At 71.9% G+C, this 57671-nt stretch carries 49 protein-coding genes, 2 tRNA genes and 3 pseudogenes (1 of these 54 running past the window's edge); 20 read left to right on the plus strand and 34 right to left on the minus strand.

Annotated features, from left to right (window positions below):
- Both ABZ990_RS07940 and ABZ990_RS07945 read left to right on the plus strand, forming a co-directional pair.
- On the plus strand, positions 1-216 hold a 216-nt coding region (locus ABZ990_RS07940), incomplete at its 5' end, for a hypothetical protein (protein ID WP_361227022.1).
- Between the two features lie 45 nt (positions 217-261).
- Positions 262-405, plus strand: coding sequence for a hypothetical protein (locus ABZ990_RS07945; RefSeq protein ID WP_361227025.1), 144 nt, complete (start codon positions 262-264; stop codon positions 403-405).
- A 169-nt stretch (positions 406-574) separates the two neighbouring features.
- Here the strand turns inward: ABZ990_RS07945 and ABZ990_RS07950 are convergent, their stop codons facing one another.
- From ABZ990_RS07950 to ABZ990_RS07965, 4 genes are all read right to left on the minus strand, one after another.
- Complete coding sequence (locus ABZ990_RS07950) at positions 575-1213, minus strand: aminodeoxychorismate/anthranilate synthase component II (protein ID WP_361227028.1); 639 nt, start codon at positions 1211-1213, stop codon at positions 575-577.
- Positions 1210-1371 carry a hypothetical protein gene (locus tag ABZ990_RS07955; RefSeq protein ID WP_361227031.1) on the minus strand — a complete coding sequence of 54 codons (162 nt, stop codon included), beginning with the start codon at positions 1369-1371 and terminating at the stop codon, positions 1210-1212. Before ABZ990_RS07955 ends, ABZ990_RS07950 begins: the two co-directional genes overlap by 4 nt.
- Before the next feature lie 64 nt (positions 1372-1435).
- Entirely contained in the window at positions 1436-2137 is a 702-nt protein-coding gene (locus tag ABZ990_RS07960) for a class E sortase (protein ID WP_361227034.1), read from the minus strand.
- A gap of 52 nt (positions 2138-2189) precedes the next feature.
- A complete protein-coding gene (locus ABZ990_RS07965) occupies positions 2190-2981 on the minus strand; it encodes a DUF881 domain-containing protein (RefSeq protein ID WP_361227037.1) in 792 nt (263 codons plus the stop codon).
- 150 nt (positions 2982-3131) lie between these two features.
- Here ABZ990_RS07965 and crgA point away from each other — a divergent pair, with 150 nt between their 5' ends.
- A complete protein-coding gene (gene crgA, locus ABZ990_RS07970; RefSeq protein WP_361227040.1) occupies positions 3132-3389 on the plus strand; it encodes a cell division protein CrgA in 258 nt (85 codons plus the stop codon).
- A 327-nt stretch (positions 3390-3716) separates the two neighbouring features.
- On the opposite strand, the gene ABZ990_RS07975 is transcribed toward crgA, so the two are convergent.
- Both ABZ990_RS07975 and ABZ990_RS07980 read right to left on the minus strand, forming a co-directional pair.
- On the minus strand, positions 3717-4583 hold the full coding sequence (locus tag ABZ990_RS07975; RefSeq protein ID WP_361227043.1) for a rhomboid family intramembrane serine protease: 867 nt from the start codon (positions 4581-4583) through the stop codon (positions 3717-3719).
- A 194-nt stretch (positions 4584-4777) separates the two neighbouring features.
- Positions 4778-5305 (minus strand): peptidylprolyl isomerase, encoded by a 528-nt coding sequence (locus ABZ990_RS07980; RefSeq protein ID WP_361227046.1) that lies wholly within the window; start codon positions 5303-5305, stop codon positions 4778-4780.
- A gap of 169 nt (positions 5306-5474) precedes the next feature.
- Between ABZ990_RS07980 and ABZ990_RS07985 the strand changes: the two genes are divergently transcribed.
- The gene (locus ABZ990_RS07985) at positions 5475-6158 is read left to right on the plus strand and encodes a DUF5324 family protein (protein ID WP_361227049.1); all 684 of its coding nucleotides are present in this window, start codon (positions 5475-5477) and stop codon (positions 6156-6158) included.
- A 677-nt stretch (positions 6159-6835) separates the two neighbouring features.
- Here the strand turns inward: ABZ990_RS07985 and ABZ990_RS07990 are convergent.
- The 3 genes from ABZ990_RS07990 to htpX form a co-directional block, all read right to left on the minus strand.
- Positions 6836-7324: a DUF6344 domain-containing protein gene (locus ABZ990_RS07990; RefSeq protein ID WP_361227052.1), complete on the minus strand. Its 489-nt coding sequence runs from the start codon at positions 7322-7324 to the stop codon at positions 6836-6838.
- Positions 7325-7469: 145 nt separating this feature from the next.
- Positions 7470-8096 (minus strand): hypothetical protein, encoded by a 627-nt coding sequence (locus ABZ990_RS07995; protein WP_361227055.1) that lies wholly within the window; start codon positions 8094-8096, stop codon positions 7470-7472.
- 90 nt (positions 8097-8186) lie between these two features.
- A complete protein-coding gene (htpX, locus tag ABZ990_RS08000; protein ID WP_361227058.1) occupies positions 8187-9119 on the minus strand; it encodes a zinc metalloprotease HtpX in 933 nt (310 codons plus the stop codon).
- A 327-nt stretch (positions 9120-9446) separates the two neighbouring features.
- Here htpX and ABZ990_RS08005 point away from each other — a divergent pair, with 327 nt between their 5' ends.
- Complete coding sequence (locus ABZ990_RS08005; RefSeq protein WP_361227061.1) at positions 9447-10322, plus strand: phytanoyl-CoA dioxygenase family protein; 876 nt, start codon at positions 9447-9449, stop codon at positions 10320-10322.
- Positions 10319-10843: pseudogene (locus ABZ990_RS08010) on the plus strand (DUF6309 family protein); the annotation flags it as partial. The gene ABZ990_RS08005 and the pseudogene ABZ990_RS08010, both read left to right, overlap by 4 nt.
- A 24-nt stretch (positions 10844-10867) precedes the next feature.
- Here ABZ990_RS08010 and ABZ990_RS08015 read toward each other — a convergent pair.
- Entirely contained in the window at positions 10868-11611 is a 744-nt protein-coding gene (locus ABZ990_RS08015; RefSeq protein WP_361227543.1) for an SDR family oxidoreductase, read from the minus strand.
- A 273-nt stretch (positions 11612-11884) separates the two neighbouring features.
- Here ABZ990_RS08015 and ABZ990_RS08020 point away from each other — a divergent pair, with 273 nt between their 5' ends.
- The gene (locus tag ABZ990_RS08020; protein WP_361227064.1) at positions 11885-13219 is read left to right on the plus strand and encodes a glutamate-1-semialdehyde 2,1-aminomutase; all 1335 of its coding nucleotides are present in this window, start codon (positions 11885-11887) and stop codon (positions 13217-13219) included.
- Positions 13220-13320: 101 nt separating this feature from the next.
- On the opposite strand, the gene ABZ990_RS08025 is transcribed toward ABZ990_RS08020, so the two are convergent.
- The 5 genes from ABZ990_RS08025 to ABZ990_RS08045 all read right to left on the minus strand — a co-directional run bounded on the left by ABZ990_RS08025 (position 13321) and on the right by ABZ990_RS08045 (position 19061).
- On the minus strand, positions 13321-14085 hold the full coding sequence (locus ABZ990_RS08025; protein ID WP_361227067.1) for an alpha/beta hydrolase: 765 nt from the start codon (positions 14083-14085) through the stop codon (positions 13321-13323).
- Between the two features lie 110 nt (positions 14086-14195).
- Positions 14196-14747 (minus strand): BLIP family protein, encoded by a 552-nt coding sequence (locus tag ABZ990_RS08030; RefSeq protein ID WP_361227070.1) that lies wholly within the window; start codon positions 14745-14747, stop codon positions 14196-14198.
- A 212-nt stretch (positions 14748-14959) separates the two neighbouring features.
- A complete protein-coding gene (locus ABZ990_RS08035) occupies positions 14960-15901 on the minus strand; it encodes an MBL fold metallo-hydrolase (protein WP_361227073.1) in 942 nt (313 codons plus the stop codon).
- 298 nt (positions 15902-16199) lie between these two features.
- On the minus strand, positions 16200-16994 hold the full coding sequence (locus ABZ990_RS08040; RefSeq protein WP_361227075.1) for a BTAD domain-containing putative transcriptional regulator: 795 nt from the start codon (positions 16992-16994) through the stop codon (positions 16200-16202).
- A 450-nt stretch (positions 16995-17444) separates the two neighbouring features.
- Positions 17445-19061, minus strand: coding sequence for a penicillin-binding transpeptidase domain-containing protein (locus ABZ990_RS08045; protein WP_361227078.1), 1617 nt, complete (start codon positions 19059-19061; stop codon positions 17445-17447).
- Between the two features lie 670 nt (positions 19062-19731).
- Here ABZ990_RS08045 and ABZ990_RS08050 point away from each other — a divergent pair.
- The 6 genes from ABZ990_RS08050 to ABZ990_RS08075 all read left to right on the plus strand — a co-directional run bounded on the left by ABZ990_RS08050 (position 19732) and on the right by ABZ990_RS08075 (position 28681).
- Positions 19732-21453, plus strand: coding sequence for a thiamine pyrophosphate-binding protein (locus ABZ990_RS08050; RefSeq protein WP_361227081.1), 1722 nt, complete (start codon positions 19732-19734; stop codon positions 21451-21453).
- Positions 21454-21455: 2 nt separating this feature from the next.
- Complete coding sequence (locus tag ABZ990_RS08055; protein ID WP_361227084.1) at positions 21456-23171, plus strand: asparagine synthetase B family protein; 1716 nt, start codon at positions 21456-21458, stop codon at positions 23169-23171.
- Positions 23172-23283: 112 nt separating this feature from the next.
- Positions 23284-24225 (plus strand): agmatinase, encoded by a 942-nt coding sequence (gene speB, locus ABZ990_RS08060; RefSeq protein ID WP_361227086.1) that lies wholly within the window; start codon positions 23284-23286, stop codon positions 24223-24225.
- Between the two features lie 14 nt (positions 24226-24239).
- Positions 24240-25217 carry a clavaminate synthase Cs1 gene (gene cs1 / locus ABZ990_RS08065; RefSeq protein ID WP_361227089.1) on the plus strand — a complete coding sequence of 326 codons (978 nt, stop codon included), beginning with the start codon at positions 24240-24242 and terminating at the stop codon, positions 25215-25217.
- 271 nt (positions 25218-25488) lie between these two features.
- Positions 25489-26697: a bifunctional glutamate N-acetyltransferase/amino-acid acetyltransferase ArgJ gene (gene argJ, locus ABZ990_RS08070; protein WP_361227092.1), complete on the plus strand. Its 1209-nt coding sequence runs from the start codon at positions 25489-25491 to the stop codon at positions 26695-26697.
- A 316-nt stretch (positions 26698-27013) separates the two neighbouring features.
- A complete protein-coding gene (locus ABZ990_RS08075) occupies positions 27014-28681 on the plus strand; it encodes an ABC transporter substrate-binding protein (protein WP_361227095.1) in 1668 nt (555 codons plus the stop codon).
- Here ABZ990_RS08075 and ABZ990_RS08080 read toward each other — a convergent pair.
- Positions 28657-30192, minus strand: a complete 1536-nt coding sequence (locus ABZ990_RS08080) for a LysR family transcriptional regulator (RefSeq protein ID WP_361227098.1) — start codon at positions 30190-30192, stop codon at positions 28657-28659. The two genes, ABZ990_RS08075 and ABZ990_RS08080, sit on opposite strands and share 25 nt — an antisense overlap.
- A gap of 583 nt (positions 30193-30775) precedes the next feature.
- On the opposite strand from ABZ990_RS08080, the gene ABZ990_RS08085 reads away from it, so the two are divergent.
- Together ABZ990_RS08085 and ABZ990_RS08090 are read left to right on the plus strand one after the other, a co-directional pair.
- On the plus strand, positions 30776-32143 hold the full coding sequence (locus tag ABZ990_RS08085; RefSeq protein ID WP_361227100.1) for a serine hydrolase: 1368 nt from the start codon (positions 30776-30778) through the stop codon (positions 32141-32143).
- Positions 32140-33159, plus strand: coding sequence for an EamA family transporter (locus ABZ990_RS08090; protein WP_361227103.1), 1020 nt, complete (start codon positions 32140-32142; stop codon positions 33157-33159). The genes ABZ990_RS08085 and ABZ990_RS08090 overlap by 4 nt, the downstream gene beginning before the upstream one ends.
- Here the strand turns inward: ABZ990_RS08090 and ABZ990_RS08095 are convergent.
- The 7 genes and pseudogenes from ABZ990_RS08095 to ABZ990_RS08125 all read right to left on the minus strand — a co-directional run bounded on the left by ABZ990_RS08095 (position 33111) and on the right by ABZ990_RS08125 (position 39266).
- Positions 33111-34142 carry a GNAT family N-acetyltransferase gene (locus ABZ990_RS08095; RefSeq protein ID WP_361227106.1) on the minus strand — a complete coding sequence of 344 codons (1032 nt, stop codon included), beginning with the start codon at positions 34140-34142 and terminating at the stop codon, positions 33111-33113. The two genes, ABZ990_RS08090 and ABZ990_RS08095, sit on opposite strands and share 49 nt — an antisense overlap.
- 94 nt (positions 34143-34236) lie before the next feature.
- Positions 34237-36057: an ABC transporter substrate-binding protein gene (locus ABZ990_RS08100; RefSeq protein ID WP_361227109.1), complete on the minus strand. Its 1821-nt coding sequence runs from the start codon at positions 36055-36057 to the stop codon at positions 34237-34239.
- The gene (locus ABZ990_RS08105; protein ID WP_361227112.1) at positions 36054-37181 is read right to left on the minus strand and encodes a GNAT family N-acetyltransferase; all 1128 of its coding nucleotides are present in this window, start codon (positions 37179-37181) and stop codon (positions 36054-36056) included. Before ABZ990_RS08105 ends, ABZ990_RS08100 begins: the two co-directional genes overlap by 4 nt.
- On the minus strand, positions 37178-38557 hold the full coding sequence (locus tag ABZ990_RS08110) for an ATP-grasp domain-containing protein (RefSeq protein ID WP_361227114.1): 1380 nt from the start codon (positions 38555-38557) through the stop codon (positions 37178-37180). The genes ABZ990_RS08105 and ABZ990_RS08110 overlap by 4 nt, the downstream gene beginning before the upstream one ends.
- Positions 38558-38718: 161 nt before the next feature.
- Positions 38719-38826 (minus strand): annotated as a pseudogene (locus tag ABZ990_RS08115) (DNA-binding protein); the annotation flags it as partial.
- Positions 38799-39092: a hypothetical protein gene (locus tag ABZ990_RS08120; protein WP_361227117.1), complete on the minus strand. Its 294-nt coding sequence runs from the start codon at positions 39090-39092 to the stop codon at positions 38799-38801. The gene ABZ990_RS08120 and the pseudogene ABZ990_RS08115, both read right to left, overlap by 28 nt.
- Positions 39093-39193: 101 nt before the next feature.
- Positions 39194-39266, minus strand: a tRNA-Ala gene (locus tag ABZ990_RS08125).
- Between the two features lie 132 nt (positions 39267-39398).
- Here ABZ990_RS08125 and ABZ990_RS08130 point away from each other — a divergent pair.
- Positions 39399-39953: a DNA-binding protein gene (locus ABZ990_RS08130; protein WP_361227120.1), complete on the plus strand. Its 555-nt coding sequence runs from the start codon at positions 39399-39401 to the stop codon at positions 39951-39953.
- Positions 39954-40195: 242 nt separating this feature from the next.
- Positions 40196-41602, plus strand: a complete 1407-nt coding sequence (locus tag ABZ990_RS08135; RefSeq protein ID WP_361227123.1) for a serine/threonine-protein kinase — start codon at positions 40196-40198, stop codon at positions 41600-41602.
- On the opposite strand, the gene ABZ990_RS08140 is transcribed toward ABZ990_RS08135, so the two are convergent.
- The 11 genes and pseudogenes from ABZ990_RS08140 to dnaA form a co-directional block, all read right to left on the minus strand.
- Complete coding sequence (locus ABZ990_RS08140) at positions 41589-43037, minus strand: hypothetical protein (RefSeq protein WP_361227126.1); 1449 nt, start codon at positions 43035-43037, stop codon at positions 41589-41591. The genes ABZ990_RS08135 and ABZ990_RS08140 overlap by 14 nt on opposite strands.
- A gap of 182 nt (positions 43038-43219) precedes the next feature.
- Complete coding sequence (locus ABZ990_RS08145; RefSeq protein WP_003958712.1) at positions 43220-43354, minus strand: DLW-39 family protein; 135 nt, start codon at positions 43352-43354, stop codon at positions 43220-43222.
- Positions 43355-43468: 114 nt separating this feature from the next.
- Positions 43469-43542: transfer RNA gene (locus ABZ990_RS08150), tRNA-Ile, on the minus strand.
- A gap of 99 nt (positions 43543-43641) precedes the next feature.
- The gene (locus ABZ990_RS08155) at positions 43642-44250 is read right to left on the minus strand and encodes a DUF3566 domain-containing protein (RefSeq protein WP_361227129.1); all 609 of its coding nucleotides are present in this window, start codon (positions 44248-44250) and stop codon (positions 43642-43644) included.
- Positions 44251-44373: 123 nt separating this feature from the next.
- Complete coding sequence (gene gyrA / locus ABZ990_RS08160) at positions 44374-47019, minus strand: DNA gyrase subunit A (RefSeq protein ID WP_361227132.1); 2646 nt, start codon at positions 47017-47019, stop codon at positions 44374-44376.
- A 41-nt stretch (positions 47020-47060) separates the two neighbouring features.
- Entirely contained in the window at positions 47061-49091 is a 2031-nt protein-coding gene (gene gyrB / locus ABZ990_RS08165; RefSeq protein WP_361227135.1) for a DNA topoisomerase (ATP-hydrolyzing) subunit B, read from the minus strand.
- 641 nt (positions 49092-49732) lie between these two features.
- Complete coding sequence (locus ABZ990_RS08170; protein WP_361227138.1) at positions 49733-50269, minus strand: DciA family protein; 537 nt, start codon at positions 50267-50269, stop codon at positions 49733-49735.
- Positions 50270-50424: 155 nt separating this feature from the next.
- Positions 50425-51543 (minus strand): annotated as a pseudogene (recF, locus tag ABZ990_RS08175) (DNA replication/repair protein RecF); the annotation flags it as partial.
- 59 nt (positions 51544-51602) lie between these two features.
- The gene (gene gnd / locus ABZ990_RS08180) at positions 51603-52478 is read right to left on the minus strand and encodes a phosphogluconate dehydrogenase (NAD(+)-dependent, decarboxylating) (protein ID WP_361227140.1); all 876 of its coding nucleotides are present in this window, start codon (positions 52476-52478) and stop codon (positions 51603-51605) included.
- A gap of 136 nt (positions 52479-52614) precedes the next feature.
- Positions 52615-53745 carry a DNA polymerase III subunit beta gene (gene dnaN, locus ABZ990_RS08185; protein WP_361227143.1) on the minus strand — a complete coding sequence of 377 codons (1131 nt, stop codon included), beginning with the start codon at positions 53743-53745 and terminating at the stop codon, positions 52615-52617.
- Positions 53746-54912: 1167 nt separating this feature from the next.
- Positions 54913-56754 carry a chromosomal replication initiator protein DnaA gene (gene dnaA / locus ABZ990_RS08190; RefSeq protein WP_361227146.1) on the minus strand — a complete coding sequence of 614 codons (1842 nt, stop codon included), beginning with the start codon at positions 56752-56754 and terminating at the stop codon, positions 54913-54915.
- A 383-nt stretch (positions 56755-57137) separates the two neighbouring features.
- Here dnaA and rpmH point away from each other — a divergent pair, with 383 nt between their 5' ends.
- The 3 genes in view from rpmH to yidD are tightly spaced (at most 19 nt apart) and all read left to right on the plus strand, a layout consistent with a single transcriptional unit that may run on beyond the window.
- A complete protein-coding gene (gene rpmH, locus ABZ990_RS08195; RefSeq protein WP_015659252.1) occupies positions 57138-57275 on the plus strand; it encodes a 50S ribosomal protein L34 in 138 nt (45 codons plus the stop codon).
- A gap of 19 nt (positions 57276-57294) precedes the next feature.
- Complete coding sequence (rnpA, locus tag ABZ990_RS08200; protein ID WP_361227149.1) at positions 57295-57666, plus strand: ribonuclease P protein component; 372 nt, start codon at positions 57295-57297, stop codon at positions 57664-57666.
- On the plus strand, positions 57663-57671 hold the start of the coding sequence (gene yidD, locus ABZ990_RS08205) for a membrane protein insertion efficiency factor YidD (RefSeq protein WP_361227152.1). Its footprint extends 318 nt past the window's final position; 9 of the gene's 327 nt are visible here — the first part of the coding sequence; its start codon is at positions 57663-57665; its stop codon lies off the right edge, out of view. Before rnpA ends, yidD begins: the two co-directional genes overlap by 4 nt.

Raw genomic sequence — 57671 nt, forward strand, 5'->3', positions numbered from 1 at the left:
TTCGCCGTGGCCGGGCCGCCAGGCGCAGTCGGCGGCGAGCAGCAGGTCCGCGTCGAGGAACGAGTCGCCGGCGGCCAGGGTGAGCCGTGCGCCGGCGCGGGGGCCGGGGTGGGGACGGGAGTGGGAGGCGGTGCGGGAGCGGGCACCGGAGCCGGCATGGGGGCGGGTACGGGTGCGGGGGCGGCGGGTTCGGCCGGTGCGCCCGGGGTGTCATAGGCCGGCACGGCCGCATATGCCTGAGTGGCCTCGGAGCCCCGCGTCGTGTCATATGCCGGACCGGAGGTGTGGGCCTGCGCGGCGCCGTACGGCCGCACCGGTTCGTACGCCTGGGTGGCCGCGTACGGCGACGTCTCGTACCCGCCGCCCGGGAACACCGGCTCGTACGGGGCCCCGTGGGCCTCCTGAGGCGCCTGAGGCGCCTGGGACGGGCCGTGGGCATCGAGGTGGCCCGAGGGGGCCTGGTGGGCCTGTGCCGCCCCGTAGGGGGCCGTGTGGGCCCCGTACGCGGGCGGTGCCGGCTCGGGCTCCCCGTCCTCCGGCTGATTCGTCGCCCGGAACCACGGCGACCCGGCCGTCACGCGACGGCCTTGCCCACCACCGGCGCGAGTCCCGTCGACCGCGCCACCGCTCCCGCGTCGCCGCACCGCTCCAGCCAGTTGGCGAGCATCAGGTGGCCGTGCTCGGTGAGCACCGACTCGGGGTGGAACTGCACGCCCTCGACGGGCAGTTCCCGGTGGCGCAGCCCCATGATGATGCCGTCCTCGGTGCGCGCGGTGACCTCGAGGTCGGCCGGCAGCGCGGCCGGCTCGGCGGCCAGCGAGTGGTAGCGGGTGGCGATGAAGGGCGAGGGCAGCCCGGCGAAGACGCCCTTGCCCTCGTGGGTGACCGGCGAGGTCTTGCCGTGCAGCAGTTCGGGCGCGCGGTCGACCACACCGCCGTAGGCGACGGCCATCGACTGCATGCCGAGGCAGACGCCGAAGACGGGCACCCCGGTGGCGGCGCAGTGGCGCACCATGTCGACGCAGATTCCGGCCTGTTCGGGCGTGCCGGGACCGGGCGAGAGCAGGACGCCGTCGAACCCGTCCTGAGCGTGCGACAGCTCCACCTCGTCGTTGCGGCGCACCTCGCACTCGGCACCGAGCTGGTAGAGGTACTGCACGAGGTTGAAGACGAAGCTGTCGTAGTTGTCGACGACGAGAATGCGCGCGCTCACTGACCGTCCACCGTCACGTCGTTGAACGGAAGCAGCGGCTCCGCCCAAGGGAACACGTACTGGAAGAGCCCGTAGACGACCGCGAGGACCAGCACGACCGAGATCAGCGCCTTCACCCAGGCGTTGCCCGGCAGATGCCGCCAGATCCATCCGTACATGACGTCCGACGCCCCTTCCGTTCGTTACGGGGACCAGAGTACGGGTCGCGGGGGCGCTGGGGGGTCAGCTGTCCAAAGCCCGTGGCCGGCCGTCCGAGACCGGCCTGGTGGCGTCCAGATGCGCCCAGACCACCAGCCGGTGACTGCTGCCCCATTCGGGGTCGCAGGTGGTGAGGGTGAGATAGCGGCCGGGGCCGGTGAAGCCGGATTTCCCAGGGACCGGATCGACGACTCCGGTGTCGGTGGGGACGGTCCGGTACGGGGCGCGGTCGACGCGGTACGTGAACCAGGTCGTGCCGTCGGTGAGGACGACGGCGTCGCCGGGGCGCAGCCGGGGGACGTCCTTGAAGGGGTCGCCGTGGGTGCGGCGGTGGCCGGCGACGGAGAAGTTGCCGGTCCGGCCGAGGCGGGCGGTGCCGGGGTAGTGGCCGAGGCCCTCGGCGAGGACTCCGGGCCGGGTGCCCTCCAGGACGGGCCACTCCCAGTCGCGGCCGAAGCGGGGGACGTACATGACGGCGAAGCCCTTGCCGTCGGCGTACGGGGCGGGGGCCGCCTGCTCGTCGGGAGCGGGGGTGGTCGCGGGCGCGGGGTCGGGGGCGAGGGGGCGGTCCGCCCATTCCCGCTGGAGGCCGTCGAGCCGGCCGGCGGCGGCGCCGTCGGCCTGGACGCCCGTCCAGTACAGGAGGTAGCCGACGAAGAGCACGATCAGGGCGCCGGCGGTGACGCACAGCTCGCTGAGGGTACGGATCACCAGGCGGGCTGCCACCGGACCTCCCGGGTGGTCGGCCCGAGGCGGGGCGGACGGCCGGGCGGCGCCGTCAGCTCACGGGCTTCGCGTAGTGGAGGTCCACTGTGCCCGAGTAGCCGGGCAGAGTCATCGCCTTGTGCTCGTCGACTTTCCAGCCGAGTCCGTACGCCTTCACGTACAGCCGGTAGTTCTGGATCGCGGGGGAGTCGGTGAGGGCCTTGCTCAGCCGGTCCCGGTCGCCTACGGCGGTGATCTTGTAGGGCGGGGAGTAGACGCGGCCCTGGAGGATCAGGGTGTTGCCGACGCAGCGCACGGCGCTGGTGGAGATGAGCCGCTGGTCCATGACCTCGATGCCCTGGGCGCCGCCCTGCCACAGCGCGTTGACGACGGCCTGGAGGTCCTGCTGGTGGATGACCAGGTCGTTGGCCTGCGGCTCGGGGTAGCCGGGGGCGGCCTGGGCGTTCGGCGGGGCGTCGTTGAGGGTGACCGTCAGACCGGTGCCGGAGATCTCGGAGGTTCCGGCGGCGTCCTCCAGGGCGCCGAGCCGCTTGTCCTGGGCGCCGCCGGAGCCGTTGTCGCGGGCGGCGAGGGAGTCGACCTGATGGCGCAGGGCGGCGGCGGACTCGTCGAGGCCGGCGTTCTTGTGGCTGCGTTCCTCGATCAGGTCGGAGAGCCGCAGCAAGGACGCGTCGGTGCGGAGGTTGGTGCCCTTGGCGGTGTTGAAGCTGGTCACGAAGATCAGCCCGGCGAGCGCGAAGACGGCGGCGGTCAGCACCCGGACCGGGCGCCACCTGAGGCTTCGTCCCGGCCCCGCGGGAGCGCCCGCGGGAGTGCCGGCGGGAGTGTCGGCTGAATTGCTCAACGTACCCTGATCCCCTTCGGTGCCGCGGAACCACTACGCTAACGGACGCCCGGGGGACGCCGCGGTCCGCTTCGTCGCTTCCGTACGTTCCGCCGGCGCCCGTCACAGTCCCCTGCGCGGTCACGCAGCGCATCGACAGGAGAGTCCCTCGTGCCGAAGTCACGGATCCGCAAGAAGGCCGACTACACGCCGCCGCCCGCCGCGAAGCAGGCCGCGACCATCAAGCTGACCAATCGCAGCTGGGTGGCCCCGGTGATGCTGGCGCTGTTCGCCATCGGCCTGGTGTGGATCGTGGTCTTCTATGTCACCGACGGCACGCTGCCGGTCCAGTCGATCAAGAACTGGAACATCGTGGTCGGTTTCGGCTTCATCGCCGCCGGCTTCGGTGTCTCCACGCAGTGGAAGTGACACTTCCCACCGCATAGTTATCCACAGTGTTGTGCACAGCACTGGATAACTTACGAAGATCTGTGGATAACTCACACCAGGTTGACGCCGGTACGACTGCGGGATGCCCGGCCACCCCTGACTGTGGACACGCCAAAGCCCCTCGCCTCTGAAGCATCACTGCTGGTCAGAGACGAGGGGCTCAGGCATGTCCCGATCAAAGTAACCCGGCCACCACACACTGTGGATAACTCTGGGGAAAGCTTGCGCCGCAGCGCATCCCCGCGCACGTTTTCCCAGGGCTGTTCGCGGGCCGTTCGCGGGCCGCTCGCCGCCCGCCCGGTGCCCTCAGAGGAGGACGGCCGTCCGGACCAGCACCATCCCCAGGACGCTCAACAGCACCAGCGCGCACGCCCCGTACTGGACCAACTCCCGCCGGGCCCGGGGCGCGTACACCATGGCGGCCGTCAGCAGGACGCCCGCCACCAGGCCGCCGACGTGCGCCTCCCAGGAGATGTCCGGCCGGGTGAACGTGATGAGCAGGTTCAGGCCCAGGAAGACCACGACCGGCCGCATGTCGGAACGCCGGTACCGGGCCAGCACCGCCCACGCGCCGAGCAGGCCGTAGACCATCCCGGAGGCCCCGAGCGAGGGCTGGTTCGGCGGGGCGAGGAGATAGACCAGGGCCGAACCGGAGAGACCGGACAGCAGCGAGAGCGCGGCGAAGCGGCCGCGCCCCAGCTCCGGTTCGACGATCCCGCCGATCACCCACAGCCCCATCATGTTGAAGAGGAAGTGGACCAGGTCCTGGTGCAGGAACATCGAGGTGAACAGCCGGTACCACTCGCCCTCGGCGACGCCCACGACCTCGCCGAGCACCGGGTAGTACGCGTGCCCGATCAGGTCCAGCCGGTCCACCAGCCGGTCGCCGGCCGTGTGCACCGCCAGGAACAGGGCGAGGTTGACCGCCATGAGGACCTTGGTGACCGCCCGGCCGTCCGTCCGCAGCCGGCCGCCGACGAGCGTCCTCGGCTGATTCGCGCCGGGGGCGTGCCCGGTGCCGGAGCCGCCCCGGACGCAGTCGGGGCACTGGAAGCCGACGGACGCCGGGATCATGCACGACGGGCAGACCGGCTGCTCGCAGCGGGTGCAGCGGATGCCGGTCTCGACATCGGGGTGCCGGGAGCAGCGCGGCAGACCGGACTGCACGTCCATGAGGGTCCTCCCGAGGGCGGGTGGTACGGGTGCGGGCGTGCGGGGCGTGGCGGACCGGGCCCGCGCGCCACCCCGCCCTCCTCCTGACGGACGGGCGGGGCTCAAGGTTCCTGCGCGCCGCTGACCAGCGGGTTTCGGTCAGCGGGTGGCGATCGGCGCTTCTCGCTCAGCGGGTCTCGATCAGCGCGTTGCGATCAGCGGGTCTCGACGACCACCGTGTGCAGGACGACGTCCTCGACCGGGCGCTCGGTGCGCGGGTTGGTCTCCAGGGCGGCGATCGCGTCCACGACCTTCTTGCTCTCCGCGCCGACGACCTCGCCGAAGATCGTGTGCTTGCGGTTGAGCCAGGTGGCCGCGCCGACCGTGATGAAGAACTGCGAGCCGTTGGTGTTCGGGCCGGCGTTGGCCATGGCGAGCAGGTAGGGCCGGTCGAAGAACAGCTCGGGGTGGAACTCGTCGGCGAACTCGTAGCCCGGGTTGCCCGTGCCGTTCCCGAGCGGGTCGCCGCCCTGGATCATGAAGCCCTTGATCACCCGGTGGAAGACCGTGCCGTCGTAGAGCGGGGCCGTGGACACCTCGCCCGTCGCCGGGTGCGTCCACTCGCGCTCGCCCTGGGCGAGCTCGGTGAAGTTCCGGACCGTCTTCGGGGCGTGGAACGGCATCAGCCGGACCTCGATGTCCCCCTTGCTGGTCTTCAGCGTCGCGTACTGCTGTCCGGCCACGGCCCGTCGTCCTCCACTGCTTCGGCATCCTGGTCGGTCGGCATCCTCGCATGCCCGCATGCCCCGGATGCCCGCCCCGCATGCCGGAGCGCGGACGGACATGCATGATTCCGAAAGGGATGGATAGGCGAAAACCGACTGCCACCGAGGATGATCGAGGAGGGATCCCGTGAACCGCATGGACAGCGTGCGCGCCGCGAAGGATTCGGCGAAGGAGAGCGTCATGCACGCCGCGGACGCGGTGGCGCCGTACGCGGATCAGGCCGTCCACTACGCGCAGTGCACCGCGCGGGACGCGCGCGTCAAGCTCGCCCCGAAGGTCTCGCGGGCCGCTTCACAGGCCCGTACTCAGGCGCGTCAGCAGTACGACGCACTGGTCGCACCGCATGTACCGCCGCAGGTCGACGAGGCCGCGCAGCGTGCGCTGGCCATGACCCGCAAGGCCGCCCGGCAGGCGACCGACTACACCGTCCCGCGTGTCGAGCACGCGGTCGCCGCGACCGGTCCCGTCCTGGAGGAGGCCGGGTCGCGTTCGGCCGCCGCCCTGGCCGTACTGCGCGGACAGGTGACGCCGAAGGACATCGAGCGGATCGTACGGAGGAACGAGCGCCGCGCCTGTACCGGGCGCTTCGCCAAACGCGTACTGATCCTGGGTCTGCTGGCCGGCGGCGTCTACGCCGCCTGGCGGTGGTGGGACGCGCAGGCCAACCCCGACTGGCTGGTCGAGCCGCCCGCGCCCACCGATGTGGACGAGCGGGATGCGGACGAGGGGAACGATCTGGAGACGCGGGTCGAGAAGGCCAGGGCCGAGGCGGAGGCGGAGGACCGGGCACGCGACGAGAGGCGCCGCTGAGCCACGGGGACCGATGCCGGTGCCGATAGCGGTGCCGGTGCCGATGCCGGTGCCGGGGTCGGTGCCGGGGTCGGTGCCGGAGGCGTGGGCCGCGGGTCGTGCGAGTGGCGCGGGTGGTACGGGTGGCGCGGGGTGGTGGTGCGTACGGCTGCCGGCGTCGCCCCCGCCTCGGCGCCGCGTGCGCGCGAGCCGCTGGGGGTGGTGGTGCGTGAGGCCGGGTGCCGTGGGGCTGTGGACTGCGGGGCGAGGTGCCGTGGGGCCGTCGACCGGAGGGCCGCGGGCTCTGCGGCTGCGGGCCGTGGGGCTGCGGGCCGGGAGTCCGTAGGTCCGAGGGCCGTGAGCCGGGGGCCGGGACTCGTCAGCGGGAGGGCACGGGCCGGGAGGCGTGGATCGCGCCGGCTGTGCGAGCGGGCCGCGTGCGACGGGTACGAAGACCGCGACGCGTGCGAGGTGTACGAGGAGTGCGACGCGTACGGCGAAGGGGCCGGACCGTCAGGTGAGGCGGGGTGTTCCGGCCGGTGCGCGTCAGCCGAAGGGGTGAAGCGCGAGACGGGCGGGAACCGGAAGGCGTGAACCGCGGGCCGTGGGACGTGTCCCCGGGGCCGTGGACCGCCGGGCCGCGCATGCGTGCGGGCGTCGTCCGAAGCGGGGCGGGGCGGAGGAATCACCGCCCTGCCCTACGCGGCCGTCGCGGACTTCGCCGCGTTCGCGTTGCGCGTCGCGGGCGCCGGGCTCGTCTCCTCGGTCTGGTCGGTCAGATGGGCCAGATCGGCGCTGACCGGGGCGTGGACGTCGGCCCGCAGATGGCGGACGGAGGGGGAGGAGCCGTGTGCCTCGGCGCGGATGCGCTGCTTGAGGGTGGGTGGCAGAGCCTTCTTGGCGCCGGAGTACGCGTGCGTGGAGGCGGTCCGCTGGGCGGGGACGCGTACGGACCCGGAGCCGGACGCCGGCGCGGACCCGGGTGTGGATCCGCCGGGCGACTCGGCCGCCGGTCCGGCCGCTCCCGAGCGGGCGCCGGAGGCGGTGGCGGGCGTGCCGGGGGCGCGGTCGCCCGTGGGGGCCGGCTGCTCGCCGCGCGCGGTGGCGGGGGTGGCGAGGCCCAGGGAGGCGAGGAGGGCGAAGAGGACGGAGACGAAGGCGGTCCAGAACTGCTTGGCAGCGGCCATGACCCCTCACTTTCGGTACGTTCTCGGATGGTTCATTCCGAATTGCGTGTTTTTCGTACGTCCCTCATCATGGGGACGCGCAGCCGGAATGTCCGGAACGACGCCGTTGCCGCGCAGTTCTTCTGATGAACACCACCCGACCGGCTCAGTCCCGGTCCGCCTCGCCCAGCCCTGGGGCGCCCCAGACGGGGAACCAGCGCTCCAGCTCCGGCTCCATCGCGAGGTCCCCCGCCAGCAGCCCTCTGACCTGCAATTCCAGGGTGTTGTCCCGGGACTCCGTGCCGTCGGAGCGGGGGGCGAAGGGGTAGAAGGTGCCGCGTTTGTAGAGATAGACGAGGGCCAGGTCGTGACCGAGCGGGCTGCCCCCGCGCTCGGTACCCTCCGCGTGGAACACGGTCAGCGAGCAGAGCAGCTGGGGTCCGAAGCCGGCCTCCTCCAGCAGGCTGTTGACCGCGTGCAGATCGTTGACCAGCGTGATCAGGTCGTCGGCGGAACGGCGGGCGGCGAGCCAGGTGTAGCCGTACGCGTCCTGGCTGAACGCGACCGGTGCCGCCCCCAGCCGTTCGTCCACGTCGAGCAGCTGCCGTACGTCCTCCTTCAGCCGGGTGAACGCCCCGCCCTCCACTCCCGCGAAACAGACGGACCCGGCCCCGGTCGGCACGTAACCGGTGCCCGCCTCCAGGGTGAGCGCGGCGCCCGGGAGCGCGAACAGCCGGTCGAGATCGGGCCGGACCGGCTTGCTGCGCCCGAGGATGGTGTCGAGGAGTCCCATGGGCCCTGCTTTCGCTCGCGTCGGGTGGGGTGAGGGCGCCGCCGGTCCAAGGGGATTTCGGGGCCGGGATGGCATATGCCTCGTGGCGGATCAGGCCGCGTCGCCGAGCTGCGCCGAGATCCGGGCGAGCTGGTCGAGCCGCTGCTCCAGGGTGGGGTGGGTGGCCAGCAGCCGGCTCAGGCTCTCCTTCGAGGAGAAGGCGGGCGCGAACCAGAAGGCGTTGTACGGCTCCGCCTTGCGCAGGTCCTGGGTCGGGATCCGGGACATGTCGCCGGTCACCTTGGTGAGCGCGGAGGCGAGCGCCGACGGCCGGCCGGTGAGCAGCGCGGCGGCCCGGTCCGCGGCCAGTTCGCGGTAGCGGGACAGCACCCGGGTCAGCAGGAAGCTCAGTACGTAGACCGCGCCGCTGACCAGCGGGACGAGGACCATGACGGCGGCCGTGCCGGGGTCGCGGCCCCGGCCGAGGCCGCTGTAGAGCGCGACGCGGGTCATCATGCCGGCGAGCACGCCGAGGAACGAGGCGATCGTCATCACCGCGACATCGCGGTGGGCCACATGCGACATCTCGTGCGCGAGGACGCCTTCCAGCTCCTCCGGTCCGAGGCGGCGCAGCAGTCCGGTGGTGACGCAGACCAGCGCCGTCTTCTCGCCCCGGCCGGTGGCGAAGGCGTTGGGCACGTCGCTGTTCGAGATCGCCACCTTCGGCTTGGGCATGTCGGCGAGTGCGCAGATCCGGTCCACGGTGCCGTGCAGTTCGGGCGCCTCCTCCCGGGTGACCTCGCGGGCGCCCATGCCCCGGGCGGCGATCTTGTCGCTGAACCAGAACTGCGCGATGAACAGCCCGCCCGCGACCAGCAGGATCAGCGGCCAGGAGCCGCGCAGCAGCACCATCAGGACGCCGACGAAGACCACGTACAGCAGTCCGATCAGGAACATCGTCGTCGCCATCCGGGTCGAGAGTCCCCGGTCCGGGGCGTAGCGCGAGTGCGCGCCGCGTCCGGTCGTCCCCGGTGTCCTGGCCATACCGAGCACCTCTTCCGAGCCTGCCCCCTCCTGCCAGTGTGCGCCCGCGCCGCTCCGTACGCGACAAACCGCCGTGGTGGATGTCTTCGCAGGTCGGGCGGGTCGTGTGGGGGCGCTTCGCGGGAGGTGGCCGGGGGGCCGCGCGGGTCCGTGAGGGGGCTACACGGGGTGGCATATGCCAACCGAAAGCGCTCTTGACACGCACAAGCGTGCGAATCCGGCCATTCATCATGTCCTGGGCATGTCATAGGCCGACCGGGGATAGAAACGCCCGAGCACGGTGGCATCCGTGAGGTGACACCCGAGCCAACCGGGAGGTTCGAAAAGGTGACAGACGTCAGCACCCCCGCCGCCGGTGGGACCAACGAGGCCAACGAGGCCGAAGATTCCGACGGGGCCGACTTATCGGCGAAACGTTTCGCCGAGGACGGTTTCCTCGTCCTGCCCGGTTTCCTCCCGCCCGGTCTCGTCGACCGGCTTCTCCCGGAGGCCGACAAGTGGGTCGACGCCGGCTGGCGCCGCGACTCCATCGACGCCTGTCTGCGCGGCGACCCGGCACCGCCCCCGGTGGTCGAACTGGATCTGGAGGCGCACGGCGAACTCGCCGTCCACCCGCCGCTGCTCCGGCTGCTCGCCCACCCCGGCCTGCTGGGGGACTCCTTCGTCTTCCACCATCTGCACAGCGACCGCCGGCCGATCGGCGGCGCGGGCAAGAACTGGCACCACGACTACGAGCAGCGGCCCCAGCGCGACCGGCGCCTCCCCATGGTCCACGCCCTGCACTACCTGCGCGGGCTGCGGCCCGAGTGGGGCGCCCTGGCCCTGCTGCCGGGCTCGCACCGCGAGATCGCCGAGAAGGACGCCCGCGACCACCTGGGGACGGGCGTGCTGCCCGGCGAGGTGACCGTCGACCGCCTGCCGCCCGGCTCCACCGTCCTCGTGCACTCGGCGCTCTTCCATGCCCGCCGGGCGGCGCCCGAACCGGCGGCGGACGCCGGGGCGCGCTACATGGTCGACGCCTCGTACTGCCGTACCGGCACGCTCTGGCCGCCGGTCAAGCCGTACTGGCGGCATGTGCTGGCCGTGGGGCGGGCCCGCGGGCTGGACGCCGGGCGGCCCGAACTGTTCGCGGAACGGCACTTCGGCCCGTATCAGGCCGTGGAACCGGCGAAGGAACGGACGACGGAGAGGCGCGACGCGTGAGAACCCTGGAAACGGTCTCCTTCGAGGCGGTCTTCGACCGCTTCTCCCGGGACCACCGCCACGACCCGGCCGACCCCGCCGACACCGACGACGAGGCCGAACGGCACCTCCGCGAGGCCCGGGCGGAATTCGGCGAGCGGTGGCGCCGGACCCTGATCGAGGGCCCGGAGCTGGCCCGGGTGGTGCTGCCCTGGCACCTGGGCGAGGCCGGGGAGGTGGAACTCGTCCCGAAGACCGGGCTCACCGTGGCCGAGGCGGCAGGCCGGCTCGCGGCGCTGGGCACGACGTACGGCCGATCCAATCCGATGTGCGCGTTCAAACTCGCCCGTCAGAGTGGTGCGCCGCGGCTGCCGCTGTATCTGAGCACCCGGCCCGTCCCTGGCGTCGACTACGACGGGCTCCTCGTCCGCGAGGGCCTGATCCATCTGGACGGACTGCACCGGATGCTCGCCTGGGCCGGTGCCGGGCTGCTGGTGCCCGGCACCTGGTTCGAGGCGTACGTGGCGGGCCCCGCGGTTCCGGCGGGCCCGCCGCCGGATCCGGGACTAGCCTCGGCCGACGTACGGCATGGCGCTCGGCATGACCAGGACGGACTGGACGTTCACGGCGGGCGGCAGGGCGGCCATGGCCCGCACCATGTCGACGACGTGGCGCATGTCCATGGTCGGTTCGGCCCGCCGTGACCCGTCGGCCTGGAGGACCTCCGGCTGCGGACGGTCGTGCGGGGTGACGTTGCCGATGTCGATCTGGCCGCACGCGATGCCGTGGCGGCGGCCGTCCAGCGACAGCGAACGGGTGAGCCCGGCCACCGCGTGCTTGGCCGCGGTGAACGCGACCGAGTCCGGGCGGGGCACCTGGGCGGAGGGCGCGCCGTTGTTGATGATCCGCCCGCCGCGCGGTGTCTGCCGCTTCATGACCCGGAACGCGGCCCGCGAGCACAGGAAGGTGCCGGTGGCGATGGAGTCCATCACCCGGTGCCAGTCCGCGAGTCCGACGTCCTCGGTGGGGAGGTACGGCATGGTGTCGGCGGCATTGTTGAACAGCAGGTCGAGCCGGCCGAACCGGTCCGTCACCGCCGCGAACAGCTCGTCCACGGCCCGCTCGTCGGTGATGTCCGCCGGGAGGGCGAGCACCCGTTCCCGGTCGGCGGCCGGGGCGAGCGCCGCCGTCTCCTCCAGCGGGTCCTTGCGGCGGCCCACCAGGACCACCGTCCAGCCGTCCGCCAGCAGGCCGAGCGCGCAGGCCCGCCCGATGCCGCTGCCGGCGCCGGTCACGACGGCGGTACGCAACCGCGCGTCCGTGCCCGTGGCCGTACTCGCGCCCGAGTCCGTACGTAAGCCCGTGCCCGTACCCGCGCCCGAGTCCGTCCGTAAGTCCGTGCCCGGCCACGCGTCCGCGCCCGAACCGGCCGCGTCCGCACGCCTCGCCGCATCCTCCGTCACGTCCACCCCTCCCGCTCTCTCCCCGACCCCGTCCGGCGGGTTCTCCCGCCCCGCGCCCGCGGCGCTCCGCGGAGCCCTCCGAGCGTGCCCCGGGCCCCCTCACCCAAACAGGAGCCGCACATGAATGGCCGTATCCCTACGCTGAACGGCACCGGTGGCAGCCGGGACTGGTTCGACCGGGCCAAGGCGTCCCTGGCCGGCGGCATCAGTTCCTCGTCCCGGCTGACCTCGACCGGTCCGCACCCCTATCCGCTGTACATGGCGAGCGGCTCCGGCGCCCGCATCACCGATGTCGACGGCAATGGATACATCGACTATCTGATCTCCTACGGCAGCGCGATCCTGGGCCATGCCCATCCCGCCCTCACCGAGGCCCTGAGCGATGTCCTGCGCACCGGCACGATGTTCGGCACCTGCAACACACCCGAGGTCGAACTCGCCGAGCTGATACGGGAGATGGTGCCCTGCGCGGACCTCGTCCGGTTCGCCAACTCGGGCAGCGAGGCGGTGCAGGGAGCGGTACGGGCCGCCCGCGGGTACACGGGACGCGACAAGATCCTCAAGTTCGAGGGCCACTACCATGGTTGGTCCGACACCCTGGCGATCTCGAACCGCCCCGGTCTCGCGGACGCGGGCCCCTACGAGGCCCCGCACGCCGTCCCGCACTCCCCCGGCATCCCGGAGGGGGTCACCGGCGACGTCGTCGTCTGCCCGTGGAACGACCCGGCCGCGCTGCGCGCCCTGCTCGACGCCCACCGCGGCGAACTGGCTGCCGTGATCTGCGAGCCGATCGTCGCCAACAACGCCTGCACCATGCCCGCGCCCGGTTTCCTCGGCCTTCTGCGCGAGGAGTGCGTGAAACGCGGGATCGTCCTCGTCTTCGACGAGGTCTGCACCGGCTTCCGCACCGGCCCCGGCGGCGCGCAGACCATGTTCGGAGTCGAACCGGACCTCGCCGTCTTCTCCAAGGCGCTGGGCGGCGGACTGCCGATCGCCGCCTTCGCGGGCCGGCGGGAGGTCATGGAGCCGCTGGCCGAGGGGCGCGTCAAGCACGGCGGCACCTACAACGCCTCCCCGCTGTGCGCCACTTCGGCCCTGGTCACGCTGCGCCATCTGCGGACGCCCGAGGTCGGTAAGCGGATCGACGAGAGCGGCCGGCGCATCATGGAGTCGATCGAACGCGCCGCCCGCGACCGGCGCGTCCCCTGCGCGGTCCAGGGCGTCGGCGCCATGTTCCAGGTGGTGTTCACCCCCGACGGGGCGCCGACCCGGCAGTACCGCGATCTGCTCCACGTCGACCAGGCCCGCTACGACACCTTCCGCCACGCGCTCCTGGAACGCGGGGTGCACAGCAACGCGTACGGCATGGCCTGCTGGTTCGTCGCGGCGACGGTGACGGACGACGAACTCGACGCGACCTGCGAGGCGGTGACGGAGGCGTTCGGCGTCCTGTGACGGCCCGCGCCACGGGCCTCGGCCCCGGCCCCGATTCGTACCGGGGTCGGGGCGCGGGGCCGGGCGCGGAGGGCGCGGGCTCGGGGCGGGCTCCGCCGTCGCTACGCGAGCGCGTCGGCGGTGGCGTGGGCGAAGTCGCGCGGGTTGTCGAGCATGATGTTGTGCCCGCAGTCCGGGATCGCCACGACGGACACCCCGGCGGCGCGGAGCTCGTCGGCGCCCGGGAGCGGCCCGTCGGCCTCGGGCAGCAGGAAGGTCCGGGGGACCTTCAGGTCGAGCAGCAGCTCGCGCATGGTGGGAACGGTCCCGGCGACGAGGTGCGTGGCGCTGCGGTGCAGGGCTTCGCGGCCGGCCAGGCGCATGGTGGACCACCAGTGGGCGCCGACCCGGTCGCGTACCTCGGCCCAGCCGCCGTCCAGGAACTCCTCCTCGGTGTACGCGGCGATACCGCTGCTGCCGGCGGCCCCGGGCACGCGCGGGAGCGGGTCGAGGTTGGCGTCGACCAGGACGAGCCGGGACACCAGGTGCGGGTGCCGGGAGGCCAGGACGATGGCCACGGAGCCGCCCATGCTGTGCGCGATCAGCTCGGCACCGCTGACGTCGGCGGCGGTGAGCGCCGCGGCGAGGGCGTCGGCATGGTCCTCCAGGGTGTAGCCGAAGCCCGTCGGCCGGTCGCTGTGGCCGTGGCCGAGCAGGTCGATCAGAAGGGAGCGGTGCCCGGCGAGGAGCGGGTGGACGGCGGCCTGGGTGAAGTAGGCGGGCGAGGTCGCGCCCAGCCCGTGGACGTAGACACGGACGGGCTCCCGGCCCGGCAGCTCGACCCAGCGGATCCGGTCGCCTTCGGCCGTCACGATGGCGTTGCGCACAGCTTGTTCCCCCCTGAAGTCCTGATGGGTACGGAGAAAGGAGCGTACTCACGGATTCCGAATGAATGCGCTGTTTTCGGGGTTGGTCCGGTCCCGGCGGGCGGTCAGGTTCAGGTGAGGTAGTACTGGTACTTGGCGGTGATGGCGCCGTCGGTCAGCACGAACCTCGCGTTCGACCCGCCGACGTACGGCTCCTGCCGGCAGAAGTAGGTCACCTCGTGCCCGGTCGTGGCGGGCCAGTTCGGGTACGCCTCCTGCCTTTGCACGCACGAGTCCGGCGACACGTAAGACCACAGCTGCGCCTCGGTCATCCCCGACTTCACCTGGTTGAACTGGGCGAGAGTGATAGACGGTGTCTTCGGCTCGTACAGGAACTCGTGCTGCTTGCTGTACAGCACGCCCTTCTTGAACGAGAAGGTGCCGTACGGCGCGTTGTCGGCGGACTTCGTGAAGCACTGGATGTCCGTGCCGTTGTCCGAGCACCAGCCGGCGGACGAACCGGGCTTCGGCGACTGCGGGCCGCCGAGCTGCTGCCACACGTCCGCCTTGCTCGTACCGAACGCCACCGCGGCGTACTTCTCGGCCGTGAAAAATGCCTCGTCCGTACGCGCCTCGGCCCCCGTGGCACCGGCGAGCACCGTGCCGAGCGCCGCAGCGCTCACCGCCGCGCTCGCCACCGCCGTCCGTAAGTTCCGCGCCGCCCTCGCTGTCGTCCGCATCCCGCGTCCTCCCTCTCCCCGCGCCCGCCGGCGATCCCCTTTGACCACCGGCCCGGTCATGGTGGCGGGCGCTGCTCTTCCGGGGATCTCCGCCACCACTCGAACAGCGGCGGCAGGCGGCGGCGACGGCAGCGCCGGCAGGGAACAGCGGGCGGTCAGCCGAGGACGGTGTCGACGTCCACCGCCTCCAGATGCCGGGGGTCGAGGATCCGTGAGCCGGCCGGGGCCCGCCGGGACAGTTCCCGGGCCGCCGGGGAGCCGACCGGCGTGGACCCGGTCACGGCGAGGCCGAGCGGGGTGGTCAGGTCGTCGTGGTGGGTGGGGATCAGCAGGGGCGGATGGCCCGTGGCGTGCAGCAGCCGCTCGACATAGCGGTGGACGGCCGCGTGGGACGTCATCGGGACCAGCGCGATGTCCGGCCGGATGCCGGACAGTTCGCGCTCCACGAAGTTGCCCGCGCCCATGAGCAGGATGCGCGGGCCGCCGTCGACGGACACCTGGAAGGCGAGGGTGTCGCCCTCGACGAGGTCGCCGAGGGCGTCCGGGCGGCGGTCCGGCGCCGCGATCAGCCGGCCGGGGGCGAAGTAGCCGTGGTCGGGGAACTGGCTGTGCAAACTGCGGAAGACCTCGACCGTGTAGCCGTCGAACTGCAGGTATTCGCCGCCGGTGACCTGGATGACGTCGGCGACCCGGGTGGGCGGGGTGCCGAGGGCGGTGAGCAGATGGCGGACGGTCTCGTCGCAGACGGTACGGATCCGGGCCCGCCGCCAGTCCGGGCGGGCCAGCAGCTGCGGGACGTCCGCCAGGTGGTCGAAGTGGCCGTGGCTGACGAGGACGAGTTCGGGCGGGCCGGCCAGATGGACGTCGGCCACCCGTTCCACCACGGCCCGGTCCTGCCGCAGCGGGAGCCGGGGGTCGAGCCCGCCCGAGCGGTCCCAGCAGGGCATCCGGCTCAGATACGGGTCGAAGAGAATGCTGCGGTCGCCGCCGATGACGATCTCCCAGCCGGCGACGCCGAGCCAGCGCAGCCGGACGGGGGTGGAGAAGGGGCCGCCGCGTCCCGTCGCCGGGGGCGCGGCGGCCCCCGTCCCGGCCACGGTGGCACCCGAGGCCGCGAGAACTCCCTTGAGCACCGACCGCCGGCCGGCCGGCCGCGTACCCCGGGCCCCGGAAACAGGACCGGGCCCCGGGCCAGGGCCGGATCCCGGACCGGGCCCGGGACCTCCCTGTCGTGCCGCTTGCCGTACCGCTTGTACCGCTTGCCGTGCTGTTTCCCGTGTCTGCCGTCCGGCCACCGCCGCCGCCCTCGCCTTGCCTGATGATCGTCTCGAACCAGGGCGAACGTAAGGGAGGAGACGGGACGGACGGCCCGTTTCACGCCATCCGGACGCCGGGTCAATAGCCCCCGGGGATGGCGGTACGGAGGAAACGTTCGTCCTGGCGCAGGATGGCCTGCATCACCTTGGTCATCGGGGCGCCGGGGTTGATCCCGATCTGCTCGCGCAGCAGCTTCTTCGCCTGGTGGAAGACCTGGACGGCGTCGGCCTGGCGGCCCTCCGCGTAATAGGCCTTCATGAGGTCGGCGTAGAGGTCCTCGCGGAAGGGATCGCGGTGGATCAGCCCGTTGAGGCGGCTGATCGCCTGGGTGAACCGCCCGAGGCCGAGGTCGGTCTGGGCGTACAGCTCGACCGCCGAGGTCCGTTCCTCCTCCAGCACCTCGGCCTGGAGCCGGAGCCGCGAGGAGGTGACGTCGGCGAGGGCCGGGCCCCGCCAGAGGGCGAGCCCGGTGTCGAGCCGTTGGGCCGCTTCGTGGTGCTTGCCCCGCAGATGGAGTTCGCGCGCGGTGCGCACGAGATCGCGGAATATGAAGAGGTCGATGGCTTCCAGGGGCGCTCTCAGTTCGTAGCCCCGGTCGTGCGAGCCGAGGACGTCGCGGGGCAGGCCGGCCTGGGTGAGCACCTTGCGGATCATCCAGGCCGAGGTCTGGAGCTGGCCGGAGACGGTGAGCGGCGGCTCGCCGTCCCAGGAGTCCTCGCTGATCGTCTCCTTGGAGACGACCTGCCCGGCGCGCAGCGCCACGGAAGCGAGGAATCGTCGCTGTCGCTGTCCCTGCATCGGGACCGGTAGGCCGTCCTGGACCAGGGCCACGGGGCCGAGGAGCCGGATCGTCACGTTGTTCCAAGAACTCATGCGAATGTCTCCCGTCGGGGGTGTGCCGTGCCCAGAGGGGGAGTCGGGGCACGGCAGGGGAGTGTTTCTGGAGCAACTGCTGCTGACTGTCGTCCAGTCGTACGCAGGTCGTGCCGGTCTGGTGCGAGAAGTGGTGCCTGGGGTGGTGCCTGGGATGGTGCCTGGGATGGTGCCGGGAGCGGCACCGGAAGTGACACCGGAAGTGGCACCAGGAGTCGTGGCACCGGGAGTGATGGCGCCGGGGGAAGGGCGCCAGGGGTGGTGGTGCCTTGGCGAATGGTGCCGGAAGAGAGGGCGGAGGAGAGGGCAGGACGAGGGAAGCGGGCGGGAAAGGAAGGGCGGGAAGGGGGAGCGGGCGGAAGGGAGAGGGGGGAGCCCGGGAAGGGGCAGGGGGCGCTGCCGTGCCCCGGTCGGGCCGGGGCCGTACGGCGGAAGAGATTCGTCCGGATATCACCCCGTCAGGTTCTGCAGGAACTTCGCCGCGATGGGGCCGGCGTCCCGGCCACCGGAGCCGCCGTCCTCCAGCAGCACCGACCAGGCGAGTTCGCGGTCGCCCTGGTAGCCGATCATCCAGGCGTGGGTACGGGGCGGGGTCTCGGAGCCGAACTCGGCCGTGCCCGTCTTGGCGTGCGGTTCGCCGGACAGACCGCGCAGGGCCTTGCCCGCGCCCTCGGTGACCGTCGCGCGCATCATGTCGCGCAGGGAGTCGAGGACCCCCTGCTCCAGCCGGGTGGGCGCCTCGTACCGCTTCTTCACGGCGTCCGGCACGAGGACCGGCTGCTGGAAAGTGCCCTGCTTCACGGTGGCCGCGATGGAGGCCATCACCAGCGGGGACGCCTCGACGCGCGCCTGTCCGATGGTGCTGGCGGCCTTGTCGTTGTCGCTGGTGGAGACGGGGACGCTGCCGTCGTACGTGATGGTGCCGACGTCCCAGTTCCCGCCGATGCCGTAGGCCGCGGCGGCGTCGTGGAGACCCTCCTTGGGCAGCTTGGCGCGGGAGTTGACGAAGAAGGTGTTGCAGGAGTGGGCGAAGCTGTCCCGGAAGGTGGAGCCCGCGGGCAGCACGAACTGGTCCTGGTTCTCGAACTGCTGTCCGTTGACGTGGGCGAACTTGGGGCAGTCCGCGCGGTCGGACGGCTTCATGCCCTCCTGGAGCAGGGCGGTCGCGGTCACCACCTTGAAGGTGGAGCCGGGCGGGTAGCGGCCCTCCAGGGCGCGGTTCATCCCGCCGGGCCGGTTCGCGGCCGCGAGGATGTGCCCGTTGGAGGGGTCGATCGCGACGATGGCCGCGTTCTTCTCCACGCCTTCCAGAGCGGCGGCGGCCGCTTCCTGCACCCGGGGGTCGATGGTCGTACGGACCGGGGTGCCCTTCGCCTCGCCCTTCCCGGTCAGGTTCTTGACCACCGAGCCGGAGTTGCGGTCCACCACGACGACCGACTTGGCGTGGCCCGCGCCGCCGGAGAGCTGCTTGTCGTAGCGCCCCTCCAGTCCGGAGACGCCCTTGCCGCTCTTGGGATCGACGACCCCGACGACGGATCCGGCGCGCAGTTCCTCGCCGTTGGCGTCCAGGATCGCGGCCCGCTCCTGGGACTTGAGGGCGAGGGTCTGTCCCGGGACCATCGCCGGATTGATCATGGAGGTATTGAATTCCACCTGCCACTTCCCGCCCGCCTGCTGATCACCGGCGGCCCCGGAGCCCTTGGTTCCCTTCGCTTCGAGGACGGTGGCCTTCGACTTCCAGGAGTAGTCGCCGGCCCCCGGAATGGTCATTTTCACGGTAAACGGAATGGTGATTCCCGCTTCCGCTTTCCGCTCCCCTTGGCCGGCCTCGATCAGCGTCTTCGACGGCTTGAGGTTGGTCATCACGGATTTGATCAAGGACTCGGCATTGTCCGGGGTGTCGGTGAGCGATCCGGCCCGCTTGGCGTCACCCGCCGCCCAGGCGTCGAGGAAGGTGGTCAGCGCTTTCGTCGCCTCCTCCACCTCGGGGTCGCCCGAGCCGCCGTCACCGCCGGTCAGGGTGGTGTATCCCCAGTAACCGCCGCCGCCCAGGACGGCGAGCGCCACGACGGTCCCGACGGCCAGGGGGCCGCGGGAACGCCGGCGACGGGAGGGCGATAAATCGCCTGGACTGCGAGAGTGCGTCATGTGTCCGAGGTTAAACAGCTTCCCTCCTCGCGCCACACCTCACGTGCCGATCAGGACATCTGTTCGCGTTGGGGAAAAAGGAGACGGACAAACTCGACAAACCATGCCGAGGTTTACGCGGAGGGTCATGATTCAAACAACTCCCCCACCCGGCGAACCCCTTCGGGACCCCTACACCACGTCAAAGGCGGACACACAACTGGCCGAGAAACGGGGTAGGCAGGCGAGAAATATCGCCCCTTACAGGTTCCGATCAGGCCAAGATCTGTCCTGATCGGAACCCGGATGGGATACCCGGTAAAAGGTTCCGTTTAGCGGACCTGGAATCCGTGTCCGCCGGACCGCCCCGCGCACCCCTCGGACGAACCGCCTGTTCCCGGCCCCGGGCGCGCCCTTCCCCGGTCCGCCGTTCGCCGGCAATTGGACCGCCGTTCACCTCCGGGACCGCTCTCGCGCGAGGGCTCCGGCGGCCCTCTGCTCTCGCCCCTCTCTCCGCTTCCTCCCGCCGATACATCCGGGAGAGTCCGAGAAGAGAAGGCCCGGTCAGGGTTGCGGCACCGCACACCCGACGGACTGTCTGGAGACGCCCATGTCCCGAGTTTCGACCGGCCCCGGCACCGAGCCCACCGCCGCCCACGCGCTGCTTTCCCGGCTGCGCGACCACGGCGTGGACACGGTGTTCGGAGTCGTGGGCCGCGAGGCCGCGTCGATCCTCTTCGACGAGGTCGAGGGAATCGACTTCGTCCTCACCCGGCACGAGTTCACGGCCGGCGTCGCCGCCGACGTGCTCGCCCGTATCACCGGCCGTCCCCAGGCCTGCTGGGCCACCCTCGGCCCCGGCATGACCAACCTCTCCACCGGCATCGCCACCTCCATGCTGGACCGCTCGCCCGTCATCGCGCTGGCCGCCCAGTCGGAGTCGCACGACATCTTCCCGAACGACACCCACCAGTGCCTCGACTCGGTGTCGATCATCGCGCCGATGGCGAAGTACGCCGTGGAGCTCCAGCGTCCGCACGAGATCACCGACCTGGTGGACTCCGCGGTGAGCGCCTCGATGACCGAGCCGGTCGGTCCCTCGTTCATCTCGCTCCCCGTCGACCTGCTCGGCTCCGCCGAGGGCATCGACACCTCGGTGCCCAACCCGCCGGCCCGCACCCCCGCCAAGCCGGTCGGCGCGATGGCCGACGGCTGGCAGCAGGCCGCCGACGAGGCCGCCGAGCTGCTGGCGGGTGCCGAGCACCCCGTCCTGGTGGTCGGCGCCGCCGCCATCCGCTCCGGCGCGGTGCCCGCGCTGCGCGCCCTGGCCGAGCGGCTGAACATCCCGGTCATCACCACCTACATCGCCAAGGGCGTCCTGCCGCACGGCCACGAGCTGAACTACGGCGCCGTCACCGGCTACATGGACGGCATCCTCGACTTCCCGGCCCTCGACACCCTCTTCGCCCCGGTGGACCTCGTCCTCACGGTCGGCTACGACTACGCCGAGGACCTGCGGCCGTCGATGTGGCAGAAGGGCGGCGCGAAGAAGACCGTCCGCGTCTCCCCCACCCCCAACCCGATCCCGCGCGTGTACCGGCCGGACGTGGACGTCGTCACCGACGTGCTGGCGTTCGTCGAGCACCTCGACGCGGCGACGTCCACCGTCGCGGCCAAGGACCGGCACGACATCACCCCGCTGCGCGAGCGGGTCGCGGAGTTCCTCGCCGACCCGGAGAACTACGACGACGGCATGCGCGTGCACCAGGTCATCGACGCGATGAACACCGTCATGGAGGAGGCCGCGGAGCCCGGCGAGGGCACGATCGTCTCCGACATCGGCTTCTTCCGTCACTACGGCGTGCTGTTCGCCCGCGCCGACCAGCCCTTCGGCTTCCTCACCTCGGCCGGCTGCTCCAGCTTCGGCTACGGCATCCCGGCCGCGATGGGCGCCCAGATGGCCCGCCCGGGCCAGCCGACCTTCCTCATCGCGGGCGACGGCGGCTTCCACTCCAACAGCGCCGACCTGGAGACCATCGCCCGGCTCGGCCTGCCCATCGTGACGGTCGTCGTCAACAACGACACCAACGGTCTGATCGAGCTCTACCAGAACATCGGTCACCACCGCAGCCACGACCCGGCCGTGAAGTTCACCGGGGTCGACTTCGTCGCGCTCGCCGAGGCGAACGGCGTCGACGCGACCCGCGCGACCGACCGCCAGGAGCTGCTCGCCGCGCTGCGCAAGGGTGCGGAGCTCGGCCGTCCGTTCCTCATCGAGGTCCCGGTCAACTACGACTTCCAGCCGGGCGGCTTCGGCGCCCTGAGCATCTGAGCATGAGGACGCCGGGTTTCCCGGCTGCCGTCGGTTTCCTGGCCTCCGTCCGCTTCGGCGGCGGGGGCCGGGTTCCCGGCGCGGCGTTCGCCGCCCTCGGCAGCCGTACCGACATCGATGTCCTCCCGTCGTCGGGGCCGTCCCCGGAGGGGTCGTCCCCCGCCGGATCGTCCCCCACCGGACCGTCCCCCGCCGGTTCGGCCCCGGACGGATCGGCCCCCGCCGGATCCCCGGACGGGCCGGCCCTGACCGCGACCCTGGTGCACCACCCGGACGTCGCGCCCGAAGGCGCGCTCGCGCGGGACGAGCGCACCGCCACCGCCGTCCTGCTGGCCGGCGAGCTGTACGACCGCGCCGCGCTGCGCTCCGTACTGCCGGCCTCCGAGCCGGTGCCGGAGACCGACGCGGCCCTGCTCCTGGCCCTGCTGCGCCGCTACGGTCCGCACGCGTTCCGGCTGCTCAACGGGCGCTTCGCGGCCGTCGTCAAAGCCGGGACCGGCGCGGACGCGCGGGTGCTGCTGGCCACCGACCACGCGGGCTCGGTGCCGCTCTACGCGCGCGTGGCGCCCGGTGAGGTCACCGCCGCCACCGAGGCCAAGACCCTGGCCCCGGGCGCCGGGAACCCTGCGGCGCCGGGTCTTCCGCTGCCCGAGGGACGTCCGGTTCCGGGCCTCCCGTACGTCCACCAGGTCCCGGCGGGCACCTGGTGGGAGATCCGCCCCGAGTCCGGGGACCTCACGGCCCACCGCACCTGGGAGCCCGCCCACTCCCGGCGGATCGTGCCGGAGGAGGAGGCGGTGGCGGCCGTACGCGCCGCCCTGGAGAAGGCGGTCGCCACCCGCGTCACCGACGGGGACACCCCGCTGGTGGTGCTGTCCGGCGGCATCGACTCCTCCAGCGTCGCGGCCTGCGCGCACAAGGCGGCCGGCACCCTCGACACGGTCTCCATGGGCACCGACACCTCCGACGAGTTCGCCGAGGCCCGTGCCGTGGTCGACCACCTCGGCACCCGGCACCGCGAGATCACCGTGCCGACGGCCGATCTGCTGGCGCAGCTGCCGTACGCGGTGTGGGCGGCGGAGTCGGTGGACCCGGACATCATCGAGTACCTGCTGCCGCTGACCGCGCTCTACCGGGCGCTCGGCGGTCCGCCCCGCCGGATCCTCACCGGGTACGGCGCGGACATCCCGCTCGCGGGCATGCACCGCGAGGACCGGCTGCCCAACCTGGACACGGCGGTGGCCTTCGACATGGCCACCTTCGACGGTCTGAACGAGATGTCCCCGGTGCTGTCCGCGCTCGGTGGCCACTGGACGACCCATCCGTACTGGGACCGCGACGTGCTCGATCTGCTCGTCCCGCTGGAGGCCGGGCTCAAGCGCCGGTACGGGCGGGACAAGTGGGTGCTGCGGGAGGCGCTCGCGGACGCCCTGCCCGAGGAGACCGTCAACCGGCCCAAGCTCGGGGTGCACGAGGGCTCGGGCACCACCTCGTCGTTCTCCCGGCTGCTCGCGGAGCACGGCGTCACCGAGGAGGCCATGCGGGAGACGAAGCGGGCCGTGGTGCGCGAGCTGTTCGAGCTGACCGTGGTCGAGGGCCGGCATCCGTCCGAGGTGAGCACCGCCGACGCGGTGCGGGCCGTGGTCGGCCGGGCCGGCCGGGACAGCGAGGGCAGCCGGGACAGCGAGGGCAGCCAGGCCGGGCGGGAGACGCCATGACGGCATATGCCATCCCGGCCCCGGCCCCGGCCCCGGCTCCGGCTCCGGCCCTCGCACCCGAAGCCACTTCCATCCGCCACTCCATCCTGCCGACCGAGAAGGGGAGCTGACCGTGGAGCGCATCGACTCGCACGTCTCACCCCGCTACGCCCAGATCCCCACCTTCATGCGGCTGCCCCATGAGCCGGACCCGCGCGGCTACGACGTGGTGGTCATCGGCGCCCCGTACGACGGCGGCACCAGCTACCGTCCGGGCGCCCGGTTCGGCCCGAGGGCGATCCGGGGCGAGTCGGGGCTGATCCACGGCGTCGGCATCGACCGGGGCCCCGGCACCTTCGACCTGATCAACTGTGTCGACGCCGGGGACATGGACCTCACCCCGTTCGACATGAACATCGCGATCGACACCGCCCAGCGGCACCTGTCCGAGCTGCTGAAGGCCAACGCGGCCTTCCTGATGCTGGGCGGCGACCACTCGCTGACGGTGGCCGCGCTGCGCGCGGTCGCCGAACAGCACGGCCCGGTGGCGGTGGTGCACCTGGACGCGCACTCCGACACCAACCCGGCGTTCTACGGCGGACGTTACCACCACGGCACTCCGTTCCGGCACGGCATCGACGAGAAGCTGATCGATCCCCAGGCGATGGTGCAGATCGGCATCCGCGGCCACAACCCGAAGCCGGACTCGCTCGACTACGCCCGGGGCCACGGCGTCCGGGTCGTAACCACCGACGAGTTCGGGGAGCTGGGCGTGCGCGGGACCGCCGAACTGATCCGGGAACGGGTCGAGGGCCGGCCGGTGTACGTCTCCGTCGACGTGGATGTCCTCGACCCGGCCTTCGCCCCCGGCACCGGCACCCCCTGCCCGGGCGGGCTCAGCTCCCGCGAGGTGCTCGGGCTGCTGCGCTGCGTCGGCGACCTCAAACCGGTCGGCTTCGACGTCATGGAGGTGTCCCCGCTCTACGACCACGCCGGGATCACCTCGGTCGTCGCGACCGAAATCGGCGCGGAGCTGCTCTACCAGTACGCCCGCGCCCACCGCATCCAGAAGTAAGGAGACCCGACGTCATGGCTTCTCCGGTCATCGACTGCACCCCCTTCGGGAAGGAGTTGCGCGCGCTCGCGAGCCGGCTCCCCCGGGTGCCGCGCGAGGATCTGTACGGCTTCCTGGAGGAGGCGAAGACCCTGGCCGCTGAGCTGCCGGGGGAGATCGCCGACGCCCTCGACTCGTTCAACGCCCAGGGCAACCACGACGGTTACCTGCTGCTGCGCGGGCTGCCGGTGGACGACTCCGAGCTGCCCGTCACCCCGACCTCGACGCCCGCCCCGCTCGACCGCCCCCTGCTGGTGATGGAGGCGATGCTGGCGCTGGCCGGCCGCCGCCTCGGGCTGCACACCGGCTACCAGGAGCTGCGCTCCGGCACGGTCTACCACGACGTGTACCCGTCGCCCGGCGCGCACTACCTGTCCTCGGAGACCTCCGAGACCACGCTGGAGTTCCACACGGAGATGGCGTACCACGTCCTCCAGCCGAACTACGTGATGCTGTCCTGCTCGCGGGCGGACCACGAGCGCCGGGCCGAGACGCAGGTCGGCTCGGTCCGCAAGGCGCTCGAACTGCTCGACGAGGCGACCCGGGCACGGCTGCACGAGCGGCCCATGCCGTGCTGCGTGGACGTGGCCTTCCGCGGCGGGATACCGGACCCGGGTGCGATCGCCCTGGTCAAGCCGCTGTACGGGCCCGCGGAGGACCCGTACCTGGGGTACGACCGCGAGCTGCTCGCGCCGGACGACCCGCGTGACCAGGAGGCCGTGGCCGCCCTGTCGAAGGCGCTGGACGACGTGACGACCTCGGTCAAGCTCACCCCGGGCGACCTGCTGATCATCGACAACTTCCGTACCACGCACGCGCGGACGCCGTTCACCCCGCGCTGGGACGGCAAGGACCGATGGCTGCACCGGGTCTACATCCGCACCGACCGCAACGGTCAGCTGTCCGGTGGCGAGCGGGCGGGCGACGTGGTCTCCTTCTCGCCGCGCCGGTAGTCGTACCGGAGGCCGTACCGGTAGTCGTACCGGAAGTCGCACCGGAAGTCGCACCAAAAATCGTGACGGGAGCTTGAACAGGGGCCGCCCCAGGGCCCCTTCACGACTCCCGACGCCCGCGCCCCGCCACCTTTTCGGGTGGCGGGGCGTTTGCGCGGGGTGCTGCATGAATATACTGACTTACTGAAAGTGATGCATCCTGGGGTGACGACCGGCCCCGCCGGCCACCCCCTGTCGCCCGCAGCCGCCCCCGCTCGACAGGAGACGCCACATGTCCGACACCACTTCCCGCGAACCGCGCGGTTTCGTCGTCCACACGGCTCCCGCCGGCCTCGCCGACGACGGCCGGGACGACTTCACCGTGCTCGCCTCCACCGTCCCGGCCACCGTGAGCGCGGTCTTCACCCGTTCCCGTTTCGCCGGCCCCAGCGTGGTGCTGAGCCGCGCCGCCGCGGCCGACGGACAGGCCCGCGGCGTCGTCGTGCTCGCCCGCAACGCCAATGTCGCCACCGGGCGCCAGGGCGAGGCCGACGCGCGCGAGGTGCGCGAGTCCGTCGCCCGCACCCTCGGCGTCCCCGAGGACGAACTCCTCATCGCCTCCACGGGAGTGATCGGCCGTCAGTACCCGATGGAGAAGGTCCGGGAGCACCTCAAGTCGCTCGCGCTCCCCTTCCCGGACGGCGGCTTCGAGCGGGCGGCGCGCGCCATCATGACCACCGACACCCGCCACAAGGTCGTCCGGGTGCGGGTCGGCGAGGCCACCCTCGTCGGCATCGCCAAGGGCGTCGGGATGATGGAGCCCGACATGGCGACGCTCCTGACCTTCTTCGCCACCGACGCCCGGCTGGACCCGGCGGAGCAGGACCGGATCTTCCGGCGGGTGATGGACCGGACGTTCAACGCGGTCAGCATCGACACCGACACCTCCACCAGCGACACGGCGGCGCTGTTCGCCAACGGGCTGGCCGGCGACGTCGACCCGGAGGCGTTCGAGGAGGCCCTGCACACCGCCGCGCTCGCCCTGGTGAAGGACATCGCGAGCGACGGCGAGGGCGCCACCAAGCTCATCGAGGTGCGGGTCACCGGCGCCCGCGACACCGCCCAGGCCAAGCGGGTCGGCAAGACGGTCGTCAACTCCCCGCTGGTGAAGACCGCGGTGCACGGCTGCGACCCCAACTGGGGCCGGGTCGCCATGGCGATCGGCAAGTGCTCCGACGACACCGACATCGACCAGGACCGGGTCGCGATCCGCTTCGGCGACGTCGAGGTCTACCCGGAGCCCGCCCCGGAGGCGTACGGCGAGGGTGGCACTGCCGGCGAGGGGACGGAGGAGGCGCTGCTGGCCGCCGTCACCGCGCATCTGCGCGGCGACGAGGTGGTCATCGGCATCGACCTGGGCATCGCGGACGGCGCGTTCACCGTCTACGGCTGCGATCTGACCGAGGGGTACGTGCGGCTCAACTCCGAGTACACGACCTGAGGTTCACGGAGGCCGGGGCGGTGAGGTGAGGGCCTGAGCGGTACGGCGCGGGCCCGGACGCCCCGGACGCCCCAGCCGCCCCGGGTGGGCATATGCCTGCCCGGGGCGGCTTCGTACGACCGCGTACGGCCGCTCCGTACGCCCCCGCCGTACGACCGTCACGGCATATGCCAACCCGCGCCGGGCCCGTACGACCGCCCCCGCCGGATATGCCGAGCGGCGCCCGGCTATGCGTACGCCCTCCCGGTCCGCCCCGCGCCGCCGCCCGCCCCCGGAGCATGGGACCGACGGCATCCGCGACGAGGGCTGGAGGACCATGGAGACCGATCGGTCGATGACCGCGGACGAGGGATTCGACGCCGCCGTACGGGGCGTGGCCGGGCCGACCGACACGCCGGGCGGCACACTCCGGCTGGTCCGTACGGACGACTTCGACTCCCTGGACCCCGGCAACACCTACTACGCGTACACCTGGAACTTCCTCCGGCTCGTCGGCCGGACCCTGGTCACCTTCGACACCGCGCCGGGCAAGGCGGGCCAGCGGCTCGTGCCCGACCTCGCCGAAGCGCTGGGCGAGTCCTCCGAGGGGGGCCGGGTGTGGACGTACCGGCTGCGCCCCGGCCTGCGTTACGAGGACGGCACCCCGGTCACCTCGGCCGACGTCAAGTACGCCATCGCCCGCAGCAATTACGGCACCGACGTGCTGGGCGCCGGGCCCACCTACTTCCGGCATCTGCTCGGCACCGACTACGGCGGCCCCTGGCGGGAGCCGGACGCCGACGGACCGGTGACCCTTCAGACCCCCGACGAGCACACCCTGGTCTTCCGGCTGAAGGAGCCCTTCGCCGGTCTCGACCTGCTCGCGACCATGCCGTCGACCACCCCGGTGCCGCGCGGCCGGGACACCGGCGCCGCCTACCGGCTCGCCCCCGTGGCCACCGGCCCCTACCGGGTCGCCTCCTACACCCGCGGCGAACTCTGCGTCCTCGAACCCAACCCGCACTGGGACCCGGCGACCGACCCGGTCCGGGTCCGGCGGGCCGAGCGGATCGAGGTGCACCTCGGCAAGGACCCGCACGAGGTCGACCGGATGCTGCTGGCCGGCGAGGCCCATATCGACCTGGCCGGCTTCGGCGTCCAGCCCTCCACCCAGGAGCGGATCCTCGCCGACCCGGCGCTGCGCGCCCAGGCCGACAACCCGCTCACCGGCTTCACCTGGATCTACTGCCTGTCGAGCCGCATCGCGCCGTTCGACAACGTGCACGCGCGCCGCGCCGTCCAGTTCGCCACCGACAAGGCGGCCATGCAGCTCGCCTACGGCGGCCCGGTGGGCGGCGACGTCGCGACGACGCTGCTGCCGCCGACCCTCGACGGTCACCGGCCCTTCGACCGCTACCCGGTCGGCCCCGACGCCACCGGCGATCTGGACGCCGCCCGCGCCGAACTGAAGGCGGCCGGGATGCCGGACGGCTTCCGGACGAAGATCGCGGCCCGCAAGGACCGGCTCAAGGAGTACCGGGCCGCCGAGGCGCTGGCCGCCGGCCTCGCCCGGGTCGGCATCGAGGCCGAGGTGCTCGACTTCCCGTCGGGCGACTACTTCGACCGCTACGGCGGCTGCCCCGCGTACCTGCGCGACCACGGCATCGGGATCGTCATGTTCGGCTGGGGCGCCGACTTCCCCGACGGCTACGGCTTCCTCCAGCAGATCGTCGACGGACGGGCGATCAAGGAGCGCGGCAACCAGAACATGGGCGAGCTGGACGACCCGGAGATCAACGCGCTGCTCGACGAGGGCGCGACCTGCGCCGACCCGGTGCGACGCGCGGAGATCTGGCACCAGGTCGACCGGCTCACCATGGAGCACGCGGTCATCGTGCCGTACCTCTACCCGCGTTCCCTGCTCTACCGGCACCCGGGCGCGAGCAACGTCTACGTCACCGGCTCCTTCGGGATGTACGACTACGTGGCGCTGGGCGCGAGCTGAGCACCCGCCGCCGGCCGGCCCCGGCCCACGGGCCGGCCGGCGCGGGGCAGCGCCGGACCGGCGGCGCCGCGGCAGGAGACGGCGGCCTCGCGCAGATCGGCCTCGTATCCGTCGAGCAGGCGCAGGAAGCGGCGGGTGGGGCCGGTCAGGCTGGTGCCCCGGGGGCTGCGCAGGAGCAGCCGAGCGCCGAGCGCCTGTTCCAGGCGGTGGATGCGGCGGGTCAGGGCGGACTGGCTGATGGACAGCACGGCGGCCGCCCGGTTGATGCTGCCGTGCCGGGCCACCGCGCGCAGGAGATGCAGATCCTCGATGTCGAGCTGACGCCCGGTGACGGGGGCGGAGGCAGAGGCAGAGGCAGAGGCGGAAGAGGAGGCGAGGACGGAGGCGGGGCCTGTGGCGGGGACGAGGCTGTGAAGAGCGTCGGACCCCGCCTCGGCTCTCGCACCGGGTCTCGCACCGGGTCTTCCCCCGGCTCCGGCCGCCGCCGGATCGGCGTGTCTGCGGGTCTGCTCCGTGTGCCAGTCCGCCCACCAGGGGTCGGCGAGCAGATCGCGCTGACGGGCCGCGAACCGGCGCAGATGCCCCCGGGCGATCAGCGCGGCCAGCCGGCCGGCCAGCTCCGGCGGGACGACCGACGGATCGACGAGCAGGCTCGCCGTACGGCTCGGGCGCTCGACGAGCGAACGCCGCACCAGCCAGGAGGCGTGCACGGCCGGATGGGTGGGGGAGCCGAGCCCGACGGCGTCACCGCGGCCCAGGATGCCGCGGGCCACCGAGGCGTCGGCGACCTGGAGCCGCGCGGGCGCCGGCAGACCGGCCGCGTGGAAGATCCGGGCCACCAGGGCCTCCGAGCCGGGCCCGGACTCCGACACCCATGCCTCGTCGCGCAGTTCGGCGAGCGAGAGCACCGGCCGGGCGGCCAGCGGATGGTCCTCCGGCAGGATCACCCACAGCGGGTCGTCGAGGACGTGCTGGGCGCGCGTCGGCCGTTCCAGCGCGTGGCGCGGCGCCTCGGCGCCGCCGGTGCTCCAGGTGTACGCCGCGTCGGCGAGGTAGTCCGCGAGCTGGCCCGCGACCCGGTGCGGCTCCTCGCGGCGGACCGAGAGCAGCAGCCCGAGCGCGGTCGCGGCCTCCTCCACCATCTCCTCCAGGAGCGGTGTGGTGGTCGCGAGGGAGAGGATCTCCGGGGCGACGACGGCCTCGGTGCCGTGGCCGAGGAGCTGGGTCCGCGCGGCATGGTCGATCCGGCGGAAGAAACGGCGTCCGGCGACCAGCATCCGCGAACCCGCCGACGTCAGCCGGGCGGTGTGCCGGCCGCGCAGGGTGAGCGTGGCACCGACGGCCCGGTCGAGCCGTTCGAGGCGGCGGTCCACGGTGCCGTGCCGGGCCCCGGCGTGCCGGGCGACCTCCGTGAGGTCCCCGTACTGTCCCACCGCGGCCAGCAACGACAGGTCGGTCCGGCTGAACGACACCGGGAATTCCGTTCCGTCGGCGACCTGTATCCACTCCACCCCGAGAGACAATTTCGAATCCCTTTTCTTCGAAGAATGACCGCCGCCGAATTGCTTTTGCTTTTGACCTTGCCTTTTACCGGTCCGGAATGACGGAGCCGATCATAGGCAGGGGGTTCTCTTCTGGCGCTCCTCGCCGAGGGGTACCGAGAGCGCGCGGAGATCGGGCCGATAGCGCGTCGGACCGGCCGGATCCGACCACCTGGGCCCGGACGGGCCCGGCCCGTCCGGTTCGCTCGGGATGGGCCGGGTTTGCTCGCCGGGGCCTGGGGCCCGGGGCGCCTGGGGTCGGGGGCCTGGCCCTTGCCGGTCGTGCCCGGCCGGTCGACCGGTCGGCTGGAACCGGATCTCCCGCCGCCCCGCGTACGGCCTTTCCGGTTTCCGACGGCGTCGGAGCATCAGAGCACCAGGAAATACGAAGCGGACGGCCCCCTGAGGTTTTCCGGTTATGACCGTCCCCGCCTGGTTATGCGACCGGCCGCCGGGCCCGGCCACGGCCCGCGCCGGTCCGGCAGATTGGCCGTGCCCGGGCGCGACACAGAACCGCACCGCACCGCACCACCACCCACGACAAGGAGCGCTGATGCAGGACGTTGCCGGTTCCCACCCCCCTGCGGCCCACCCGTCCGACCAGGCCCGCACGGCGCTCGCCACCGACCGCTCCCCCCTGGGCGAAGCGGCCCGCTGGGCCGTGGACCTGCTGACGGCCCCCGCCCCGCCCGCCGAGGACGCGGTCGCCGCGCGCTTCGTACCCCCCACCCCCGGCCGTACAGCGCGCGACTTCCTCGTACGGCTCCGGGAGTGGCGGGAGCAGGGGCCGTTCACGGTCGAGGCGTACGAGCCCGTCGCCCACAAGGCCTGGATCGTCCTCGCCGGTGCCGGCGGCGCCCGCCACACCCTGTCGCTGACCCTGGACTCCACCGGCCTCGTCCGGCTGTTCACCCTCCGGCCCGAGACCGTGATCCCGTACGTGGGCACCTGGGCCGAGGTGGAGGACGCGCTGCGCACCCCCGGCGTCCAACACTCCGTACTCGCGGCGCGGCTCACCCCCGCCGGACCCGACGGACCCGCCGGACCCGACGGACCCGGCAGCCCCGACGGACCCGCCGACCCCGAGATACTCCACGAGTCGGCCGCCGGCCTGCCGATGCCCACCGGCTCGGCGTACAAGCTCTTCCTCCTGCGCGCGCTCCTGGGGGCCGTCGAGGAGGGCCGGGTGAGCTGGGACGACGAGGTCGTCGTCCGCCCCGAGTCGCGCAGCCTGCCCACCGGCGACATGCAGGAACTGCCCGACGGGACACGGGTGTCGGTCCGCGAGACCGCGACCAAGATGATCGCGATCAGCGACAACACCGCCGCCGACCTGATCGTGGGACTGCTGGGCCGTAAGGCCGTGGAGGACTCGCTGGCGGACGCCGGGCACCACGATCCCGCCCTCCTGCGCCCCTTCCTGACCAGCCGCGAGTTCTTCGAGCTGGGCTGGGGCGACCCGGCGCGGCTCGCCGAGTGGGCGCGGCGGGACGAGGCCGGACGGCGCGCGCTGCTGCGCGAGATCGACGGACCCCTCACGGTGGGACTGGCCGATCTGGGCGAGACGGTGCACCGGACGGGCCTCGACTGGTTCATGGACGCCCATGACGTCCTGCGGGTCCTCGACGGGCTGCGGCGGGACAGCGCGCGGGACACCACGGGCACCGCGGAGCGGATCCTCACCGCCAACCCCGGGCTGCCGGTGGACCGTGACCGCTGGTCGCGGGTCTACTTCAAAGCCGGTTCCAGCCCAGGCGTGATGATGTACTCCTGGCTCTTCGAGGACGCCGCCGGCGAGGCGTGGGTCCTGGTGCTGCGGCAGTGCGCCGACGAGCAGAAGACGATCGGCGACGGTCTGTTCCTGCGCGGGATCGGCCGGCGGATCGCCGAGTCCGGTCTGCTGTCGGCGGTGACCCGATGAGCGCCCGGGACCGGCTGCTCGCCGTCCTGGTCGCCGTGGTGTGGGGCGTGAACTACCTCGCGGTGCGCGTCGGGCTCGACCACTACCCGCCGGTGTTCATGTCGGCGCTGCGGTTCGTGGTGCTCGCCGTGCCGGTCGTCCTGTTCGTGCCCTGGCCGAAGGTCAAGGTGCGCTGGCTGGTGCTGTACGGACTGGGCTACGGAGTCCTGCAGTTCGGGCTGCTTTTCCTGGCGATGGACCAGGGCATGCCGGCCGGGCAGGCGTCGGTGGTGGTGGAGGCGTCGGCGCCGTTCACCGTGCTGCTCGGACTGCTGCTGGGCGAGCGGGTCACCGGGCGGCAGGTCGTCGGGATCGTGCTCGCCGCGGCCGGCCTGACCGCCATCGCGGTCGAACGCGCCCGGGGCGCCGCGCTGCTGCCGCTGGTGCTGACCCTGCTGGCCGCGCTCGGCTGGGCGCTCGGCAACATCGCGGGCCGCAAGGCCCGGCCCGACCATCCGCTGCGGTTCGCCCTGTGGATGTCGGTGGTGCCGCCGCTGCCGCTGCTCGCGCTCTCCGCGATCCTGGAGGGCCCGACGACCGGCTGGCGGGCGTTCGGTGCCTCGTTCTCCGCCGAGGGGGTGCCCGGCCTGGTGGCGCTGCTGTACGCCGCGCTGGCCGGCTCGGTGGTCGGCGCCGGCATCTGGACGATCCTGCTGAAGCGGTACGAGGCGGGGACGGTCGCCCCGTTCTCCATGCTGGTGCCGGTCGTCGGCGTCGCGGTGTCCTGGATCTTCCTCGACGAACATCTCTCGGCCTCGTCGGCGGTGGCCAGTACGGCGATCGTCGCCGGTGTCCTGGTCGGCAGCACGACCCGCCGCCCGTCCCCGGCCGACCGGGCCGGGGACCCGGCCGGCGAACCGGAGCCGGCCCACGAACCGGCCCCGGCCTCCGACGTCACCGACGCCCCCGACGCTCCCGCCGCCCCCGGTCAGTCCTCCGCGCCCGCGTCCCCGGCCCAGAAGACCCAGCGGTCGTAGGGCTCGAACCCCATCGCCTCGTTGAGCGCGATCATCGGGTGGTTGTCCTCGGCGTTCGCCGTCTCCAGGAACCGCACCTCCGGCTCGTGCCGCAGCACCTGGGCCAGATTGGCCAGCTTCAGGAGCATGCCGAGCCGGTGGCCGCGGTGGTCGCGGTGCACCACCGTCATGCCCTGGAGGGCGTACGCCGGGTTGCCCGTCGTCTTGGACACGCTGGTGTAGCCGGCCAGGACGCCGCTCGCCTCGTGGACCACCCCGGTGTGGTGGGCTCGCCGGCCCCGGCCGATCCGCATCGTCTCGAACTGCCGGGCATAGCTGGTCCGGACGTCCGCCTCGTCCTCGGCCGCGGGCTCGTCACCGAGCGACAGTTCGAGCCGGGACACCTGCACGGCGTACTCGTCCGGGGTCCGGGTCCCCCAGCTGACCAGGGCGTACCCGGCCGGTACGGCGGGCACCCCGGCCGCCAGCGGATCGGTCCGGCCGAGGTCCAGCCACTGGTGCAGACCGGCCGGGATGCCGGAGCGGCGCGCGCCCACGGCGTCGGCGAAGGCGGCGGCCCCCGGGTCCCGCCGCGGACCGGAGGGCAGGCTCTCCACGACCATGCCGGTGAGCGCGGTCCGCCCGTGCTTGCGGGCGAGGCGCACCGCGTGCCCGTACAGCGCCCGGCCGATGCCCCGGCGGCGTACCCCCGGATGGACGATCAGCTGGTCCACCCGGGCCGACGGCGCGCCCTCGGGCAGCGCGAGGCGCAGCGCGCCGACCAGCCGGCCGCCGCTGCGGACCACCCAGTCGTCCAGGAGGGTGGCGGGCGGGGCGAACCGCAGCGAGCCGATCAGGTCGACGTTGCAGGGCGGGGCGGAGCGCGGCCCGGTGGCGGCGGTCACGGCCACCAGGTCGAGCCACTGCCCGGCCGTCTCGTCGTCGGCGGCGCTGAGCGGGACGAACTCCAGGTCGTACGGCGGTTCGTGAGCGGCGTCGTTCATGCGGTGTCCTTCGTGTCTTCGTACGGGGCACGGGGGGTACGGGGGCGCGGAGGTACGGGAATGCGGAGGTGCCGGGATACGGGGCGCGGAGGCCCTACGAGCCGCAGCCGCAGCCGGAACCGGAGCAGCAGCCGCAGCCTGAGTCGGAACCACAGCCGGCACCAGCACCGCAGCCGGACGGCGCCTCGGCGGCGAGGCCCATCGCCTGGATGTCGTACAGCCCGAAGGCCGGGTGGACATAGACGTTGGTGACCCAGGGGTTGCGGAAGTGCAGCGTCTTGTCGTGCACGAGCGGCAGCAGTACGGCGTGGTCCATGACCCGGCGCTCCACCTCCCGCCAGTGGCGGGTGCGTTCGGCGGGGTCGGTGCTGTGCAGGGTCTGGTCGATCAGCCCGTTGACCACGGGGTCGTCGAGTTCGGGCAGGTTCCAGTTGCCGCCGTTGCGCTTGATCTGCCGGCCGTCCACCAAAGGCGCGAGGAAGCCGTACTCGGTGGGGAAGTCCGCGCCCCAGTCGGTGACGATCAGCCCGAGCCCGTGCTCGCGGACCGTGCCGGGGTGTCCGGCGCCGAGCCGGAAGTACGTGGCCACGTCGAGTTCCTTGACGGTCAGCCGGATACCGACCCGGGCCACCGACTCGGCGAGCGCGTCGGCGACCATCCGGAACTTCCCGCGCTGGGTGCCGATCACCGCCTCGAAGCCGTCGGGCATGCCCGCCGCCGCGAGTTCGGCCCGGGCCGCCGCCAGATCGCCGCGCAGATCCGGCCCTGCGGGGTACGGATCGAGGTCCTGGTGCGCGGGCAGCCGAGGCGGGAACAGGGCCGAGGTCAGATCCCCGCCGGTGACGGGGCCGCCTCGGGCCTCCTGGAGCAGGATCCGGTCCGCCGCGTAGTGCACCGCCCTGCGCGCGTGGATGTCGCCGAACGGCGGGATGTGCGGCTGGACGGCGACGAAGTGCAGGAAGCTGGTGCGCGGGTTGTCGGTGTGCGAGCGCAGGACGTCGTCCTTCGCGACCCGGTCCTGGGCGGCGTGCTGGAGCCCCCGGCCCTCCAGGTTGATGTCGAACTCGCCGTCGATCAGGCGGGTGTCCAGCTCGTCGACGTCCACCCCGATGGCGAGCTCCACCCGGTCCGGCAGCGCGGGCCGCAGCGGGTCCGTCGCCCGGTCCCAGTACGGGTTGCGTTCCAGGCTCAGCCGGGAGCCGGGCCGGTGTTCCGCGACCCGGTAGGGCCCGCTGGACAGCGGCGCCTCGCCGTAACGGGCGCCGGTGTCGGCGCGCTCGGGCACCGGGGCGGTGCACGGCTGCGCCATCAGATGGTCGAAGTCGGAGAAGGGCCGGTTCAGCCGGAACACGATCGTGTGCTCGCCGTGTACTTCGACCGACCGCAGCGGCGTGTCGGCGCGGTACGGCCCCGGGTAGGGCCGGTCCGGGTCGTCGAGCAGCGGGACCAGATACGTCGGCCCGCCCGGCAGTACGTCCTGCGCGAAGATCCGCAGGACGGCGTGCCGGATGTCGGCGGCCGTGATCGGGCTGCCGTCGTCGTAACGCAGCCCCGGCCGCAGCCGGTACGTCCAGGTCCGGCCGCCGTCCGCGACCTCGGCCGGGCCCTCGGCGAGGTCCGGGACCGGGACGAGCCCGGCGGGTCCGGGGTCGGTCGGATAGGCCATGAGGGTCCGGTTGAGCATCCGCTGGAGCAGCCACACCCACACGTAGTAGGTACGGGCCGGGTCGAGCGAGTCGACATCGGCGGACGAGACCAGGCGCAGCGTTCCGCCGCGCCGGCCGGACGGATTGACCAGGGCTCCGGTACCGGCGTTCCAGCCGGCACCGGGACCGGAAGTCGGCAGCCCCTGGACGTACGGCAGGCCCGACGCACCCGGTCCACCCGGCACGCTCGGCACACTCGGTGCACTCATCGAGAGGTCCTCTCCAGTCGGAGGAGAAAGGAATGTTCCCGGGCGGCGAGACAGCCGCGCGCGAGCTTGGCCTCGACGCTGCCGATCCCGGCGTGCAGCACGGGCACGCCCTGCTCGGCGGCGGCCTCCATGACCCGGTAGTACAGGACGTCGTAGTAGAGCGGCAGCTTGCCCTGGGCCTCGTAGTCGAAGCCGGCCCGGTGGCCGAACCACTCCTCCCGGCCCCGGGCGCGCGAGCGCAGCACCATGCCGAAGCCGATCGGCACCCCGTCCTTGCGGGCCACCGACACCATCGCGTCGTCGCCCATGACCTCGCCGATCCAGCCGATCATCCCGGCCGAGTGCTCGGGCGAGGCGGGGTTGCCGTACTTCCGCAGCAGATTGCAGTCGAGTTCGCCGAGCCGGGGCACCAGCTCCGGGGTGATCCGCTCGATCCGCGTCTCGATGCCCGCCTCGGCCAGGGCCCGGCGCTCCAGACGCACCCGGCGGCGCCGGTGCTTGCTCATCTCCGCGAGGAACTGCTCCCAGCCGCCGGGCGGCACGGCCAGCCAGGCGTAGTGCGCCGACGGGTGCGAGCGGTAGCCGCGCGCCGCGAGCAGCTCCATCAGGGCGGTGTCGCGTTCGTCGACGTGCGGGAAGCAGACGGTGGCCGCGCCGCGCTCGCGGGCGATCGCCTCCGCCTCCTCGACCAGGGCCGCCATGTCCTCGGGCAGGGCGTCCGAGGCCGTCAGCGGCCGGGTGCGGCCCAGGTGCCGACCGCCGCACACGAGCGACGGCAGCAGCCCCGCCGGGTCGCCGCCGGCGGTGTCCCGGAGCCGGGCGAGCGCCTCCGGCTCCTCCTCCGCGACACCCTTCTCCAGCATCGCGTCGGGGCGGGCGAGCAGCCAGGGCACCGTGTCGTCGGCCCAGGCGGTGACCAGGGCCGCCATCGGCCGGCCGGCCCGGCGGCGGACCAGGAAGTCCATGGTGGTGCCGGAGTTCTTCTCCTGGACGGCGAGCCAGCGCGAGGACTGGAAGAAGTCCTCCGGGCCGGCCAGCTCCGCCCAGCCCGCCGCGTCCAGGGCGGCGGCCCCGGGCACCCGCTCCACCACGGCCCGCGCCCCGGCGGGCACGTCGCCGCTCACGAGCGCCCGGTCCCGGCGGCCCCGGAGCCGTTCTCGGCCCCGCCTTCGCCTTCGCCCCCGGCCCCGGCGGCACGGGCCCCGTTTTCCGCCTCGTCCTCCTCGACCACGAAGTCGAGGTACGCGGCGGCCTTGTCGGCCAGCGCCTGCGCCTCCAGCCGGTCGGGCCCGGTGCAGTAGGTGAAGCCGACGCAGGAGGAGTTGTCCATGCGCTGGAGCAGCTTGTCGCCCTTCTCCACGTGCAGCAGCACCTGCACGCCGGGCACCGCCTCGGCCGCCTCGACACCGTCGACCCGCTTCAGGGTGCCGCGCCGCGCCGGGTAGATCATGCGGACGGCGGCGCCGCCCCGGTGGACGACGGGCTCGATCGGCGGGACCTCGCCGATCGTGAGGAGCCACGCGTCGAGGATGGGACTGCGCCCGGTGACATCGGTGACCAGCATCGTCATACAGCTCGACGGGGTGCGCGGGTTGGCCTCGATGACCCGCCAGCCGCTCTCGGTGCGCCGCACCTCGGTGTGGCAGGGCCCGTGCCGGTAGCCGATCGCCTCCAGGGTCGCGCGGACGACGCCGTACAGCGCCTCGCGCTCCTCGTCGGACAGCGGCACCGGGAAGGTGTGCCCGCACTCGATGTACGCCGGATCGCCGAACAGGTCCTTGGAGGTGACGCCGAAGACATGGGTGTGGCCGTCGACGGTCATCGTCTCGACACTGACCTCGACCCCTTCGACGTACGTCTCCAGGAGCACCTCGCCGGTGCGCGGCTGACCGCGCAGGCTCCGTCTGACCCGGGTCAGCTCCTCGAAGGCCTCGGTCAGCTGCGCCATGTCGTCGACCCGCCGGACGCCGTAGCTGATCGCCTCGGCCGGCGGCTTGGCGATCATCGGGAAGCCGAGCCGCCGGGCGGCCTCGGCCAGCTCGCCGGTGCTGGAGACCAGCATGTGCGGGATGTTGTACGGCACGTCGCCGAGCGCGACCCGCAGCCGGTCCTTGACGTTGGCGGTCTCCACGGCCTCGGGGTCGGGCCCGGGCAGCCCGAGCCGCCGGGCCGCCCGCGCGGCGAGCAGCGTGTGATAGTCCGAGAACGAGGTCAGGCCGTCGACCAGCGGCCGGCCGCCGTCGTCGGTGACGACGGCGAGGACGGCCTCCAGGTCGGTGGTGTCGACGTCGATCACCCGGTCGACGGCCGCCCCCAGGGGGTGGGAGTCCCAGTCGTGGCCGTGGGTGTACCAGCTCCGGTCCCCGGTGAGCAGCCACACCTCCAGACCGTTCTCCCGGGCCTGGTGCAGGCCCAGGACGAAGGGATGGTTCTGCATGTGCTCGACGATCGCTATCCGCTTGCCCGCGAACGTGGCGTAGTCGGCCAGGGGTGTGGTCATCGAACCGCCTCCGAGAATCCCCGCGCAGTCGCTTGAGTCGCTTGAGTGGGACTCAGTTGACCGCGCCGCCCTCCCGGAGGTCACGAAGGAGACGGCGGAGCGCATAGGGGGCGGGCCAGGCGCATAGGAAGAACGGCGCCGCGGGGCGCACGGCGGGTGTCTCACACGGCGACGAGCCGGACCTGTCCTCCGCAGAGCTTGCTCATGTCGTCGGTGTCTTCGGTGTCGGAGGTCGGCATGATCACCGGGTGCTGCTGCCGCAGGGCGGCGGGCCACCGCTCGTCCTCGGCGAGCCGCTCGTCCGGGCGGACCGGTCTTCCTCGGCGAGGATTCCGTCGCATACCTGCTGTGCCCACCGCCGCGCCGACTCGGACACCGGGCCCTTGCGGCGCTCGTAGTCGGCCAGGTACGCGTCCAGCACCTGCCCCCTCGACTCCCGTTCGACGGCTGCCGCGACGAACGCGGAGAACTCCCGCTTGCCGACCCGGGTCCGGATCGCGGGCCCCTCACCCCTGCCGTAAGCCTTCTCGGACATACCGGCCATTGTGGCGGACGAGCAGGGGGCAGAAGCCCCGGACACGGGGACGAAAACACCCCCCTGACCGCATCTACGCAGGTCAGAGGGGTGTCATCCGGTGGAGCCTAGGGGAGTCGAACCCCTGACATCTGCCATGCAAAGACAGCGCTCTACCAACTGAGCTAAGGCCCCGGAACGAGACCAGAGTACCGGGTCACCCCCCGTATCCCGCAAAAGGATTGGGACTCCCCGGATCCGACCACTCTCCGTAAGATGCTGACCGGGGTTCGCAGTGGCGAACCCAAGGGATGGGGAGAAACAGTCATGGACACAGCGCAGCAGGAAGCCACGGCAAGAGCCCGCGAGCTTCAGCGCAGTTGGTACGGGGAGCCGCTCGGCGCGCTCTTCCGCCGGCTGATCGACGACCTCGGGTTGAATCAGGCCCGGCTCGCCGCCGTGCTCGGCCTGTCGGCGCCCATGCTCTCCCAGCTGATGAGCGGCCAGCGGGCCAAGATCGGCAATCCCGCCGTGGTCCAGCGGGTCCAGGCGCTCCAGGAGCTGGCCGGACAGGTCGCGGACGGCAGCGTGAGCGCCGCCGAGGCCGCGGACCGGATGGACGAGATCAAGAAGTCGCAGGGCGGCTCGGTGCTGACCTCCGGCACCAACGGCCAGTCCACCGGAACGAGCGGGGCGCCGACCGTGCGCCGGGTGGTCCGCGAGATCCAGTCCCTGCTGCGCTCCGTGGCCGCCGCCGGCGACATCCTCGACGCGGCCGACTCGCTCGCGCCCGCCCACCCCGAGCTGGCGGAGTTCCTCCGGGTGTACGGCGCCGGGCGCACCGCGGACGCGGTCGCCCACTACGAGGCGCACCAGAACTGACGCGGGACGGCCGGATCCGGCTACGGGCCCGGGGACGGGTCCGACCGGCCCACCGGCCCACCGGCCCACCGGCACGAGCCGAGCGGGCACGAACCGAGCAGGACCTGGCCGGGCGGGGCGGGGCGGGCCGGGCGCGTCGGGCGAAGTCGAATCGAGTCGAATCGAAGTCGGGCAGTCGGCCGTCGCGTCCGTCGCGGCGGCCGAGACGGACGGACGTACGTACGGGGAGCGGGCGCAGCGCGATGGGTGAGATCTTCGCGGGTCGGTACGAGCTGATCGATCCGATCGGCCGCGGCGGGGTCGGCGCGGTCTGGCGCGCCTGGGACCACCGGCGCCGCCGTTACGTGGCGGCGAAGGTGCTCCAGCGGAGCGACGCCCACTCGCTGCTGCGCTTCGTGCGCGAACAGGCGCTGCGGATCGACCATCCGCATGTCCTCGCCCCGGTCAGCTGGGCCGCCGACGACGACCAGGTCCTGTTCACCATGGACCTGGTGGCGGGCGGCTCGCTGTCGCACGTGATCGGGGACTACGGCGCGCTGCCGCCCCGCTTCGTGTGCACCCTGCTCGACCAGCTGCTGTCCGGGCTCGCCGCCGTGCACGCGGAGGGGGTCGTCCACCGCGACATCAAGCCGGCGAACCTTCTGATGGAGGTCACCGGCACCGGGCGGCCGCATCTGCGGCTGTCCGACTTCGGCATCTCCATGCGCAAGGGCGAACCGCGCCTCACCGAGACCAACTACGTGGTGGGGACGCCCGGTTACTTCGCGCCCGAGCAGATGCTGGGCGCCGAACCGGACTTCACGGCCGACCTGTTCGCGGTCGGTCTGGTCGGTCTCTATCTGCTCCAGGGCGCGAAGCCCGACTCGGACGCGCTCGTCCTCCGCTTCCTCGACCACGGCACCCCGGGCGCCCCGGAGGGCATCGCGGAGCCGCTGTGGCAGGTGCTCGCGGGGCTGCTCCAGCCCGATCCGCAGGCCCGGTTCCGGACGGCCACGGGGGCGCGCAAGGCGCTGAACACGGCGGTCGAACTGCTGCCCGACCCGGGTCCCGGCGGTGAGGACCCGGTGGAGATCTTCGACCAGATCGGTCCGCTCCCGACCGGCTTCGGCCCGGACGGCCCCGAAGTACCCGAGGCGCCCGAGGCCCCCGAACCGGACCCGGCTGCGCCGCTGCCCGGACCGTCCGAGACGGGCAGCTTCCATCTGCCGCCGCCCCCGCCCCGTACCCCCGCGCAGCCCGCTCCCACACCCGCGACGCCCGCCGCGGCGGCCCCGGCACCCGCCCCGGCTCACCCCCAGCCCCAGCCCCAAGCGCAGTCCCCGGCACAGCCCCAGGCGCCGCAGCCCGCGTACGCCCCGCCGGCGCCCGGCTACGGTCCTCCGGCCGCGCCCCAGGCGCCCTACGGACCGCCCTACGGCCCCGCCACCCCGACCGCCCCGTTCGCACCGCCGACCCCGGCCCCGGCCCCGACCCCGATGGCGCCCTTCTCCGCGCCCGCGCCCGCGCACGCCCCGGCACACACTCCCGCGCACCCCCCGGCGCCCGTTCCGGCGCGCCGCCCCGGCCCTCCGGCCAAGGTGGCGGTCCCGGTCCTCGTCACCGCGCTGGTGTGCCTCGCCGTGGGCATCTGGGCGCTCATCCAGGCATAGTCCCGGCGGAACCACCCGCCCCGCCCGGCCCGGCTCCCGGCCCAGCGCCCGTACCGACAGCCGTCCCGACTCCCGCTCCCGCTCCCGCTCCCGCTCCCGCCGCCACCCGCCGGCCCAACACCCACCACGCACCGAGCCCGAGCAGCAGCACCGTCCCGGTGCCGATCCCGGCCATGCCGACGATCCGCAGGGTGGCATCGGCTTCGCGCCCCGGCACGGCCACGCTCGACCCGTTCTCGGCCGCGTCCCGGTCGTCGCCGGTCACCGCGAACGGCCCGGCGTCCCCCTGATAGGCGGGCCCCGCCTCGGCCTTCCCCCGGACGGTCACCCGCAGCGTCAGCGGCAGCGGCCCGTCCCCGTACGCCTCGGCCAGCCCGGGGCTCAGGGTGGCCGACAGGTAGTACCAGCCGGCGAAGCGCATCGCGCTGGTCCGGCTGTTCGAGGCGAACCGGTTCTCGTAGGCGACCGGCCGCTGCGCGTCGAGCGTCATGCTCGCCGGGCCGCCGGAGTAGCCGCTCTGACGGCCGTCGACGTGCCCGTACGCCGGGTTCTCCAGGGAGAGCGCGAGCGCGCCGCCGAAGTACGTGCTCGCGGCCGGGCTGCTGCCCAGCTCGGCGCCGACGAAGAGCTGCTGGCCCCAGTCGACCGGCACCCGGTAGAAAACCGTCCGGCCGGGCCGCAGATCCGTCCGCCACTCGCCCTGGCCGAGGGAGACCGCCTCGTGCAGCCCCGCGCCGCCGTCGCGCCGCCGGGGGCCTCCGGCGGGCGGCTGGGGCGTACCGGAGGCCCAGACCTCCGGCAGCTTCGTCGGCCCGACCGGCTTCACCCCCGGCTCGGTGCGCAGCCGGATCTCCAGCTCCCAGTCGCCCGGGTCGGAGTCCTCCTTCGAGGAACGCTCGACCAGGACGTAGTACGCGCCCGCCTGCCGGCACGTACTCGAATCGGGCTTCAGGGTGCGATCGGCATATGCCACGATCGGCCGCCCGTAGTCACCGGACCCGAAGCCCTCGTTCTGGTAGCCGCACTGCGTCCCGGAGCCGTCCCGCATGCTCACCTTGAGGCCGTCGGCGAAGGTCGCCACGGTGCCCGGCTTCGGTACGGCGACCACCGAGGCATATGCGTTCCGCTCGCCGTCCAGATCGACCCGGTAGTAGAGCTTGCCGTCCTTCGCGAGGGTGTCGCGGTACGTCCGGCCGTCCGCCAGCCGCTCGGCGTCCAGGGTCGAGACGGCGCCCTTCACCCGCGGCGCGTCCGCCTCGAACGCGTACCCCTGCCCGCCCGCTCCGGCCCGGGCCCCGGCCGCCCCGGTCCCGTCACCGCCGACCGCCCACGCCGCCCCGCCCGGCACCGCGAGCGCCCCGCACACCGCGGCGCACACCACCGCGCCCAGCGCTCCCGCCGTACGGCCGCGGCCGCCACCCCGTCGCCTGTCCACACGCGCCCCCTCCTCGTGTCCGTGCCCGAGACCCTACAGACGCACGGGACCAGGACGGACGTTCGCTCGGGTGAAGCGGGGACGGGGAAAGGCCCTCCGGCACAACCTGACCCACCCCGGAAACAGAGTGGGGCCCCGACCGCTTTCGCGGCCGGGGCCCCACTCACAGACGACGTTTCGTCTCACACACCCGAACCTGCGGGCACGGAGTCGGTCGCCTCCGTCCACAGATCCTGCTCGGCGCGATCCGCCTGGATCTGGCGGTACACGAGGAGCCCGCCGATGGCGGCCAGTGCGACCAGGAGAAGCTTCTTCACCGCGCGACCTCGTCTTTCGTAGGCGTAGGAATTCTGACGCCCACTCTACACACCGGCCATCGTGGACAAAGCAATCGGCCCGGACAGGTGAACTGTCCGGGCCGATCGATGCTGTGGGGCTAACAGGATTTGAACCTGTGGCCTCATCCTTATCAGGGATGCGCTCTAACCAACTGAGCTATAGCCCCGCCGCGCTTTGCGGAGTGTGTCCCGCGCGCTGACTCCTGAAGATTAGCGCACGTGGGGGCCAGTCCCAAAATCGGTTTCCCGGGACGGCCCCCACGCGGTCACTCGTCCTCGGCCAGCGTCAGCTCGACACCGCCCACGAAGCCCGCCGACAGGTTGTAGATGAACGCGCCCAGCGTCGCCAGCGCCGTCATCAGGACGACGTCGATCACGGCGATCACCGAGGTGAACATCAGCACCCGCGGCAGCGACAGGAAGGACTGCAGGTCGAAGCCGTTCGACTCGTTGGAGCCGGTGGCCTCGCTGATGGTGCCGCCGACGGTCGAGAAGACGCCCATGGCGTCCATGACCATCCACAGCACCGAAGCCGCCACCACCGTGCACACGCCGAGCGCGATGGAGAGCAGGAAGCTCACCTTCATCACCGACCACGGATCGGCCTTGGCGACCCGCAGGCGCGCCTTGCGGGTGCGCGGCGTGGTGCGCGCGCCCGTACGGGGCTTGCGCGTCGCCTCGGTCCCGTTCCGGCCGCCCTGCGTCCCGCCCCCGGCCGTGGTGTCCGCGGCCCCGCCGGCCGCCGTGCCCTGACCGCCGGCGCCGTACGCCTGCGGCGGGTGGTACGGGCCCTGCTGCCGCTCACCGGCGCGCTCGCCGGGCAGCGGCCCGTTGTAGGCCTCGTACGAGGGCTGCTGCCCCCGAGTGTCCGTCACCGTAACCCCCTGGGAGTCCGTGGCGGAGCCACGGGCACCGTTTGATCCTGCGGACCGTCCGTCGACCGGACCGGTGCCCGTGGCTCCACTCACGCTCTACTCCTCGTGCTCCCCGGCCGGGGCCTAGATGCCCTCGGCCGCCTCGGCCCCACCGGCCGACTCGGCTGCTTCCCCGACGCCGCCATCGGCGCCGCCGTCGACGTCGACATCGCCGCCGACCTCGACGTTTCCGTCGCCGTCGCCGTCCACATCGCCGTCCACGTCGTCGTCCTCGCCACCCGCCTCGGCGTTGCGGGCGATGCCGACGACGGCATCGCGCTTGCCCAGGTTGATCAGCTGGACGCCCATCGTGTCACGGCCGGTCTCCCTGACTTCGTTGACTCGCGTACGAATCACACCGCCGGACAGCGTGATGGCGAGGATCTCGTCCGTCTCCTCCACCACCAGCGCGCCCACGAGCGAACCGCGGTCCTCCACGATCTTGGCGGCCTTGATGCCGAGGCCGCCGCGGCCCTGGACGCGGTACTCGTCGACCCCGGTGCGCTTGGCGTAGCCACCGTCGGTCGCGGTGAAGACGAACGTACCGGGCCGGACGACATTCATCGAGAGAAGCTCGTCGTCCTCGCGGAAACTCATCCCCTTGACACCGGACGTCGCTCGTCCCATCGGACGCAGCGAGTCGTCCGTCGCGGTGAAGCGGATCGACTGCGCCTTCCTGCTGATGAGCAGCAGGTCGTCGGTCGCCGACACCAGCTCGGCGCCGATCAGCTCGTCGTCGCTGCCGTCTTCCCGCTCGCGCAGGTTGATCGCGATGACACCACCCGACCGAGGCGAGTCGTAGTCCTTCAGCGCGGTCTTCTTCACCAGACCCGCCTTGGTCGCCAGGACCAGGTACGGCGCGGCCTCGTAGTCGCGGATCGCCAGGATCTGGGCGATCTGCTCGTCCGGCTGGAAGGCCAGCAGGTTGGCCACGTGCTGACCGCGCGCGTCCCGGCCGGCGTCCGGCAGCTCGTACGCCTTGGCGCGGTAGACCCGGCCCTTGTTGGTGAAGAAGAGCAGCCAGTTGTGGGTGGTGGTGACGAAGAAGTGGTCGACGATGTCGTCCTGCTTCAGCTTCGTCCCGCGCACGCCCTTGCCGCCGCGCTTCTGCGAGCGGTAGTCCTCGGTCTTCGTCCGCTTCACATAGCCGCCACGCGTGATGGTGACGACGATGTCCTCCTCGGCGATCAGGTCCTCGATGGACATGTCGCCGTCGAAGGGCACCAGCTGGCTGCGGCGGTCGTCGCCGAACTTGTCGACCAGCGCCGCCAGCTCCTCGCTGACGATCGTCCGCTGCTTCTCCGGCGAGGCCAGGATCGCGTTGTACTCGTTGATCTTCGCCTGGAGCTCGTCGTGCTCGGCGACGATCTTCTGGCGCTCCAGGGCGGCGAGCCTGCGCAGCTGCATCTCGAGGATGGCGTTGGCCTGGATCTCGTCGATCGCCAGCAGGTCCATCAGGCCGCCGCGGGCCACCTCGACCGTGTCGCTGCGCCGGATGAGCGCGATGACCTCGTCGATCGCGTCGAGGGCCTTGAGCAGACCGCGCAGGATGTGGGCGCGCTCCTCGGCCTTGCGCAGCCGGAACTTCGTCCGGCGCACGATGACCTCGATCTGGTGCGCCACCCAGTGCCGGATGAACGCGTCCAGGGAGAGGGTGCGCGGCACACCGTCGACGAGCGCCAGCATGTTGGCGCCGAAGTTCGTCTGGAGGTCGGTGTGCTTGTACAGGTTGTTGAGGACGACCTTGGCGACGGCGTCGCGCTTGAGCACGATGACGAGGCGCTGGCCGGTACGCGAGGAGGTCTCGTCGCGGACGTCGGCGATGCCGCCGATCTTGCCGTCCTTCACCAGGTCGGCGATCTTCTGCGCGAGGTTGTCCGGGTTGGTCTGGTAGGGCAGCTCGGTGACCACCAGGCACTGGCGGTTCTGGATCTCCTCGACCTCGACGACCGCGCGCATCGTGATGGAGCCGCGGCCCGTGCGGTACGCCTCCTCGATGCCCTTGCGGCCGACGACGAGCGCGCCGGTCGGGAAGTCGGGGCCCTTGATGCGCTCGATGAGCGCGTCGAGCAGCTCCTCGTGGCTCGCCTCGGGGTGATCCAGGAACCACTGGGCGCCGTCGGCGACCTCGCGCAGGTTGTGCGGCGGGATGTTGGTCGCCATGCCGACCGCGATACCGGCGGAACCGTTGATCAGCAGGTTCGGGAAGCGGGCGGGCAGAACGGTCGGCTCCTGGGAGCGGCCGTCGTAGTTGTCCGTGAAGTCGACGGTCTCCTCGTCGATGTCGCGGACCATCTCCATCGACAGCGGCGCCATCTTGCACTCGGTGTAGCGCATGGCGGCGGCCGGGTCGTTGCCCGGGGAGCCGAAGTTGCCGTTGGAGTCGACGAGCGGCATCCGCATCGCCCAGGGCTGGGCGAGACGGACCAGGGCGTCGTAGATCGAGGAGTCGCCGTGCGGGTGGTAGTTACCCATGACGTCACCGACGACGCGGGCGCACTTGTAGAAGCCCTTCTCGGGCCGGTAGCCGCCGTCGTACATCGCGTACAGGACGCGGCGGTGCACCGGCTTGAGGCCGTCGCGGACGTCGGGGAGCGCGCGGGACACGATGACGGACATCGCGTAGTCGAGATACGAGCGCTGCATCTCGGTCTCGAGCCCGACGGGCTCGATCCGCATCTGCGGGCCCTCTTCTTCGGTGGTGCCGGTCGGCGTGGTTTCGTCGGCCATTGCTGGTCGTCAGTCCTTTCGTACGGTCAGCTGAGACCGACTCAGATGTCGAGGAAGCGAACGTCCTTGGCGTTGCGCTGGATGAACGAGCGCCGCGCCTCGACGTCCTCGCCCATCAGCACCGAGAACAGGTCGTCGGCCTGCGCCGCGTCGTCCAGGGTGACCTGGCCGAGCACACGGTGGTCGACGTCCATGGTGGTGACGCGGAGCTCCTCGGCGTTCATCTCGCCGAGACCCTTGAAGCGCTGGATCGAGTCCTCGCGGATGCGCTTGCCCGCCTGCTTGCCCAGCTCGACGAGCGCGTCGCGCTCGCGGTCCGAGTACGCGTACTCGATCTCGTCCCGGCCCCACTTGATCTTGTAGAGCGGCGGACGGGAGAGGTAGACGTGACCGGCCTCGACCAGCGGGCGCATGAAGCGGAAGAGGAACGTCAGCAGCAGGGTGTTGATGTGCTGACCGTCGACGTCGGCGTCCGCCATCAGGATGATCTTGTGATAGCGGAGCTTCTCGATGTCGAAGTCCTCGTGCACACCGGTGCCGAAGGCGGAGATCAGCGCCTGGACCTCGGTGTTCTGGAGGATCTTGTCGATCCGGGCCTTCTCGACGTTCAGGATCTTGCCGCGGATCGGCAGGATGGCCTGGTACATCGGGTTACGGCCGGACTTCGCGGAGCCGCCGGCGGAGTCACCCTCGACGATGAAGATCTCGCACTTGGTCGGGTCGTTCGACTGGCAGTCGGACAGCTTGCCCGGCAGCGACGCCGACTCCAGCAGACCCTTGCGGCGGGTCAGGTCGCGCGCCTTGCGCGCGGCCACGCGCGCGGTGGCGGCCTGGATGCCCTTGCGGATGATGTCCGCGGCCTCGTTCGGGTTGCGGTCGAACCAGTCCGTCAGGTGCTCGAAGACGACCTTCTGGACGAAGGTCTTCGCCTCGGTGTTGCCGAGCTTGGTCTTCGTCTGGCCCTCGAACTGCGGCTCGCCGAGCTTGACCGAGATGATCGCGGTCAGACCCTCGCGGATGTCGTCACCCGTGAGGTTGTCGTCCTTCTCGCGCAGCAGCTTCTTCTCGCGCGCGTACTTGTTGACGAGGGTCGTCAGCGCCGCGCGGAAGCCCTCCTCGTGCGTACCGCCCTCGTGGGTGTGGATCGTGTTCGCGAAGGAGTACACGCCCTCGCTGTACGACGAGTTCCACTGCATCGCGATCTCGACGGAGAGCAGCCGCTCGGTGTCCTCGGCCTCGACGTCGATGACGGTCGGGTGGACCAGGTCGCCCTTGCGCGAGTTGAGGTACTTCACGAAGTCGACGATGCCGCCCTCGTAGTGGTACTTCACCGTGCGCGCGGTGGGCTGGGCGGTGGCCTCGGCGTCCGGGTCGTCGGCACCGACGGTGGCCTTGGCCGACTCGCGCTCGTCGGTGAGCGTGATGGTGAGGCCCTTGTTGAGGAAGGCCATCTCCTGGAAGCGGCGCGAGAGCGTCTCGAAGGAGTACTCGACGGTCTCGAAGATCTCGGGGTCGGACCAGAAGGTGACCGACGTACCGGTCTCCTCGGTCGCCTCGTGCTGGGCCAGCGGCGCGGTGGGCGCGCCCATCTTGTAGTCCTGCGTCCAGCGGTGGCCGTCGGTCTTGATCTCGACCGCGACCTTGGTGGAGAGGGCGTTGACGACGGAGACACCGACGCCGTGCAGACCACCGGAGACCGCGTAACCGCCGCCGCCGAACTTGCCGCCCGCGTGCAGGACCGTCAGCACGACCTCGACGGCCGGCTTGCCCTCGGACTCGACGATGCCGACGGGGATGCCACGGCCGTTGTCGACGACGCGCACGCCGCCGTCGGCCAGGATCGTGACGTGGATGGTGTCCGCGTGACCGGCCAGGGCCTCGTCGACCGAGTTGTCGACGACCTCCTGCACCATGTGGTGCAGGCCGCGCTCGCCGGTCGAGCCGATGTACATACCAGGGCGCTTGCGCACGGCATCCAGGCCTTCGAGGACCTGGATGTTGCTGGCGGTGTACTGGTTGTTCTCGTTGGAATTGCCGGAATCGGCCACGAAGCGCCCTTTCTGGCACAGCACAGGCCGTTCTCCGGGCATACGGGAGCGGCTGCGTCGTTCGACATGTTCCGCAGTGTGGCGGGTTTGGCTCCCAGTCTACCGGTACCACTGACAGTCATGGGGGTTTGCCGGTCCCTGAAAGCTCATGTGCCGCCCTGAGCGGGCGGAAGACGACTCCCCATATCAAGGGAGGGGCTTCAGGGGCCTTAGACGGCCACCTAGCGCTTCCGGTCGTAGCGCGTAGTGGCGACCGGCGGCCAGGACGGGGGTTTGGGGGCATTTCCCCCGCATCGGGGGGCGGCGAACGCGCTGCGGAACTCTCCGCCGTGCACGAGTCCGCGCAGGTGGGCGCGGGTATCGAGGAACACCGCGGGCCGCCGAGGAACGCTGCGGGGGACCGCGGGACGCCGGGCGGCGCCGAAGGGTGCGGAGGGTCATCGGCGCGTCACCCGGAGGCAGGACCGGGCGCCGGAAAGCCGGTCACGCGAAGATCCGGGGGCGTGACCGTGGGGAGATTGTGGAGATGGGGAGGTACCGGGACGATTCGCGGTACCTCTGCCGCACCTCTGCCGCTTGCGCCGACCGGGAAGCCCTGTTCTTCGGGCGGGTGCCGGGATCGGGCGTGAGGATCGGGCAGCTCGGGCGGGTCGGGCGGGTCGGGTCTACCCGTAGGTGTCCCCCGGGCCGACGCTTCCGGGCGCCCGCAGCGGCCCGTAGCCGCGGCGCGGTCCGCCCGGCCCCAGGACCTTGATCATCCGTACGGTGCCGTGTCCCAGGTCCTCGTTGAGCCGGGCCACCAGCCGAGGCGCCAGCAGCCGCAGCTGGGTCGCCCACGCCGTGGAGTCGCACTGCACGGTGAGCACCCGCTGGTCCGGCTCCTCGTCGTACTTCAGCGGGACGCAGTGCTTGGCCAGGTCCTCGCCCACGATCTGCGGCCAGCGGCCCATGACCCCGCCGACCGCCGCCGGCGTCTCCCAGCCGCGCTCGGTGATCAGCCGGGTGATCGCGGCGCCGAGCGCCATCGGGTCGCGGCCGTCCGCACGGGCGCCGGAGCGCAGTCCGCCGCCGCGCCGCGCCTGCTTCTTCTGGGCCGCCGCCGCACCCCGGGCACGGGCCTGCTCCTTGGCGGCGCGCAGCGCGACGCGCGCGAGATCCACGCCGGACGGCTCGGGGGCCTTGGCGGCCTCCGGCTTGTCCACAGGCTGTGGGGAAGTTTCTCCGTTCACGACCCGGCCGGCCTCTCCACCGGTTCGACGTACTCGACCGGTTCGACGGGCTCGACGGCGTGGGGCTCGGCCTCCACCGGTGCGGCGGAACCGGGTACGCCGGACACCGTGCCCGGCTCCCCGCGCGTGATCCGCTCGACGGTCCCGCCGGACACCGCGTACCGCGTCCCCGCCAGCACCCCGGGCACGTCGTCGTCGACCGCCGCCGTGACCAGCACCTGCTCACCGGGGGCCACCAGCTCCGCGAGCCGCTCCCGGCGGCGCGCGTCCAGCTCGGCGAAGACGTCGTCGAGGACCAGCACCGGCTCGTTGCCCTCGGAACGCAGCAGCTCGTACGAGGCGAGCCGGAGCGCCAGGGCGTACGACCAGGACTCGCCATGGCTCGCGTACCCCTTGGCCGGCAGATCGCCCAGCTTCAGGACCAGATCGTCGCGGTGCGGGCCGACCAGCGTGACGCCCCGCTCGACCTCCTGCTTGCGGTGGTCGGCGAGCGCGGCGAGCAGCTGCCCGTACAGCTCCTCGCGGGTGTGCCCGGAGCCGGGCGCCGAACAGCGGTACTCCAGCTGGACCGGGCCGCCGCCCGGCGCCAGCTGCTCGTACGCCTTGTCGGCGAGCGGGCGCAGCACCCCGATCAGATCCAGCCGCCGGGCGAGCAGCTCGGCACCGGCCCGGGCCAGATGCTGGTCCCAGACGTCCAGGGTGGACAGGTCCAGGGAACGCCCGCCGTGCCGCCGGGCCATGGCCGTGGACTTCAGCAGGGTGTTGCGCTGCTTGAGCACCCGCTCATAGTCGGAGCGCACACCCGCCATGCGCGGCGCGCGCGCCGTGATCAGTTCGTCGAGGAAGCGCCGGCGCTCGCCGGGGTCGCCCTTGATGAGCGCGAGATCCTCCGGTGCGAACAGCACCGTCCGTACGATGCCCAGCACGTCACGCGGCTTGACCTGCGAGGACCTGTTGATGCGGGCCCGGTTCGCGCGGCCCGGGTTGAGTTCGAGCTCGACCAGCTGGGAGCGCTCGCCCTGGGTGACCGAGGCCCGTATGACGGCCCGCTCGGCGCCCATCCGCACCAGCGGGGCATCGGAGGCGACCCGGTGGCTGCCGAGGGTGGCGAGATAGCCGACGGCCTCGACCAGATTGGTCTTGCCCTGGCCGTTCGCGCCCACGAACGCGGTGACGCCCGGGTCGAGCGGGACCTCGACCCGGGCGTAGGAGCGGAAGTCGGCCAGCGACAGATGCGTGACGTGCATGGTGGGCGCCGACCTTCCCCGGCCGGCTGTGCACCGCGCGGTGCACAGCCTGTGGATTGCTACTTCTTCTCGACCGCGTGGCCGCCGAACTGGTTGCGCAGCGCGGCGATCATCTTCATCTGCGGCAAGTCGTCCTGACGCGAGGCGAACCGCGCGAACAGCGAGGCGGTGATCGCCGGCAGCGGGACGGCGTTGTCGATGGCGGCCTCGACGGTCCACCGGCCCTCGCCGGAGTCCGACGCGTAGCCGCGCAGCTGCGCCAGGTGCTCGTCCTCGTCGAGGGCGTTGACGGCGAGGTCCAGCAGCCAGGACCGGATGACGGTGCCTTCCTGCCAGGAACGGAAGATCTCGCGGACGTTCTCGACCGAGTCGACCTTCTCCAGGAGCTCCCAGCCCTCGGCGTAGGCCTGCATCATCGCGTACTCGATGCCGTTGTGGACCATCTTCGCGAAGTGGCCGGCGCCGACCTTGCCCGCGTGGACGGAGCCGAACTCGCCCTCCGGCTTGAGCGCGTCGAAGACCGGCTGGACGAGGGCCACGTGCTCGGCGTCGCCGCCGTACATCAGCGCGTAGCCGTTCTCCAGGCCCCAGACACCGCCGGAGACGCCGCAGTCGACGAAGCCGATGCCCTTGGCCGCCAGCTCCTCGGCGTGCTTCTCGTCGTCGGTCCAGCGCGAGTTGCCGCCGTCGACGACGACGTCGCCCGGGGACAGCAGCCGCGCCAGCTCGTCGATGGTCGACTGGGTCGCGGCACCGGCGGGGACCATGACCCACACGACGCGCGGACCCTTGAGCTTGCCCACAAGCTCTTCGAGGCTGTGGACATCGGCGAGGTCCGGGTTGCGGTCGTATCCGACGACGGTGTGGCCTGCGCGGCGAATCCGCTCGCGCATGTTGCCGCCCATCTTGCCGAGACCGACGAGACCGAGCTCCATCAGAGATTCCTTAAGCGTCGTGTGTGCGGTTCCTACCCGCGTCCGAGCCTACGCCGGGACGCGGGCGCACACCTTCCCCCGGGGCTCCGCCCGGGGGTATCGCGGGGCCTCGCCGTGGGCGGGCCCCGCCGGCCGGTCAGCCGCTCAGGCGCACCGGCATGATCAGGTACTTGTACGTCTCGTCCGCCTCCGCGTCGACCGCCGGACGGCCGCTGAGCAGGGCCGGCTTGGTGGAGGTCGTGAAGGAGAGCTGGGCGACCGGGGAGTCGATCGCGCTCAGACCGTCCAGGAGGAAGGTCGGGTTGAAGGCGATCGAGATGTCGTCGCCGTCCAGCTGCGCGTCGACCCGCTCCACAGCCTGTGCGTCGTCGCTGGAGCCGGCCTCCAGGATGAGCACGCCCTGCTCGAAGCTGAGCCGGACCGGGGTGTTGCGCTCGGCCACCAGGGCGACACGCTTGACGGCCTCGACGAACGGGGCGGTCTCGATCACCGCGACCGAGTTGAACTCGGTGGGGAAGAGCGTCCGGTACTTCGGCAGGTCGCCCTCGAGCAGGCGGGTGGTGGTACGGCGGCCCGCGCCCTCGAAACCGATCAGGCCCTCGCCCTTGCCGGAGCCGGAGAGCGCCAGGGTGACCGTGTCACCGCTGGTCAGCGCCTTGGCGGTGTCCAGCAGGGTCTTCGCGGGCACCAGCGCGACGGCGGAGGCGTCCGGGGACTCCGGCTTCCACAGGAACTCGCGGACGGCGAAGCGGTAGCGGTCGGTGGAGGCCAGGGTGACCGTGTCGCCCTCGATCTCGATGCGCACACCGGTGAGCACCGGGAGCGTGTCGTCACGGCCGGCGGCGATGGCGACCTGGGCGGCGGCCGCGGCGAAGATCTCGCCGGGGACGGTGCCGGTCGCGGTCGGCATCTCCGGCAGCGCCGGGTACTCCTCCACGGGCAGGGTGTGGAGGGTGAAGCGGGAGGAGCCGCAGACCACGGTCGCGCGCACACCGTCGGTGGAGATCTCCACCGGGCGGTTGGGCAGGGCGCGGCAGATGTCGGCGAGCAGGCGGCCGGAGACCAGGACGGTGCCGTCCTCCTCGACCTCCGCCTCGACGGAGACGCGGGCGGAGACCTCGTAGTCGAAGCTCGAGAAGCTCAGCGCGCCGTTCTCGGCCTTCAGCAGAAGGCCCGCGAGTACGGGCGCCGGCGGACGGGCCGGAAGGCTGCGGGCCACCCACGCCACCGCCTCCGCGAGTACATCGCGCTCCACCCGGATCTTCACCGGAACCGCCTCCTGCTTGTTGCTGGCTCTTCGTCGACTGCGGGATCCAGTCTGACGTACGCCGCCGACACTCGGTGCGGCTCGGGGTCAAGTCGCGACAAGAGGAGGTCGGGGTCCCGGCATCGAGTTGTGCACAGGCCCCGCTTCAAAACGGATTCCGAGCTAACTATGGGTGGGAGTAGTAGTAGGGCCTGTGGAAACCGTGGATAACGCCATCCATGCAGGTCAGGCCGCAAATTTTGTCCACTGCCCCTGTGGGTGGAACCGGTGGAAAACCGGGGTCCGCTGTGGACACCGGAAAGTTCTGCACACCCCATGCACAGGCCGGGCCCTGTTCCCCACAGCTCCGTCCCCAGGTTTTCCCACGTTCCCCACAGCCCAAACGTCGCCGTCGGTGTGACCGCTTTCACTCGGGGCAGTGAGCCCGGGCGTTTCGTTGCCGAACAGTGGACAGGGGTGTGGAGAAGGTGTGGGTAAGGAGCCGCTGCCTGTGGGTTGCCGGTGGACAAGTCCGAGGGCCCCCTGTGGACGAAACTTTCATCCACAGGCTGTGGATGAAAGTTTCCAACAATTCCACACCCCTCTGAGCTGGGGTGATGGCCAGTCAGTGCGGGCGCCTGTGGATGCGTTCCGGATAACTCGGTAGTCCCCACCCTGTGGACGGAAGATCATCCCTCAATCTGTGGAGAACCGGGTAGCGGAGCGGCTTAATCGAACAGACTCGGCTCGCCGGAGACGGTCTCCTCGACCGCCGAAGCCCTCGCTCGGCCCTCGCTCGGCCCTCCCGAAGCCTCTTCGGAGGTCTTTCGGAGCCCTTCCGGAGCTCTCCTGGGGCCCGCTGAGGGAGCTTCCGTACGTCTCCCGAAGCCTTCCCCGGGCGCGCCGGCGGCAGTCGTCCACCGCGTGGCGTTCACCCGACCGCTCGTCGCTCGTCGCTCGCCGCTCTCCTCGCTCCTCTCGTGGCCGTTCCCAGGCCCGTGCGCCGTCTCCCCCTGCTCTTCCGGCCGCCGTACGCCGCTTGTGCCCCTCTTTTTCAGCTCCTTCAGCTCCTTTCAGCTCCCTCCGGCCGCCCTTTCAGTCCTCTTGAGCCCCGGAACGCGCGAAAGGCGCCCCAGGAGGTGTCCCGGGGCGCCCTTCGAGGCGTCTCGACGGCCCGTCGGCCGCGGCTCAGCCGTTCTTGATGCGGTTGGTCAGCTCGGTGACCTGGTTGTAGATGGAGCGCCGCTCGGCCATCAGCGCGCGGATCTTCCGGTCCGCGTGCATGACCGTGGTGTGGTCCCGGCCACCGAACTGCGCGCCGATCTTCGGCAGCGACAGATCCGTGAGCTCACGGCACAGGTACATGGCGATCTGACGGGCGGTGACCAGCACCCGGCTGCGCGAGGAACCGCACAGGTCCTCCACCGTCAGCCCGAAGTAGTCGGCCGTCGCCGCCATGATCGCGCTCGCGGTGATCTCCGGGGCGCTGTCCTCGCCGCCGGGGATGAGGTCCTTGAGGACGATCTCGGTGAGCCCGAGGTCCACCGGCTGCCGGTTCAGGCTCGCGAACGCGGTCACCCGGATCAGCGCGCCCTCCAGCTCACGGATGTTCCGCGAGATCCGGGACGCGATGAACTCCAGCACCTCCGGCGGCGCGTTCAGCTGCTCCTGGACGGCCTTCTTGCGCAGGATCGCGATCCGCGTCTCCAGCTCGGGCGGCTGCACATCCGTGGTCAGGCCCCACTCGAAGCGGTTGCGGAGCCGGTCCTCCAGGGTCACCAGCTGCTTGGGCGGCCGGTCCGAGGACAGCACGATCTGCTTGTTGGCGTTGTGCAGCGTGTTGAACGTGTGGAAGAACTCCTCCTGCGTCGACTCCTTGCTCGCGAGGAACTGGATGTCGTCGACGAGCAGGATGTCCACGTCGCGGTAGCGCTTGCGGAACGCGTCGCCCTTGCCGTCACGGATCGAGTTGATGAACTCGTTGGTGAACTCCTCGGAGCTCACGTACCGCACCCGGGTGCCCGGGTAGAGGCTGCGGGCGTAGTGCCCGATGGCGTGCAGCAGGTGGGTCTTGCCGAGCCCGGACTCGCCGTAGATGAAGAGCGGGTTGTACGCCTTCGCCGGCGCCTCGGCCACCGCGACGGCGGCCGCGTGCGCGAAGCGGTTCGAGGAACCGATGACGAAGGTGTCGAAGAGGTACTTGGGGTTCAGCCGGGCGTGCGGCTCGCCGGGACCGCCGGCCCCGCCGCCCTGGCCCGACGGGCCGGAGTGACCGCCCGCGCCGCCGCGGCCCTGGGGGCCGCCGCCCGGACCGCCATGGCCGCCATGGACGCCGGAATTCTGCCGGGGACCGTGGCCCTGGCCCGGTGCCTCCGACGCCGGCAGCTCGGCCCGCTCGGGGCGCTGCGGCTGCTCGTAGGAGGAACGCTCGTCGTAGCGCGGCGGCGGGGACTGCTGCGGGCGCTGCGTCCCGTACGGCTCGCGCCACTGCTCCGCGGCCGGCTCGCGGTCCTGGAAACCGCCGAGCCGCTGCTGCTGCCAGGCGCTGACGTCGTCCTGGGCGCGCGGCCAGACGCCCGGGGCGGGGCGCTGCGGCTGCTGGTACTCGGGATAGGCGGGGCGGGCCGTCGGCAGCCCGTCCTCGGGCATCGGCCGGCCGTAGTCGTCGTAGGAGTCGTACGACTTCTCGTAGGTGTCGTATTTCCCATACGGCTGCGGGGCCTGCGGCCCGGGCGGGGCGGGCGGCGTCGGCTCGCCGGCCGAGTCGTCGACGGTGATCGCGATCCGGATCGGACGGCCGCAGGCGCGGCTGAGGGCCTCGCTGATCAGCGGCGCGAGCCGGCCCTCCAGGACCTGCTTGCCGTATTCATTGGGGACCGCGAGCAGCGCGGTGTCGGCGACCAGGGCGAGCGGCTGGCAGCGCTCGATCCACTGCTTGTCCTTGGGCTCTACCGCCTGTGGGCCCTCCCCGAGAAGCTGTTCGAGGACACGCGGCCACACTGCGGCAAGATCGGCAGGTACGTCAGCCACGGGGCACGCTTCCTCGCAGGTCCCACGGAGGTGTGGTTCTCGGGGACGATCAATGGGAGTCCGGTCAGGACAGGTAAGGACAGAACGGAAAAAGACTGTGGAGTTCTGCCACGGTAGTCGGGGCGGCTGACGTGGTTCAAGTCGTTGTCCACAGCCTGTGTACAAGGGCCCCTTGCGACCGGCCGGTTTGACCGGATGGCGTAGCCGCGCGTACCGTAACCAAGTCGAGTTGTCGATGGCTGCTGCCGCCTGCCTCCGATGGGCAAAGGTCACCCTATGTGATCACGAAGCGGTGCACTCGGGCGTATTGCGAGCTACTCGTGGGCGCACGGTGACAGCCAGGCGATGTCCCGCCACCAACGAATCATTTCTGGAGCCCCCGAGTGAGCAAGCGCACCTTCCAGCCGAACAACCGTCGTCGCGCGAAGACCCACGGCTTCCGCCTGCGCATGCGTACCCGTGCCGGCCGCGCCATCCTGGCGAACCGCCGCGCCAAGGGTCGCGCGAGCCTGTCCGCCTGATCCGCGCACAGGTCATGACGTGCTGCCTACCGAGAATCGGCTGAGGCGGCGCGAGGACTTCGCGATCGCGGTACGACGAGGGCGCAGGGCAGGACGCCCGCTCCTCGTCGTCCATCTACGCAGCGGTACAACGGACCCGCACGCGTCAGGGGAGAGCGCTCCTCCGGCACGTGCGGGTTTCGTCGTGAGCAAGGCAGTAGGCGGCGCGGTCGTCCGCAACCAGGTCAAGCGACGCCTGCGCCATCTCGTGCGCGACCGTCTCACCGAGCTGCCCCCCGGTAGCCTGGTGGTCGTACGGGCGTTGCCCGGAGCCGGCGACGCCGACCACGCACATCTGGCCCGCGACCTGGATGCCGCTCTCCAGCGACTGCTGGGAGGGGGCACGCGATGAAGTAC

Origin of the sequence: Streptomyces sp. NPDC046203, from assembly GCF_040646255.1 — a bacterium.
In the GTDB taxonomy this organism is placed as follows: Bacteria; Actinomycetota; Actinomycetes; order Streptomycetales; family Streptomycetaceae; genus Streptomyces.

Bases quoted from the DNA above. Each gene is read 5' to 3' on its own strand.
- ABZ990_RS08055 (WP_361227084.1), top strand. From the start codon at position 21,456: ATGAGGACGCCGGGTTTCCCGGCTGCCGTCGGTTTCCTGGCCTCCGTC.
- ABZ990_RS07995 (WP_361227055.1), bottom strand. From the start codon at position 8,096: ATGGGACTCCTCGACACCATCCTCGGGCGCAGCAAGCCGGTCCGGCCC.
- ABZ990_RS08085 (WP_361227100.1), top strand. From the start codon at position 30,776: ATGCAGGACGTTGCCGGTTCCCACCCCCCTGCGGCCCACCCGTCCGAC.
- ABZ990_RS07975 (WP_361227043.1), bottom strand. From the start codon at position 4,583: ATGGACGTGCAGTCCGGTCTGCCGCGCTGCTCCCGGCACCCCGATGTC.
- ABZ990_RS08090 (WP_361227103.1), top strand. From the start codon at position 32,140: ATGAGCGCCCGGGACCGGCTGCTCGCCGTCCTGGTCGCCGTGGTGTGG.
- ABZ990_RS08095 (WP_361227106.1), bottom strand. From the start codon at position 34,142: ATGAACGACGCCGCTCACGAACCGCCGTACGACCTGGAGTTCGTCCCG.
- ABZ990_RS08135 (WP_361227123.1), top strand. From the start codon at position 40,196: ATGGGTGAGATCTTCGCGGGTCGGTACGAGCTGATCGATCCGATCGGC.
- ABZ990_RS08130 (WP_361227120.1), top strand. From the start codon at position 39,399: ATGGACACAGCGCAGCAGGAAGCCACGGCAAGAGCCCGCGAGCTTCAG.
- cs1 (WP_361227089.1), top strand. From the start codon at position 24,240: ATGGCTTCTCCGGTCATCGACTGCACCCCCTTCGGGAAGGAGTTGCGC.
- ABZ990_RS08110 (WP_361227114.1), bottom strand. From the start codon at position 38,557: ATGACCACACCCCTGGCCGACTACGCCACGTTCGCGGGCAAGCGGATA.
- gnd (WP_361227140.1), bottom strand. From the start codon at position 52,478: ATGGAGCTCGGTCTCGTCGGTCTCGGCAAGATGGGCGGCAACATGCGC.
- ABZ990_RS08040 (WP_361227075.1), bottom strand. From the start codon at position 16,994: ATGAGTTCTTGGAACAACGTGACGATCCGGCTCCTCGGCCCCGTGGCC.
- ABZ990_RS08075 (WP_361227095.1), top strand. From the start codon at position 27,014: ATGGAGACCGATCGGTCGATGACCGCGGACGAGGGATTCGACGCCGCC.
- ABZ990_RS08100 (WP_361227109.1), bottom strand. From the start codon at position 36,057: ATGAGTGCACCGAGTGTGCCGAGCGTGCCGGGTGGACCGGGTGCGTCG.
- ABZ990_RS07955 (WP_361227031.1), bottom strand. From the start codon at position 1,371: ATGTACGGATGGATCTGGCGGCATCTGCCGGGCAACGCCTGGGTGAAG.
- ABZ990_RS08020 (WP_361227064.1), top strand. From the start codon at position 11,885: ATGAATGGCCGTATCCCTACGCTGAACGGCACCGGTGGCAGCCGGGAC.
- gyrA (WP_361227132.1), bottom strand. From the start codon at position 47,019: ATGGCCGACGAAACCACGCCGACCGGCACCACCGAAGAAGAGGGCCCG.
- ABZ990_RS08050 (WP_361227081.1), top strand. From the start codon at position 19,732: ATGTCCCGAGTTTCGACCGGCCCCGGCACCGAGCCCACCGCCGCCCAC.
- argJ (WP_361227092.1), top strand. From the start codon at position 25,489: ATGTCCGACACCACTTCCCGCGAACCGCGCGGTTTCGTCGTCCACACG.
- ABZ990_RS08120 (WP_361227117.1), bottom strand. From the start codon at position 39,092: ATGTCCGAGAAGGCTTACGGCAGGGGTGAGGGGCCCGCGATCCGGACC.
- htpX (WP_361227058.1), bottom strand. From the start codon at position 9,119: ATGGCCAGGACACCGGGGACGACCGGACGCGGCGCGCACTCGCGCTAC.
- ABZ990_RS07990 (WP_361227052.1), bottom strand. From the start codon at position 7,324: ATGGCCGCTGCCAAGCAGTTCTGGACCGCCTTCGTCTCCGTCCTCTTC.